General features: G+C 41.3%; 54 protein-coding genes (2 of these 54 running past the window's edge). 38 read left to right on the plus strand and 16 right to left on the minus strand.

Annotation, left to right across the window (positions count from 1 at the left end; all coding sequences use genetic code 11):
- From A923_RS0108645 to A923_RS0108705, 13 genes are all read left to right on the plus strand, one after another.
- Positions 1 to 984 carry the 3' portion of an AMP-binding protein gene (locus tag A923_RS0108645; protein WP_017221269.1) on the plus strand. 471 nt of this gene lie to the left of the window's left edge, so the window shows 984 of its 1,455 coding nt (coding positions 472–1,455); its start codon lies beyond the left edge, outside the window; it ends in the stop codon at positions 982 to 984.
- Entirely contained in the window at positions 977 to 1,408 is a 432-nt protein-coding gene (locus A923_RS0108650; protein WP_017221270.1) for an ApeI family dehydratase, read from the plus strand. Before A923_RS0108645 ends, A923_RS0108650 begins: the two co-directional genes overlap by 8 nt.
- Positions 1,405 to 2,142, plus strand: coding sequence for a glycosyltransferase family 2 protein (locus A923_RS0108655; RefSeq protein WP_017221271.1), 738 nt, complete (start codon positions 1,405 to 1,407; stop codon positions 2,140 to 2,142). The genes A923_RS0108650 and A923_RS0108655 overlap by 4 nt, the downstream gene beginning before the upstream one ends.
- A gap of 54 nt (positions 2,143 to 2,196) precedes the next feature.
- Positions 2,197 to 3,153: an LpxL/LpxP family acyltransferase gene (locus A923_RS0108660; RefSeq protein ID WP_017221272.1), complete on the plus strand. Its 957-nt coding sequence runs from the start codon at positions 2,197 to 2,199 to the stop codon at positions 3,151 to 3,153.
- A 9-nt stretch (positions 3,154 to 3,162) separates the two neighbouring features.
- Positions 3,163 to 4,701, plus strand: a complete 1,539-nt coding sequence (locus A923_RS0108665; RefSeq protein ID WP_192810676.1) for an HAL/PAL/TAL family ammonia-lyase — start codon at positions 3,163 to 3,165, stop codon at positions 4,699 to 4,701.
- A 74-nt stretch (positions 4,702 to 4,775) separates the two neighbouring features.
- Positions 4,776 to 5,204 (plus strand): acyl-CoA thioesterase, encoded by a 429-nt coding sequence (locus A923_RS0108670; protein ID WP_017221274.1) that lies wholly within the window; start codon positions 4,776 to 4,778, stop codon positions 5,202 to 5,204.
- Positions 5,197 to 5,898: an outer membrane lipoprotein carrier protein LolA gene (locus A923_RS0108675; protein WP_051039729.1), complete on the plus strand. Its 702-nt coding sequence runs from the start codon at positions 5,197 to 5,199 to the stop codon at positions 5,896 to 5,898. The genes A923_RS0108670 and A923_RS0108675 overlap by 8 nt, the downstream gene beginning before the upstream one ends.
- Positions 5,885 to 8,332 carry an MMPL family transporter gene (locus tag A923_RS0108680; RefSeq protein WP_017221276.1) on the plus strand — a complete coding sequence of 816 codons (2,448 nt, stop codon included), beginning with the start codon at positions 5,885 to 5,887 and terminating at the stop codon, positions 8,330 to 8,332. Before A923_RS0108675 ends, A923_RS0108680 begins: the two co-directional genes overlap by 14 nt.
- Complete coding sequence (locus A923_RS0108685) at positions 8,329 to 8,934, plus strand: DUF3261 domain-containing protein (RefSeq protein WP_017221277.1); 606 nt, start codon at positions 8,329 to 8,331, stop codon at positions 8,932 to 8,934. The genes A923_RS0108680 and A923_RS0108685 overlap by 4 nt, the downstream gene beginning before the upstream one ends.
- The gene (locus A923_RS0108690) at positions 8,931 to 10,136 is read left to right on the plus strand and encodes a beta-ketoacyl-ACP synthase (protein ID WP_017221278.1); all 1,206 of its coding nucleotides are present in this window, start codon (positions 8,931 to 8,933) and stop codon (positions 10,134 to 10,136) included. The genes A923_RS0108685 and A923_RS0108690 overlap by 4 nt, the downstream gene beginning before the upstream one ends.
- Before the next feature lie 25 nt (positions 10,137 to 10,161).
- On the plus strand, positions 10,162 to 10,638 hold the full coding sequence (locus A923_RS0108695; protein ID WP_017221279.1) for a hotdog family protein: 477 nt from the start codon (positions 10,162 to 10,164) through the stop codon (positions 10,636 to 10,638).
- Positions 10,631 to 11,356 (plus strand): 3-oxoacyl-ACP reductase FabG, encoded by a 726-nt coding sequence (fabG, locus tag A923_RS0108700; RefSeq protein WP_017221280.1) that lies wholly within the window; start codon positions 10,631 to 10,633, stop codon positions 11,354 to 11,356. The genes A923_RS0108695 and fabG overlap by 8 nt, the downstream gene beginning before the upstream one ends.
- The gene (locus A923_RS0108705; RefSeq protein WP_017221281.1) at positions 11,356 to 12,582 is read left to right on the plus strand and encodes a beta-ketoacyl-ACP synthase; all 1,227 of its coding nucleotides are present in this window, start codon (positions 11,356 to 11,358) and stop codon (positions 12,580 to 12,582) included. Before fabG ends, A923_RS0108705 begins: the two co-directional genes overlap by 1 nt.
- 105 nt (positions 12,583 to 12,687) lie before the next feature.
- Here A923_RS0108705 and A923_RS0108710 read toward each other — a convergent pair whose 3' ends face one another.
- Entirely contained in the window at positions 12,688 to 13,926 is a 1,239-nt protein-coding gene (locus tag A923_RS0108710; protein ID WP_017221282.1) for an alpha/beta hydrolase, read from the minus strand.
- 188 nt (positions 13,927 to 14,114) lie between these two features.
- On the opposite strand from A923_RS0108710, the gene A923_RS0108715 reads away from it, so the two are divergent.
- The 3 genes from A923_RS0108715 to A923_RS0108725 all read left to right on the plus strand — a co-directional run bounded on the left by A923_RS0108715 (position 14,115) and on the right by A923_RS0108725 (position 15,981).
- The gene (locus tag A923_RS0108715; protein WP_017221283.1) at positions 14,115 to 14,849 is read left to right on the plus strand and encodes a DNA-3-methyladenine glycosylase I; all 735 of its coding nucleotides are present in this window, start codon (positions 14,115 to 14,117) and stop codon (positions 14,847 to 14,849) included.
- Complete coding sequence (locus A923_RS0108720; protein WP_017221284.1) at positions 14,839 to 15,378, plus strand: DUF1439 domain-containing protein; 540 nt, start codon at positions 14,839 to 14,841, stop codon at positions 15,376 to 15,378. Before A923_RS0108715 ends, A923_RS0108720 begins: the two co-directional genes overlap by 11 nt.
- A 207-nt stretch (positions 15,379 to 15,585) precedes the next feature.
- A complete protein-coding gene (locus A923_RS0108725) occupies positions 15,586 to 15,981 on the plus strand; it encodes a hypothetical protein (protein ID WP_017221285.1) in 396 nt (131 codons plus the stop codon).
- Between the two features lie 98 nt (positions 15,982 to 16,079).
- Here A923_RS0108725 and A923_RS0108730 read toward each other — a convergent pair whose 3' ends face one another.
- Positions 16,080 to 17,996, minus strand: coding sequence for a methyl-accepting chemotaxis protein (locus tag A923_RS0108730; RefSeq protein WP_017221286.1), 1,917 nt, complete (start codon positions 17,994 to 17,996; stop codon positions 16,080 to 16,082).
- Between the two features lie 226 nt (positions 17,997 to 18,222).
- Between A923_RS0108730 and A923_RS0108735 the strand changes: the two genes are divergently transcribed.
- Positions 18,223 to 18,555, plus strand: coding sequence for a PBPRA1643 family SWIM/SEC-C metal-binding motif protein (locus A923_RS0108735; RefSeq protein WP_017221287.1), 333 nt, complete (start codon positions 18,223 to 18,225; stop codon positions 18,553 to 18,555).
- Between the two features lie 463 nt (positions 18,556 to 19,018).
- Here A923_RS0108735 and btsR read toward each other — a convergent pair whose 3' ends face one another.
- On the minus strand, positions 19,019 to 19,732 hold the full coding sequence (btsR, locus tag A923_RS0108740) for a two-component system response regulator BtsR (RefSeq protein WP_017221288.1): 714 nt from the start codon (positions 19,730 to 19,732) through the stop codon (positions 19,019 to 19,021).
- Between the two features lie 3 nt (positions 19,733 to 19,735).
- Complete coding sequence (locus A923_RS0108745; RefSeq protein ID WP_017221289.1) at positions 19,736 to 21,439, minus strand: sensor histidine kinase; 1,704 nt, start codon at positions 21,437 to 21,439, stop codon at positions 19,736 to 19,738.
- A gap of 326 nt (positions 21,440 to 21,765) precedes the next feature.
- Here A923_RS0108745 and A923_RS0108750 point away from each other — a divergent pair, with 326 nt between their 5' ends.
- On the plus strand, positions 21,766 to 22,572 hold the full coding sequence (locus tag A923_RS0108750) for a GGDEF domain-containing protein (protein WP_017221290.1): 807 nt from the start codon (positions 21,766 to 21,768) through the stop codon (positions 22,570 to 22,572).
- Positions 22,573 to 22,692: 120 nt separating this feature from the next.
- Here the strand turns inward: A923_RS0108750 and A923_RS0108755 are convergent, their stop codons facing one another.
- From A923_RS0108755 to A923_RS0108765, 3 genes are all read right to left on the minus strand, one after another.
- Entirely contained in the window at positions 22,693 to 23,151 is a 459-nt protein-coding gene (locus A923_RS0108755; RefSeq protein ID WP_017221291.1) for a GAF domain-containing protein, read from the minus strand.
- A gap of 267 nt (positions 23,152 to 23,418) precedes the next feature.
- Positions 23,419 to 24,471 (minus strand): aldo/keto reductase, encoded by a 1,053-nt coding sequence (locus A923_RS0108760; protein WP_017221292.1) that lies wholly within the window; start codon positions 24,469 to 24,471, stop codon positions 23,419 to 23,421.
- A gap of 8 nt (positions 24,472 to 24,479) precedes the next feature.
- Positions 24,480 to 25,934 carry an HD-GYP domain-containing protein gene (locus tag A923_RS0108765; RefSeq protein ID WP_017221293.1) on the minus strand — a complete coding sequence of 485 codons (1,455 nt, stop codon included), beginning with the start codon at positions 25,932 to 25,934 and terminating at the stop codon, positions 24,480 to 24,482.
- 399 nt (positions 25,935 to 26,333) lie between these two features.
- Here A923_RS0108765 and A923_RS0108770 point away from each other — a divergent pair, with 399 nt between their 5' ends.
- Positions 26,334 to 27,188 carry a sigma-70 family RNA polymerase sigma factor gene (locus A923_RS0108770; RefSeq protein WP_017221294.1) on the plus strand — a complete coding sequence of 285 codons (855 nt, stop codon included), beginning with the start codon at positions 26,334 to 26,336 and terminating at the stop codon, positions 27,186 to 27,188.
- Between the two features lie 113 nt (positions 27,189 to 27,301).
- Here A923_RS0108770 and A923_RS0108775 read toward each other — a convergent pair whose 3' ends face one another.
- On the minus strand, positions 27,302 to 27,799 hold the full coding sequence (locus tag A923_RS0108775; protein WP_017221295.1) for a methylated-DNA--[protein]-cysteine S-methyltransferase: 498 nt from the start codon (positions 27,797 to 27,799) through the stop codon (positions 27,302 to 27,304).
- Between the two features lie 265 nt (positions 27,800 to 28,064).
- On the opposite strand from A923_RS0108775, the gene A923_RS0108780 reads away from it, so the two are divergent.
- Positions 28,065 to 30,578: a bifunctional diguanylate cyclase/phosphodiesterase gene (locus A923_RS0108780; RefSeq protein WP_017221296.1), complete on the plus strand. Its 2,514-nt coding sequence runs from the start codon at positions 28,065 to 28,067 to the stop codon at positions 30,576 to 30,578.
- A 113-nt stretch (positions 30,579 to 30,691) separates the two neighbouring features.
- Here the strand turns inward: A923_RS0108780 and A923_RS0108785 are convergent, their stop codons facing one another.
- The 4 genes from A923_RS0108785 to A923_RS0108800 form a co-directional block, all read right to left on the minus strand.
- Positions 30,692 to 32,203: a methyl-accepting chemotaxis protein gene (locus A923_RS0108785; RefSeq protein ID WP_017221297.1), complete on the minus strand. Its 1,512-nt coding sequence runs from the start codon at positions 32,201 to 32,203 to the stop codon at positions 30,692 to 30,694.
- A 265-nt stretch (positions 32,204 to 32,468) separates the two neighbouring features.
- Complete coding sequence (locus A923_RS0108790; protein WP_017221298.1) at positions 32,469 to 34,445, minus strand: alkyl sulfatase dimerization domain-containing protein; 1,977 nt, start codon at positions 34,443 to 34,445, stop codon at positions 32,469 to 32,471.
- A gap of 191 nt (positions 34,446 to 34,636) precedes the next feature.
- Complete coding sequence (locus A923_RS0108795) at positions 34,637 to 35,542, minus strand: LysR family transcriptional regulator (protein WP_017221299.1); 906 nt, start codon at positions 35,540 to 35,542, stop codon at positions 34,637 to 34,639.
- A 191-nt stretch (positions 35,543 to 35,733) separates the two neighbouring features.
- A complete protein-coding gene (locus A923_RS0108800) occupies positions 35,734 to 37,158 on the minus strand; it encodes an alpha-amylase family protein (protein ID WP_017221300.1) in 1,425 nt (474 codons plus the stop codon).
- A 270-nt stretch (positions 37,159 to 37,428) separates the two neighbouring features.
- Here A923_RS0108800 and A923_RS0108805 point away from each other — a divergent pair, with 270 nt between their 5' ends.
- Positions 37,429 to 37,623 (plus strand): YwbE family protein, encoded by a 195-nt coding sequence (locus tag A923_RS0108805; RefSeq protein ID WP_017221301.1) that lies wholly within the window; start codon positions 37,429 to 37,431, stop codon positions 37,621 to 37,623.
- A gap of 55 nt (positions 37,624 to 37,678) precedes the next feature.
- Positions 37,679 to 38,251 carry a hypothetical protein gene (locus A923_RS0108810; RefSeq protein ID WP_017221302.1) on the plus strand — a complete coding sequence of 191 codons (573 nt, stop codon included), beginning with the start codon at positions 37,679 to 37,681 and terminating at the stop codon, positions 38,249 to 38,251.
- A 50-nt stretch (positions 38,252 to 38,301) separates the two neighbouring features.
- Here the strand turns inward: A923_RS0108810 and dcm are convergent, their stop codons facing one another.
- Entirely contained in the window at positions 38,302 to 39,669 is a 1,368-nt protein-coding gene (dcm, locus tag A923_RS0108815; protein WP_017221303.1) for a DNA (cytosine-5-)-methyltransferase, read from the minus strand.
- Between the two features lie 183 nt (positions 39,670 to 39,852).
- On the opposite strand from dcm, the gene A923_RS0108820 reads away from it, so the two are divergent.
- From A923_RS0108820 to A923_RS0108855, 8 genes are all read left to right on the plus strand, one after another.
- Positions 39,853 to 41,268 (plus strand): MvaI/BcnI family restriction endonuclease, encoded by a 1,416-nt coding sequence (locus A923_RS0108820; RefSeq protein WP_017221304.1) that lies wholly within the window; start codon positions 39,853 to 39,855, stop codon positions 41,266 to 41,268.
- A 129-nt stretch (positions 41,269 to 41,397) separates the two neighbouring features.
- Positions 41,398 to 43,110, plus strand: a complete 1,713-nt coding sequence (locus tag A923_RS0108825; RefSeq protein WP_017221305.1) for a class I SAM-dependent methyltransferase — start codon at positions 41,398 to 41,400, stop codon at positions 43,108 to 43,110.
- 134 nt (positions 43,111 to 43,244) lie between these two features.
- Complete coding sequence (locus tag A923_RS0108830; RefSeq protein ID WP_017221306.1) at positions 43,245 to 43,940, plus strand: hypothetical protein; 696 nt, start codon at positions 43,245 to 43,247, stop codon at positions 43,938 to 43,940.
- A complete protein-coding gene (locus tag A923_RS0108835) occupies positions 43,937 to 44,440 on the plus strand; it encodes a hypothetical protein (protein ID WP_017221307.1) in 504 nt (167 codons plus the stop codon). The genes A923_RS0108830 and A923_RS0108835 overlap by 4 nt, the downstream gene beginning before the upstream one ends.
- The gene (locus tag A923_RS0108840) at positions 44,440 to 45,186 is read left to right on the plus strand and encodes a hypothetical protein (protein ID WP_017221308.1); all 747 of its coding nucleotides are present in this window, start codon (positions 44,440 to 44,442) and stop codon (positions 45,184 to 45,186) included. The genes A923_RS0108835 and A923_RS0108840 overlap by 1 nt, the downstream gene beginning before the upstream one ends.
- Before the next feature lie 200 nt (positions 45,187 to 45,386).
- Positions 45,387 to 45,869, plus strand: coding sequence for a glycine-rich domain-containing protein (locus A923_RS0108845; RefSeq protein ID WP_017221309.1), 483 nt, complete (start codon positions 45,387 to 45,389; stop codon positions 45,867 to 45,869).
- Between the two features lie 139 nt (positions 45,870 to 46,008).
- Positions 46,009 to 46,362, plus strand: a complete 354-nt coding sequence (locus A923_RS0108850; protein WP_017221310.1) for a hypothetical protein — start codon at positions 46,009 to 46,011, stop codon at positions 46,360 to 46,362.
- A gap of 29 nt (positions 46,363 to 46,391) precedes the next feature.
- Positions 46,392 to 47,306 carry an NYN domain-containing protein gene (locus A923_RS0108855; protein WP_017221311.1) on the plus strand — a complete coding sequence of 305 codons (915 nt, stop codon included), beginning with the start codon at positions 46,392 to 46,394 and terminating at the stop codon, positions 47,304 to 47,306.
- A gap of 251 nt (positions 47,307 to 47,557) precedes the next feature.
- Here the strand turns inward: A923_RS0108855 and A923_RS0108860 are convergent, their stop codons facing one another.
- Positions 47,558 to 48,448: a LysR family transcriptional regulator gene (locus A923_RS0108860; RefSeq protein ID WP_017221312.1), complete on the minus strand. Its 891-nt coding sequence runs from the start codon at positions 48,446 to 48,448 to the stop codon at positions 47,558 to 47,560.
- Positions 48,449 to 48,573: 125 nt separating this feature from the next.
- On the opposite strand from A923_RS0108860, the gene A923_RS0108865 reads away from it, so the two are divergent.
- From A923_RS0108865 to A923_RS0108875, 3 genes are all read left to right on the plus strand, one after another.
- Positions 48,574 to 49,143, plus strand: coding sequence for a cytochrome b (locus A923_RS0108865; RefSeq protein ID WP_017221313.1), 570 nt, complete (start codon positions 48,574 to 48,576; stop codon positions 49,141 to 49,143).
- Between the two features lie 52 nt (positions 49,144 to 49,195).
- A complete protein-coding gene (locus tag A923_RS0108870) occupies positions 49,196 to 49,960 on the plus strand; it encodes a glutathione S-transferase family protein (protein WP_026006160.1) in 765 nt (254 codons plus the stop codon).
- 197 nt (positions 49,961 to 50,157) lie between these two features.
- Positions 50,158 to 50,952: an SDR family oxidoreductase gene (locus A923_RS0108875; RefSeq protein WP_017221315.1), complete on the plus strand. Its 795-nt coding sequence runs from the start codon at positions 50,158 to 50,160 to the stop codon at positions 50,950 to 50,952.
- Between the two features lie 3 nt (positions 50,953 to 50,955).
- Here A923_RS0108875 and A923_RS0108880 read toward each other — a convergent pair whose 3' ends face one another.
- Entirely contained in the window at positions 50,956 to 51,852 is an 897-nt protein-coding gene (locus A923_RS0108880; RefSeq protein WP_026006161.1) for an AraC family transcriptional regulator, read from the minus strand.
- 52 nt (positions 51,853 to 51,904) lie between these two features.
- On the opposite strand from A923_RS0108880, the gene A923_RS22515 reads away from it, so the two are divergent.
- The 3 genes from A923_RS22515 (at position 51,905) to A923_RS0108890 (ending at position 54,254) form a co-directional block, all read left to right on the plus strand.
- On the plus strand, positions 51,905 to 52,786 hold the full coding sequence (locus A923_RS22515; protein WP_202800833.1) for an MATE family efflux transporter: 882 nt from the start codon (positions 51,905 to 51,907) through the stop codon (positions 52,784 to 52,786).
- Positions 52,777 to 53,247, plus strand: coding sequence for an MATE family efflux transporter (locus A923_RS23160; protein WP_202800834.1), 471 nt, complete (start codon positions 52,777 to 52,779; stop codon positions 53,245 to 53,247). Before A923_RS22515 ends, A923_RS23160 begins: the two co-directional genes overlap by 10 nt.
- 116 nt (positions 53,248 to 53,363) lie before the next feature.
- Complete coding sequence (locus tag A923_RS0108890) at positions 53,364 to 54,254, plus strand: patatin-like phospholipase family protein (RefSeq protein WP_017221317.1); 891 nt, start codon at positions 53,364 to 53,366, stop codon at positions 54,252 to 54,254.
- A gap of 36 nt (positions 54,255 to 54,290) precedes the next feature.
- Here the strand turns inward: A923_RS0108890 and A923_RS0108895 are convergent, their stop codons facing one another.
- Complete coding sequence (locus A923_RS0108895; RefSeq protein WP_017221318.1) at positions 54,291 to 54,902, minus strand: TetR/AcrR family transcriptional regulator; 612 nt, start codon at positions 54,900 to 54,902, stop codon at positions 54,291 to 54,293.
- A gap of 284 nt (positions 54,903 to 55,186) precedes the next feature.
- On the opposite strand from A923_RS0108895, the gene A923_RS0108900 reads away from it, so the two are divergent.
- Together A923_RS0108900 and A923_RS0108905 are read left to right on the plus strand one after the other, a co-directional pair.
- Positions 55,187 to 56,413 (plus strand): efflux RND transporter periplasmic adaptor subunit, encoded by a 1,227-nt coding sequence (locus A923_RS0108900; RefSeq protein WP_017221319.1) that lies wholly within the window; start codon positions 55,187 to 55,189, stop codon positions 56,411 to 56,413.
- Positions 56,414 to 56,479: 66 nt separating this feature from the next.
- Positions 56,480 to 57,671 carry the beginning of an efflux RND transporter permease subunit gene (locus tag A923_RS0108905; protein WP_017221320.1) on the plus strand. It continues 2,006 nt past the right edge of the window, so 1,192 of the gene's 3,198 nt are visible here — the first part of the coding sequence; it begins with the start codon at positions 56,480 to 56,482; the stop codon falls past the right edge of the window.

The raw sequence follows: 57,671 nt of genomic DNA on the forward strand, positions 1-57,671 counted from the left end.
GTGAAACAGTTTAGTCAGCTTAACTGCGAAGTCGATGTACTGATTAAAACCTTCAAGGCACGTTTAGCTGCAACGCAATTACTCGTGAGTACCGTTTCTCATCAGCATATCTACGGGCTGTTATTTAAACTGTTTCTACCGTTGAAATCTGGCTTAGCCATTGTTAATGATACCTTTGAATACCCAGAACATATTAGCCAGTGTTTGACACAAGGGTTAGATGAAGAACAAGATCAAGATATAGATAAAAACGCCACTGATAACAGTAAGCAAACGGCGTTATTAATTTCTAGTCCTGCGCACCTTAAACGCCTGAGTTTAGACAATGTATTGATGACGAACAAAGCGCAATTACAAGGTGTGTTTAGTTCGGGCGGACCCTTACCATTTACAGTAGCGCAGCTGTTATTTAGCCAGTTAGGACAAGCGCCCATCGAAGTCTTTGGTAGTACCGAAACTGGTGGGATTGCATGGCGACAGTGTCAGGAATCAAGCCCAAGTGCATGGCGTGTTTTCCCTGATATCAGTTATCGAGTGATGGCTGACACGGCACAACTGGTATTAACATCGCCGTATATTGCGGGTGATGATTACGTTACGGAAGATCGCGTAGAGCGTATTGATGACCAACATTTTACTATGTTAGGCCGCGCTGACCGCACCATTAAACATGAAGAAAAACGCATTAACCTCGATCACATGGAACGTTGTTTACAGCAGCATGCGTTGGTTAATGAAGTGCGAGTTATAGTCCTTGATGGCGAGAAAAAACAAGTATTAGCAGCCGTTATTGAATTGACCGAAGCAGGGCAAGCATTGCTGCAGCAACAAAGTAAAAAATTATTAAATGATCGCTTAAAACAGCATTTACTCGGTGAATTTGAACGTATCTGTTTACCTAAAAAATGGCGTTATCCAGACATTATGCCGTTTAACTCTCAAGGTAAATTAGTGATTAAAGAATTGGAGAAATTGTTTGACTGAATTAGTAAAAGTGGATGCAGACGTTGTTAACACCGAGATCTTGAGTACTGAAAATCTTGATGATACGGTGGTATTAACGCTACATATCCCGACAAACTTGGACTATTTTAAAGGCCACTTTGATCAAGCGCCAATTTTAGCGGGTGTGGTGCAACTGCACTGGGCTGCTGAGTACGCAAAACAGTATCTGAATATGGCTACGACTGATGTCATGGATATACAAGTACTGAAGTTTCAGGAAATGATCTTACCGGGTCATGAAGTCGTGCTGACACTGACTAAAAAATCCACCGAGAAAGTACTCTTTAGTTATAAATCGATAATGCCAAACGGTGATGTGAAATCGCATTCATCCGGGCGCCTTATTTTTGCTACCGCTGAGTGCATTAATATATCAGCAGGCAGTAAGGCCGGTGAGGCGTGAGTTATTGTATTGTCATTCCGAATTATAATCACACAGTGGTGATTGATAAGCTGTTAGGCGATTTAGGGGCATATAACTTAGCTGTGATCATGGTGAATGATGGCAGTGATGCTGACAGCGCTGCATTTATGCAAACCTTAGCGGATAAGTACGATTATCTCACGCTGGTCAATCATCGTCATAATCAGGGCAAGGGTGCGGCAGTTCAAACGGGTTTAAGATGTGCTAATGGGTTGGGCTTTAGCCATGCTATCCAAGTCGATGCCGACGGACAGCATGATATTACTGATATCAACAAGCTGGTGGCCTTATCACAGGCGCAGCCGCATAAACTGATCAGTGGCCAGCCTATTTATAATGAATCAGTTCCCAAACATCGTTATTACGCTCGATACCTAACCCATGTTTGGGTATGGATTGAAACGCTGTCATTCGATATTAAAGATACCATGTGTGGTTTTCGTGTTTACCCACTGGCTGAGACCTTAGGTTTGTTAGCTAAAAATAATAATATTGGTCAATACATGGCGTTTGATACCGAGATTATGGTGCGGTTATATTGGGACGGCGTAACAACCACTTTCTTACCAACTAAGGTAAACTACCCTGAAAATGGTGTGTCACACTTCCGCTTATGGGAAGACAACGTGGCGATTTCATGGATGCACACGCGTTTGGTATTCGGCATGTTGAAACGCTTACCGCAGTTATTATGTCGTAAATTAAGGACGTAAATTAAGCGCCTGATTTAGGACGTAATTTAGAGCATTATTAGGAACAAGCACAATATGACTACCACAGTTCATTGGTCAAAAATGCAAGAACGCGGCACCTACTTAGGGATGAAGATCCTGCTTTTGTGTTATGCAATTTTAGGTCGTAAAGGTTTATCTATTATTCTGTATCCGGTGATTGTGTACTTGTATTTCACTGGTGGTGAAAGCAAAAAAGCATCATTAAATTATTTAGGCAAAATTGCTGAGCGTAAAGGTTGGGCTAAGCGACCGGGTCATCGCGAAGGCATCAAGCATTTCTATACGTTTGCGCAAGGTGCATTTGATAAGATCGATGCTTGGACAGGCAAGATCACCATGGACCAAGTTAATTATAACTATGATGATAAATTTAGGAAGTTACTTGAAGAAGAGCAGGGCGCGGTATTTATTGGCTCGCACCTGGGTAATTTAGAAGTATGCCGAACCTTAAGTGTCGGTAAATATAAGACCCGTATTAATGTTTTGGTATTTACTCATCACGCAGTTGAATTTAATAAGATAATGCAAAAGATTAACCCCAATGTGAACGTCAATTTTATTCAAGTAAAAGACGTCGGTGTTGATCTGGCTATTTTATTAAAACAGCGTGTTGAAGCGGGTGAGAAAGTAGTTATTGTTGGTGATAGAACGAGCACCACAAGCCCAGGTCGCGTGGTTTATGCCGACTTTTTAGGTCAGAAAGCACCGTTCTCACAAGGACCATTTATTTTAGCATCGTTACTTGAATGTCCGGTGTATTACCTGTTTTGTTTAAAAGACGGTGAAAGATATAATCTGATTTTCGAACATGTAGCAGACCAATTAAAGTTTGCCCGTAAAACCAGACAAGCCGAGATAGGCGAATTAATTAATCAGTATGCACAAAGGTTAGAACACTTTTGTCTGCAGTACCCGTATCAATGGTTTAACTTTTTTGATTTTTGGCAAGAAGACCATAAAGTCGACCGTAAGCACAGTTTGGAGAAGTAAGTGGCTAACATGAAAGAAACAATTAAGTTTGGCGAATCACGTTTAACAATTGAAGATATCGTTGCAATCGCAAAGCAAGAAAAGCATGTCAGTATCAGTAACGCGCCGGAATTAACCAATAAGATTGATTCAGCGCTGGCCTTCTTAGATAGTCTATTAAAAGAAGACGGCGTTATTTATGGCGTGACCACAGGTTATGGCGATTCAGTTACCGTTAAAGTACCGCTTAATTTAGTCCATGAATTGCCATTACATCTTACCCGTTTTCACGGTTGTGGTTTAGGTCAGTTATTCAGTGTTGCTGAAGGCCGCGCCGTGTTAGCGACGCGTCTGACTTCGTTAGCACAAGGCTATTCTGGCGTAAGTTGGGAAATGTTGCATTTATTAGCAGCCTATCTAGAACACGATATTATTCCGGCGATCCCACAGGAAGGCTCAGTAGGTGCAAGTGGTGATTTGACACCACTTTCTTATGTCGCTGGCGCATTAATTGGCGAACGTGATGTGTATTACCAAGACAAGATCCGCAACAGTGGTGAGGTGATGCGCGAGGTGGGTTTAACGCCGTTGGTATTGCGACCTAAAGAAGGCTTAGCGATCATGAACGGCACTGCAGTCATGACGGCGATTGCTTGTTTGGCGTTTGATCGTGCTAATTATGCAACCAAACTGGCAGCGCGTATTACTGCGATGGCGAGTCTGTCTATCCAAGGTAATAGCCATCATTTCGATGAGATCTTATTCTCGGTGAAACCGCATCCAGGCCAGCAACAAGTGGCCACTTGGATCCGTAATGATTTAAATCACGCAGAACATCCGCGTAATGCCGACCGCTTACAAGATCGTTATTCGATTCGTTGTGCACCACATGTTATTGGCGTGCTACAAGATTCACTGCCGTTCTTCCGTCAAATGATTGAGAACGAGCTGAACTCTGCTAACGATAACCCGATTATTGATGGTCAAGGTGAGCACGTACTACACGGTGGGCATTTCTACGGTGGTCATATCGCGATGGCGATGGACAGTATGAAAACTGCGGTGGCTAATTTAGCCGACCTTGCTGATCGTCAGTTAGCCTCGTTGGTTGATACTAAATACAACAACGGCTTACCATCAAACTTATCCATGAGCAGTGAAGAACGTCGTTACATTAACCACGGTTTCAAAGCCATGCAGATTGGCGCGTCAGCTTATACAGCCGAAGCATTGAAACAAACGATGCCAGCGAGTGTGTTCTCACGTTCTACCGAATGTCATAACCAAGACAAAGTCAGCATGGGTACAATCGCCTCGCGTGATGCAATGCGGGTTTTACAGTTGACAGAGCAAGTGTTGGCAACGACATTGTTAGCGACAGTACAAGGTTTACGTATTCGTATTGAACGTCAAGAATTAGACTTAACCAGCTTACCAACAGCAGTTCAAGACATGTATAACGACATTTGCAGCTTCTTTGAACCGTTAGTAGAAGACCGACCAATGGAAAGCCTATTACGCTTTACCATTGATGCGATCCAAACCCAACGCTGGGCGCTGTACCAATAAGAGCTGTAAGAGTAATAGGCAATAAAATCACCAAGGCCGACAACACGATCGTATGCATAAGGAAGTAGAATAAAATGAGTAAAAACAGTTTATTATCAGAATCCGTTATTATTGATGTACCGTTTCATGATTGCGATCCGATGAATGTTGTCTGGCACGGTAATTATGCCCGTTACTTTGAAGTAGCGCGCAGTGCGCTATTACGTAAAATGAATTACGATTATGAAGATATGAGTAAATCAGGTTACATGTGGCCGATTGTCGATATGCGAGTTAAGTATATTGCGTCTGCGCGTTATGCTCAAAAGATTAAAGTTGATGCGCACTTGGTTGAAGTGGAATCAAGACTGAAAATGGAATACATAGTTACTTGTTTAGAGACGGGTAAGAAGTTAACCAAAGCATCCACGATCCAGTTAGCGGTAGACTTAGAAACCCAAGAACTACAATACGTCACACCAGCTGCTTTTACTGACAAACTGCACGGTGAATTGAATGCCTAATTGGATGCCTCGCAGGATGTCTAGTCCGGTGCCAAGTTCGGTATACAGTTGGTTACGACTACTGCTGTTAATGTCGTTGGCCGGTAATGTATTTGCTGGTGATGATGTTAGCACTGCAAACTCAGGTCAAATACCACAGCCTGCTGCGCCACAGGATTTATTAGCGCAGTTTAAACCATTGACGATCGCCAGTGGCACGTTTGTGCAAAACAAGTATTTCACTGTGCTGAACAATCCAGTGACTTCTACGGGTGAACTGTATTTAGATCAAGCCTTAGGGTTTGTTTGGCATACCAGTAAACCGATTGCATCGACCATGATCCTAAAAGATGATGGGCTTTTTGCCATAGATCATCGTCAACAGCAGACCAAAATCAATAATGCCACACCGATTGCGACGGTACTCATGGGTGCTTTGTCTGGCGATCTAACTGCATTAGAAAGTCAATTTAGCCTAGCTGCATCATTATCCAAAAACGTATCATCCACAAAAATGGCATCTACCAGCCAAACCTGTATTGAGCTGACACCAAAAGACGACACTATCGCTAAAGTGATGCGCGTTATTAAATTGTGCGGCGGTGATACGGTTGAGCATTTAGTGCTGTTTGAAACATCCGGTAATCGTACCGAGATTGAACTGAGTTTGACTGCGGTTGCTGAACTGCCAAAGGCCATCCGTGAGCAACTCTAGCATTAGCACGAGCAGTAACAGTAACTGTAATAATCTAAGCCATGATAGTAACCTAAGCCATGATAGTAACAACAGCCAAAAAAAACGTGGCTTGAAGTTGTACTTATTGCAACTGTTCGCGGTATTACTGCTAGCGGGTTATCAACTTGGTTGGGGTCAATGGCAAATAGAAACTAATATCTTGTCGTTATTGCCTCATGACAGCCAAGCGCAAGCCAGCCAAAAATACGACATCCAGCAAGCCAAATCAGCGTTATTCCAACAAGCTAATCAGCGGGTGCTAGTCGCTATTTCTGGCGAGCAAGCAATACTAGCCTATAAGCAACTGGCGGAAACCATCCGCACATTTGATGGCATTGAAAATGAAGCGATGACAGTACCGGATATCAAGGACATTATCGCCTTCTATCAGCCTTATCGCGACTGCGTGATGACTGCGGACTATCAAGCTTTACTGACAGACCCTCTGGCGACATTAAACACAGCCCAAGCCATTAATAACTTTGTGTTAGGTAAGTTGACCCAAGTTAGCGACCCCTTTGTTAGCGGCAGTTTAGCGATTGCACCACGCTTAAACCTGGCCGACTTCTTAGCGACAGGCCTCGCGCAATTACAATCGTTCGAAACCGAACAGGGCATCATTGTCGTTAACCAAGACGGCTTAAAGCATTACATCATGCCCATTAAAGTCGCTGTAGATGGTTTCTCGGTTAAACAAACTCAAGCTTTTTCGCAGCAGTTGCAAACTGAATTCAAGACATTAGCAACTCAGTTTGATGTGGACGTGCTTTATAGCGGGGTATTGTTTCATACTGCCGAATCAAGTCAGCAAGCTGAATTTGAAATGTCGACGTTTGGTGTTATCTCACTGCTCGCGGTGTTATTGATGATTTTAGCGGTGTTCCGCAGCGCTAAACCGGTTAATTTAGCCTTGGTGGTATTAGCCATCTCGGTGGTTTATGGCTTAACGGCGGTCGTTACTTTATTCAATCAACTACATTTACTTACGTTAGTTTTCGCTGTGACCTTAATCGGTATCGTCATTGATTACTGTTTTCATGCTTTTGTCAGTCTCAGCACTAACAATAACAAAGGCGGCATTAAATCGATTCGTACTGCGTTGTGCTTAGGATTTATCACGACGGCACTAGGTTATGCAGCACTGATTATGTCGCCATTATCCTTGCTGAGCCAAGTTGCAGTATTCATGATTTTCGGTTTATTTGGCGCACTGTTAACTGTGTTGCTATTACTACCGTATTTAAACCTCAGTGGCAAAATTAGCGTCACCCCAAGTGTTTGGATATTAACGGACAAGCTGAATGTGTGGTTAAGCCGTTTACATCAGCAACGCCGCGTTATATTGGTGGTGTTGAGTGTTGGCCTAGTCAGCGCAGTTGCCATCGACGATATTAACTTCAATGACGATATTCGCTTACTTAATTCCAGCCCGGCATTTTTGATTGATAATGAAATCAACATGGCGAAGCTGATGGGGTATCAACACAGTCAGCGTATTGTTATTAGCGCTGATGACAGTGAAACCTTGCTGCAACGCCAAGAGACCTTATTAAATCAGTTAGCAACTCAGCCAGATCTAGCGGTGAAAAGCATGGCTAGTTTATTGCCATCAGTTGCTAAGCAGCAGCGTAATAATACCTTATTGAAACAAGCTGAGCAGCAACAGCACTTTACTTTAGGACTCGGCACGTTAGGCTTGGTTGATGCGGTAGATGACTTTACGCCGCTGACACTAGCTGAATTTAATGCTGGACCATTGCAGGCGCTATCATCAATATACATTTATCAATATCAAACGGGTGATGGCACTAGCAATGTAGACAATGGTAACTTTCATGATAAATATGCACTCTGGGTCGAAACCTCGGGTGTTGCGCTCAATAGCGAACTACAGCAATGGATCGCTGAACAAGCCGATATGAGTATTGATAACAAACCTGCGGAAGTAACGGCAGCATTGAGCCATTATCGCCAAGCGTTATTCTTGCTGTTTGCGGGAGCTATATTGGTTGTGACGATTGTATTGTGTTTACGCTTTGGCTTAACGCAAGGGTTATTGGGCTTGCTCAGTATTGTGCTGAGTGCTGGTGGCGCGTTGTTATTAACGCAGCTGAGCTTAGGCCATCTTAATATCTTTAACTTGTTAGCAGTGCTGCTGATCCTTGCCTTGGCGATTGATTATGTGATCTTCTATCAAGAGCATGGTTTACAGCGCAATACTGTTTTAGCGATTACGTTATCGGCTATTTCCTCGGCTTTGGTGTTTGGTGTGCTTGCGCTAAGTGTGACGCCTGCGGTAGAAAGTTTTGGTTTGACTGTTATGTTTGGTATTTTATTGGTATTTCTATTATCTCCCTTAAGCGCAAAAACACTAGCTCCTTTAAGTGCGGTAAAACTGGAGGTTGAAAAATGATATTAAGCCGATTCAGAGTAAGCGCCGTACGAACCTCGATGTTAGCACTGGTGATGTTAGTACTAGCAGGTTGTATTAGCATGCCGCAAAGTCATTTAGTTACTATGGCGCCTAATGTGACGTTACTGCTCACCGCGCCGCCAAAAGCATTACAGATGCAGGCGAAGACGCAGTTAATTGAAGCAGAGTTTAACGGTGACAGGCAGAGTTTATTAGCTCAGGTGGAGTTTACCGAAACCCAGATCAAGCTGGTGGCGATGACGCCTTCTGGCATTCCCTTATTTGATGTATTGTGGAGTGTTGCAGATGACGCAGTTATCAACCAATATGTGCCAGTACCGGGATTAGATATCAGCTATGTGATTGCTGATCTACAATGGGTTAATTGGCCGTTTGCACAATTACAGTTGGCGACAAATGGTTCATTTACTCAAGCGTTCAAGAATAACGCAGGCCAAACGCCAACGGATTGGACTCGTACGTTAAGCCAGGACGGAAAAGTCATTTTGACTGTCGAGCAGTTCGATAATCGCTATATCCTTACGCATTTATTGCGCGATTATCAAATAACAATAACAGAATTAACCAAGGTGTCATTGTGAGTATCTGTCTAAAAGATTTTGGTGTGGTATGCGCACTCGGTGATTCAAAAGCCTCGGTCGCCGCAGGACTATTAAAGGGAAGTCGTGACGGCCTGGTACTCGATAGTGATTTACCTAATGCTGAAGCGCAATATGTCGGCCGTGTAGCAGACTCGACTTTTGATAAAGCAGTAACAAATATTAGTATGGACAGCAAAGACCAACCGTTCTCGCGTAATGACAAGCTTGGTCAATTAGCTTATTTACAGATAGCCGATACTCTGGCGCCATTGATTAGTGAATTTGGTCAACAACGTATCGCCGTAGTCATCGGCACCAGTACCTCGGGTATTGAATATGGCGAGCAAGCATTAAAGCATAAGATCGCCACGGGTGAATACCCAGATGGTTACCATTACCGCATGCAGGAAATGGGCACAACCGCGCAGTTTATTGCTGATTTATGCCAAGCTAAAGGCCCTGTTTATAGTATTTCTACTGCCTGTTCATCGAGTGGGAAAGCTCTAGTGAGCGCGCAGGCATTGCTTGATGCTGACTTGGCAGATGTAGTCATTGCTGGTGGTGTTGATAGTTTAGCTAAATTGACTGTGAATGGTTTTAAGGCATTAGCATCAACAGCGACAGCGAAGAATAATCCATTTTCAGCAGACCGCGATGGTATTAATATTGGTGAAGCGGCAGCCTTGTTTATCGTCACCAAAGCGCAAGGCGGTATTCAATTGTTAGGCGCGGCGGAAACCTCTGATGCCCACCATTTATCGGCGCCACACCCTGAAGGTGAAGGCGCGTTACGGGCGATGCGCATGGCGTTGGCTGAAGCGAATTTGCAAGGTGAGCAAGTCGATTATGTAAACTTACATGGTACTGGCACCCCGAAGAATGATGACATGGAAGCAAAAGCCATGTTCAACGCTTGTGGCAGTAAGGTATTGTGCGGGTCGACTAAGGGCATGACTGGACATACATTAGGTGCTGCTGGCGCATTAGAAGCAGGTATCTGTTGGTTGTTATTACATGATGAATACAACCCATTAAATAACGTCCCCGCTAATGTTAGCGACGGTGAGTTTGATAGCAGCCTTGCGCAAATCAACTTAGCGGATGCAAGCAGCACTTCTGCTACTACATTACAAACGTGCATGAGTAATTCATTTGCTTTTGGCGGTAATAATATCAGTCTAGTGATAGGGAAACAGCCGTGAGCACTGTAGTCATAGGTAAGAAGCAATGAATCGTTCTCTAGTAGGTAAATACCTAATCGCGGACGTATTACCGCATAGCGCGCCAATGATCTTATTGGATGAATTGGTGGGTTATGATGACGAAAACGTCAGTTGTCGCGTGACGATCACACCTGATTTACCTTTCTTTGATAATGCCAAGCAAGGCGTACCCAGTTATGTCGGCTGTGAATACATGGCGCAAACGATTGCGGCATACGGCGGCGCGCATGCACTGGATGATGCAGGTGAAGTGAAAATCGGTTTTCTATTAGGCTCGCGTAAATACCACGCCGAAGTGGGGGTATTTAAAGTCGGGAAGACCTTGTTAATCGAAGCCCAAAAACTAATTCAAGACGAATCAGGACTGTGTGTTTTTGATTGCGTTATAAAAGATGAAGAAAATGCGGTATTAGCGCAAGCTAAAATCAATGTATTTCAACCGCAGGATCCAGCACAATTTTTAAAGGATAATCATGAGTAAACGTATTTTAGTAACAGGCTCAAGTCGTGGACTGGGTAAAGCGATCGCACTGCAATTAGCCAAAGACGGTTTTGATATTAGTGTGCATTGCCGTTCAGGCGTTGAAGCTGCGCAGGATACGTGTGCACAAATTGCAGAACTCGGTCAAGCGACTAGTTTATTACAATTTGATGTGTGCGATAGAGCGGCAGCCAAAGCCAGTATTGAAGCCGATATTGCCGAGCATGGTGCTTATTATGGCGTCGTCTGTAATGCTGGTATTACCCGTGACATGGCATTCCCATCAATGGAAGGTGAAGATTGGGATGACGTGATCCGCACTGGTTTAGACGGTTTCTACAATGTTATTCACCCAACGGTTATGCCGATGGTACGTGCTAAGCAAGGTGGCCGTATTGTCACTATGGCGTCGGTGTCTGGCATCATGGGCAACCGTGGTCAAGTCAACTACAGCGCAGCTAAAGGCGGTATTATTGCCGCTTCAAAAGCGTTATCGCTGGAGCTAGCAAAACGTAAGATCACGGTAAACTCGGTCGCACCGGGCCTAATCGAATCTGACATGACTGCTGATCTACCAATCGATGAAATCAAAAAAATGATCCCATTAAAACGCATGGGTAAACCGGAAGAAGTTGCAGGTACCGTATCATTCTTAATGTCTGATTGCGCAGCGTATATCACTCGCCAAGTTATCTCTGTTAACGGTGGATTAGTTTAATGCGAAGAGTTGTTGTAACAGGCATGTCTGCGATCACCGCGCTTGGTGATGATTGGGCAACGTTTAAAGCAGGATTAGAGAAAGGTGAAAATGTCGTTAAAGTAATGCCTGAATGGGATTATCTTGACGGCCTGAATACCCGTTTAGCGGCGCCAGTATTGCATTTTGAAAAACCAAAACACTATAAGCGCAAGCAAGTACGTTCGATGGGCCGGGTATCCTTGATGTCGACACGGGCCACTGAATTGGCGCTAGAACAAGCCCAATTATTAGATCACCCGGCATTAACCGATGGCAGTACCGGTATATCTTACGGTTCATCTGTGGGTTCTACCGAGCCGCTGATTAACTTTAGCCGCATGATGGACACGGGCAACATGTCTGGCGTCACAGCGACCAGTTATATCCAAACCATGTCACACACTGCGCCAGTCAATGTTGGTGTATTCTTTGGGCTGACGGGCCGTGTTATTACCACCAGTTCTGCCTGTACCTCGGGTTCACAAGGTATTGGTTATGCGTATGAAGCGATTAAGTTTGGCCGTCAAGATTTGATGGTTGCTGGTGGCGCAGAAGAGCTGTGTATTACCGAAGCTGCGGTATTTGATACCTTGTATGCAACCAGTGTTAAAAACGACACTCCAGCACTGACGCCACGTCCATTTGATAAAGACCGTGATGGTCTGGTTATTGGCGAAGGGGCTTGTACGCTTATTTTAGAAGAGCTAGAGCATGCACTTGCACGTGACGCGACGATTTATGCTGAAGTGATCGGCTTTGGTTGTAACTCGGACGGTAAACACGTAACCCAACCAACCGCCGAAACCATGCAAATTGCTATCGAACAAGCGGTTGCAGATGCTAATATCGATATTGCTGAAATTGGTTATGTGTGCGCGCATGGCACGGCGACCGATCGTGGTGATATTGCTGAAACCAATGCCACTGCTAATGCGCTGGGTAGAAAACCAATTAGCTCGCTAAAAAGCTACCTTGGGCATACATTAGGTGCCTGTGGTGCAATCGAAGCGTGGGCGTCAATCAACATGATGCAGGATAACTGGTTCGCACCAACGATTAATCTAGATAGCATTGCCGAAGAGTGTGGTGATTTGGATTATATTCGTGGCGAAGGTCGTGAGATCCACACTGATGTGGTGATGAGCAATAACTTTGCCTTTGGTGGTATCAATACCTCGCTAATCTTTAAGCGTTGGAATACATAACCTTGAAATAAATGATTTACAGTCGGATTTAGCATAAGATCTGAATCAAAACGCGCCTTACTTGTCATCAAGTGGCGCGTTTTTTATGCTTGAATCTTGACAGTGCTAAATGTTTTTAGTTAAGAAGTTAATCACATAATCACTGGCTGCTTCACTATCAGGGCAGTGGCCAACCTTGCCAAAAAATGCGGTTTCACCTTGTGATGATAATGCTGCAGTCTTCTTCACGTCTTCAGGCATAGCTACAGGGTCTTTGTTGGTATTGATGGCTAATAATGGCGTATCAATTCTCGCCTTACCATCAAAGTAACCACGTGTTGCCAGCGAGTATTTAGCTGCGTTATTTATGTAATAGTTCATATCACTCGGGTCGCCACCTAAACGTGCAATTAGCGCATCTGCAGACATGGCTGGAATGAAGTCGAGTAATTTGTGGTTTGTTAACGGTCCATCTACCAACGAACAACGCGCTACCACCGCTTTGAGTTTTGGTTCGTTAAGAGCAAATTCAAGTAATGCTGGACCACTGCCAGAAGAACCAAGTACCCCAATACGATCAGCATTGATATTGGCATTTTGTTGTAAATATTTAAAGGCCGCATTATGGGAACTATCCAGATTGCCAACCGTTAACGCATGTTTATAATCCAAACCGCCGCCCGGCATATCAAAGGTTAATACCGCGTAACCCTGGGCATTTAGTTTTATTACTGATGCGTGGTGTTCGATGAGGGTTTTATCAACGCCACCAGACCAGATAACTGCAGGCAAGTTAGTGCCATGTGCTGGTAAATGTAAGATACCAGGCACGCTTGTGCCATCGGCTAACGGTAAGCGAACAAGTTCGACATTATCACCGGCTAGTTGCAGTGATTTAATGTAACTATTTACGGCATTATCAAGCGCGAAAATCTCATTCGGGCGTTTCAAATTCGGGTAGCTAGCAATAAGGTACATGGTCGATGCTTTCATGTAGGCTTTTGTGGCCGCTTCAGGATCTTTTAATTGCTGTGCTTGCTGTAGTAAAAAATCAGCCGCTTGCGAGAATTCATAAGTCCAATATGTCGGTAAATTCAGGTTTTCAGCATCTCTTAACTTACCATCGCTGTTAATAGCTTGTAATACTTTCTTAATTTCTATTTCAGCTAAACCGGTTTTGGTCCAATCTTCAAAGCGTAAACCGCGATAAAAGTCTTGTTGTATCTCGTCTAAGTTATGCTTAAAGCTAGAGTGACTGGCGATATTAGTATCTGTAGTTTGTGCTTGGGCGCTTAACGACAGCACTGGCGACATTATTAGAGTAAACATTGATGACAAGAGTAATGGTAAGAGTAGTTTTTTCATTATAATTATATGCCTATCCCTGGTTGTTATGCTTATTATAGTCACATTAATGTAGATTTTTTGTCGTGATGGCGGTTATATCTATGAAGTAGGCGTAAAAAATTTGTAAGCGCGAGTAAAAATGTTTTTGGACAAATCTAATTTACTGTACACTTATCCAATACATTTTAACGGTTTAGAGATACGTAATGGAATCATTCGATAAAATATACCACCGAGCTGCTGAGCGTAAAGGCGGGGAGCTGGCGCTAGCGCATTTAATATCGCAGCCGCTAACAAATGCACAACTTGTTACAGTACAGGATTGCGATGTATTGGCGGAATTTACCCGAGCGATCTTTAAATCAGGTTTCGTATGGCGAATTATCGAAATTAAATGGGCCGGATTTGAAGAGGTGTTCTGGGGTTTTGATATTGATAAACTGGTCTTAATGCCTGATGACATGTTAGAACGTAAAGCCGCTGATACTAAGATTATTCGTAACTACACCAAAGTCAAAACCGTGCGTGACAATGCACAGTGGTTAAAAGAGATATGTGATGAACATGGCTCTGTCGCCAAGTGGTTAGCGCAATGGCCGGCAGATGATGTTGTTGGCTTGTGGCAATACATGAAAAAACACGGCAGTCGTTTAGGCGGTAATACCGGGCCGTACGCACTGCGCCGATTAGGTAAAGATACCTTTATTTTAAGCTCTGATGTTGAAGCTTATTTCCGTGGACATAAACTTATCGACGGTGGTTTGATGACGAAACGTAGCTTGACCACTATTCAAAACGCGTTTAATCAGTGGCAGAAACAGTCAGGTTATAGCTTACAAGAGCTGAGTCAAATTATCGCATATTCAGTGGGTGATAACCGTGTTGGTTTTAGTGCTGAGACTTTAGGTGACGAGAAAGAGAATGTAGATAATGAAAAGTAGAGTGAAAGTGCTGAATAAGTTAATATTTACCTTGTTATTACTGTGCGCATCTATATTACCAGCACAGGCACTAACGATTAAATTTAGTGAAGCGGAATTACAAGACAAAGTTAATAAAGTGATGCCGTTAGTAAAGAAAACGTCTTTTATGACGGTTGAGTTAACCAACCCGATATTAACGTTAGCCAAAGACAAAAACGAAATTGAATTACAGTTAAACGTTAAGTTGTTGATGGGTGGGTTAGAAAACCGAGGTTATACGCGATTAACAGGTTCACTGAGTTATAAATCTGAAGATGCGGCGTTTTATGTCACCAATATGCAAGTGCATGAAGTGACCGTTGAAGGCATGCCGGAGTTCTTTACGCCTCAAGTAATTAAAATGGCGGAACAAATTGTGAACCCGGTACTTGATCAAATGCCAATTTATAAACTAAAAGATGACGTAACCCAAACGATGGTTAAAGCGGTATTAGAGTCAATTGAAGTGCGAAACAAAACCTTAATAGCGACACTCGACGTGATTTAATCAAGATGTAAATTGTGATGACGATAAAAATACCGCGTAGCATGATGCTAATCGGTATTTTTTTTGTCTGTAATAACGTTCATCGCAATAATAATATTGTGATCTATGTCATGTTTTGTTATTATCCCTATAGAGGTACTTTAGGTTGCTGGTTTAGCAAACTTACTGTTCTCGAGAATCTGTTTTCTAAAGTAAGGATATTTTATTTTGACAATTCAACAGTCTACACCGCTCCGTGATCGCGATTGTGCTAAACAAATCGAGGGTAATGCTCAGCAAGTTAATTGTAAGGGTGACAAGATAGAAAATATTGCACAGTTGTTGATGCATTTAGGCATGGACGACATTAAGGATAAGTGTGATGACTGTGATATTGAGGTTCGTAATGCTTGTTTAGCCAAGCAGTCGCAGGCCGAACTGGTCAAGCGGGCTAAAATAGCTACTGAGAAAAAAATAGCTGAAAAAGCAGACACTGACAGCCAGTGTGTTGAGGCGAATTTGTTAAACAATCGGTTGTTGAATGGCAGAGAATCTACGATAGAGAGTAAGCTTATTTTAAGCAGTCTTTTCGCCAGTATATTTGTTGTCGCAATGCGATTTTAATCGCTAGATTCTAATAACTAGATTTCAATAATGAATAAGCCCTGCATGAGCAGGGCTTATTCCGTTTAGCGACAATACTTTCTTCACTAAGTTAAAAACTATAGCTTAAACACACCAACCATATCGCCAAGACGTATCGACAGGTCTCGCAGTTCATGACTTGATTTAGCTAAGCCTTCCGCAGTATCTGCAGTACTCTGAGTGATGTCATTAATCTCAACAATATTCTGGTTAATCTCATTCACCACTGTCGATTGTTCTTCTGTTGCCGTTGCAACTTGGGTATTCATGTCCGAGATCAAGCTGATACGCTCACCAATAGACACTAATGCTGCCGAAGTATCTGTTGTCGCGATAGTCCCTTGTGTGGTTAACTCACGGCTTTTCAGCATCGCTGCAACAGCACTTGTTGCCTCGTTTTGTAAGTTATCAATCATGGTTTGAATTTCGTTGGTTGATTGCGCTGTGCGGCTGGCTAAGTTACGCACTTCATCAGCTACAACGGCAAAACCACGACCTTGTTCACCTGCTCGTGCAGCTTCAATTGCGGCATTTAAAGCAAGCAAGTTAGTTTGTGCTGAGATACTGCTAATCACTTCTAAAATACTACCGATCGCTTGGGTATTATTGGCTAATGAGTCGATAACTTGGCTCACTTCATCAACATCGCCAGCTAACTGGTGAATAACATTGCTGGCTTGAGAAACAACAAGCTGGCCATTACGCGTATCTGTTTCAGCGCTTTGGGCTTCACCTGCTGCACTTGATGCATTACCAGCGATCTCATTAACCGTTGCGCCCATTTCATTAATAGCAGTAACAACAAGAAAAGTACGGTCGCGCTGCTCATGGCTATTGTCTAAAGTAATTTGCGCTTTATTAGCCACTTCAGTTGCCGCGCTTTGCAATGCTTCACCGGTACGTGATACTTCTTGCATCGAATCGTGGATCTTGGTGATAAAGCTATTAAAGCCTAATGACAGCTGCGCTATTTCATCATGGCCTTGAATATCGATACGCTGGCGTAAGTCGCCATCACCATTACCGAGTTCTGCAAACACATCGGCGATACGTTGAATTGGGCGGGTAATATTGTTACCTAACCAGATAGCAATGAAGGTAAAGGCGAGGGCAATGCCTAACGTCCATAACATGATCTTATTATTGGCTTGCGACAAGGTTGCAAACGCTTCTTCGGTTGGCAATTCTGCGATCACATACCAATCCATTGACGGAATATAACTACTGGCAAGCAGTGTTTCGCGTCCAGCAATGGTTGATTCACTTATGTTAAAGGCGCTTTTTTGCAACAGCGTAGATGCCACATCACGGCTATATAAACTGCTTATGTCCGCTTTGCCGATTTGGTTGTTATCTTTGTGCAAGCGCACTGTACCATTGGCATCAACCAGGTATACAAAACCAGTTTGTTCTAGTTTGAACTGGTTAATAAAATCAACCATGTCATCAAGTGACTTAGAGAACCCCGCCATTCCCAAACCATTGAGCTGTTGGTAATTAATGAATAGCTTGGTTTCGCCGTTTGATTCTTTAAAAATACTCACCGATTGGGCTTTATTGCTGCTAGTGAAATCATAGAACCAGCTATCTTGTTGGTGATTTAATTGACGTAAAAACCCATCTTGATTCCAGTAGTTGCCATTTTTACGGTTAGCAATAGAAGCATCAATGAGCTGATATTGATTTTTAACATCATTCAATGTTTGTACTAATTGTTGCTCTTGTTGTGGCGTTGTCGTTTCTGCAAGACGTTCTAGCATAAAGCGGTTGCTGGCTATCTGCTCAGCGGCTTGTTGTATAGTTGAGATTTCTTTATCGACTTCATTACGGATCTGCATTAATTTCGCGGGTAACTCAGATGTGGTTAAGCGCGTTTCGATGACGTCTTTGGCTAGGTTTTTACTCACGAATCCGACGAGTAAGGTAGCTGTGATCACGGCACTAATCATGGTTATGATCAGTTTTTGTTTGATGCTAAATTGACTGAAATTCATTAGGTTATTGTCCTAGCCTATAGATAAGAAATTTTATTTATAATTATTTAATTTTAATATAATACGTTAATTAACTGGTTAACGGCTGAAATGCTGAAACCTTTAGTTATATATGCTCGCATTGAATATATTTTTAACTAATTAAACGACCTAGTGTTTAAAAAAAAGCGTTTTTATAGTATAAGAGCGGGTTGAATTAAGAATATCCCCAAATTAGGAACTGAAAATGTCTAAAATGTTTTTCAAAGGTCGTATTGACGCAAGATTAAATCATGTTAAAGGTGGCTATAACACTAAGCGTGATATTAAATTGGGGTCGGAAGAATCGCCTTTAAACTTGAACGTTCAAACAGTAGAGCGTCAAACTGAAATTGAAGCAATTTTAGCGGAAACAAAATTAGTTGCGAACATTGAAGTAAATGCAGATAAAGAAGAAAACATCCGTGATTTAGACGGTATGTTGAATAAACCAAAAACAACTGTATTCGAAAAAACCCCGAATCGTAATGAACCTTGCTTGTGCGGCAGTGGCAAAAAATACAAAAAATGTTGTGCATAATTTGATTTTTGCATAAATTATTTTAGTATTTAAACTATATATTATTAAGCCCTTAATTATTTGATTAAGGGCTTTTTTTATCGCTACCACTTAATCTTCCTGACGACCATATAGTGTGAGTATTGGCTTGTTTTACCGGTAACATAAACCACTTAATTTGCCATGTTGCCACTGACTGAATCAATACTATTAATATGTACCTATGTTACTAAAATTACGCTCATATAAATAAGGAGATCTATATGAGTTTGTTGTATTTTTTTTGGTGGCTAGCGTCTATCAACTAAGCTCGTACAGCACTGTTGCTGACAGGGATGCATAAAAGATTGAATGTAAATCAGCCTGGCAGGGGTGAAAAAGTGATTATACATTTAAGTAATGTTTCTTTATATTCAGTCTTTTGCATAAAAATAGCCTTACTCACGACTACCGTGGTAAGGCTATTTTTTTAGTTACATTATGCTTAAAGAATGCCTAAGTTTTGTTTTAACCGTTTCAAATAGCGACGGCTAACGGGGAGCGTTTGGCCACTGTTCGTCATGATTTCAGCCAAACCATTATCTAATAGTTGGATCTCTTTAATAGCCTTTAGATTGACTAGATATTGTCGGTGACAGCGGATCATTGGGGTTTTCTCTTCCAATATCTTTAATGTTAACTGACTTGTCGCTTCTTGCTGACCGGTATTAATGTATACGCCTGATAGACCACTGTGTGCAAACTCAATATCTTTTGTCGCGATAATCAAAATACGATTGTGACCAATACAAGGTACATGCTCTAAGTGTGTCAGCGTGATAACATCATAATTTGGTTGTTGGGTTGATTTAACTAAGCGTTCGACGGTTTTTTGGAGGCGAGCTGGGTCAACCGGTTTTAGCAAATAATCAAAGGCGTTTTCTTCAAAGGCTTTTACCGCATATTGGTCGTATGCTGTTGAAAAAACCACTTTCGGCATGGTGTCAGTATTTAACATCGACAGCATCTCGATACCGGTTATTTGTGGCATCTGAATGTCTAAAAATATAATATCAGGTTTGTATTTATTAATTAATTGTAACCCTTCAATTGCATTTTCTGCTTGTTGAATTACCTGAACTTGTTTGGTTTCATGTAATAATTCGATTAACTCTTCACGAGCATACTGTTCGTCGTCAATGACAATAGCGTTAAGCATGAGTTAGTTTTCCTTATTTGTTGTTAGCGTATTAGTTGTGGCCGTAGTTGGCAGCAAAAATGATACTTGGGTCAGCTTATTCTTGGTCGTTGTTATTTGTAGACTCGAGCGCTCATTAAAATGATTAACGAGTCGCTTATCTACTATTTTAAGTCCTAACCCCGTTGATTCTTCTTTGTTCTTGACAAATGTACCGGCATTGTCAGTCACAACAATGCGTGTCCCTTCAGTCGTTTTATGGCTGTATATCTCTAACTTACCCGCGCTCAACATCGTTGAAATACCGTGTTTAATGGCATTTTCAATCAGGGGTTGCAGCGTAAAAGTCGGTAGTTTTATATCCATTAATGCGGGATCGATGTCAACGCTTACACGTAGTCGATTGGTCAGCCTTGCTTGTTCTATGGTGAGGTAGGCATTTACATGCGATAACTCCTCGCGCAAGCTGACAGACTCGATATTTTGCTTTAGATTTTTACGAAAAAATTGTGACAGGTGCTGTATTAAGATTCTGGCTTTTTCAGGTTCACGACGTGTTACAGCACTGATCGTCGTCAATGCATTGAACAAGAAGTGCGGATTAACTTGGGCGTGTAACAGTTTCAGTTCTGCTTGTGTTAACAAGGTTTGTTGTTGCTGGTAATGGCCCAGTAATATCTGACTAGACAGTAATTGCGCGATACCTTCTGCCATTGATACGTTGATGTTAGACAGTAGTTTTCGACGTGCTTCATAGAGTTTAATGGTACCGACCACTTTGTTATCACCATTGCGTAACGGCAGGATAATCGCAGTGCCTAGACGACAACGTCGGTTAACCTTGCATTGGTAGGTATCAGCGGTGGTGTTTAGATCTATAATACGGTTTTCATCGATGGCTTGCTGGATGCTACTAGATATAGGCACGTTAGCATGATGGTGTTGTTCGCCGATGCCGATAAACGCTAAGATATTTTTGGTATCCGTGATGGCGATAGCGCCAACATTGGTCTCTTCATGAATGATACGAACAATTGTTTGCGCACTTTCAGTATTGAGCCCTTGATTGAGAATACCGACACTGCGATCTGCAATTCTAAGCGCGCGTTGTGAAAAAGTAGTCGAGTATTTTTCATAAATAGACTTTCTATCTTCAATAATACTCATGAATAACACCGCGCCGATGGTATTGGCGAGGATCATGGGTATGGCGACAGTCGTGACTAAGTCATATGCTTGTTGATAAGGTTCTGCGACAACCAGTATTATTGCCATTTGGGTCAGTTCTGCAAACAAGGTAATAAGAAAGATAACTTGTGGTTTGAATAAGTAGTTTATCTTATTCTTGCGCAATAGATAAACATGCAGTAAACCACCAATGAGCCCTTCGACAGAGGTTGAAATAGCACACGCTACATCGGTAAATCCGCCCATGAAGTAGCGATGTATGCCACCTGTCATACCAACGGCTAATCCGACTATTGGTCCACCAAACAGTCCACCCATTACAGCGCCGATTGCACGCGTATTGGCGATGGCATCTTCATATTGCAGGCCAAAATAACTGCCCATGATACAAAATATCGAAAATATTAAGTAACAGCTAAACTTATGTTCCCAGCGTGAAGATATGTTTAACAACGGCATAAAGATCGGGGTTTTGCTAAGCAAATAAGCAAAAACGAGGTAAACACACATTTGTTGTAATAGAGAGGGGATTAATTCCATAATTACATCTCAGTTTATATATGTATAACAAACAGTAACGTTATTTTTATAGATGATTCGTATAAAGTAATTGGCTAAATGTGCTGTTTATTGATGAATTAATTAGGATACACAAACTTTTTTAAAAAACCTATTAAATATAATAGTTTAGATGTATTTAAGCGTTGTTTGAATGAATAATAACAGTTAGCTTAAATCGACTGCAATTTTGGTTTTAATTTAATACTAATAAAGGAGTAATATTAAGGGTTTAAGGTATATATCCATAGTCTATGCTAGGGGTATTAAGTTATAATCATTTTTTCGCCAGTCTACATGGAATTAGTATGTCATTAATAAATCAAGTTATTCAAAGTTTCCCTGGATTAGTGGCGGTAAAAAAATTAACTGGTGAACATGTCGTTGTAAATGAAGGCTACCAGGGCTTTTTTCCATTTGATATACATGGATTAACGCTTGACGACATTATAGAGAAAATTGAAGACAAAGATGTGATTGACCTATTACTACAGTGCAAAGTAAATGATGCGGCGGCGTTAGCTGAACCGGATAAGATGAAAACCAGTATTGAAACCTTCAATGACACCAGTTTTGAATCTGTGCGATATATTATGCAAGAAGGCGATGAGGAGTTCATGGCGTTATTGTCTTGGGATATCACCGAGAAAGTGAAAACGCAGCATAAACTAAATCAACGTTTACAGCATGATGACTTGACCGGCATTGCCAACAAAACGGCATTAATGCAACGTACTTTTTACAACAATAATACTGTCGTGTATTTGGACCTCGATAACTTCAAACGTATTAACGATACTTTTGGGCATTTAAAAGGTGACGAGATGCTGAGGAAGTTTGCTTTGTACATAAACAGTCAGCTACGCGACAAGGATACTATTTACCGTGTCGGTGGGGACGAATTTGTGGTTGTGTTTGAAGATGTTGGCAAGGTTAAAATTGACCAACGTTTAACTCAAATACGTAATGATATGGAGTTAGATAAAGACTTTTTAGGGATTTCATTTAGCTTTGGGTTGCACGTGATGAGTCACGATATCACCTTGTCTGGTGCGCTTGAATCGGCAGATAAGTTGTTATATGTGAGTAAACAATTACGTAAAAGCCAGCGTTGACAGGGTTATTTATAGAAAACAGAATTAAGGCTATCAGTAAAATGAAGGTGATTAGCAGAATGAAGGTGATTAGTAGAAAAGGCCGTTAGCAGCATATCAATATACTGCTAACGCTTTACATTACGAGAATGCTAATTCGATATCGTTTTTCAATTGCACTAATTCACTACACATCGATGGTTCACCTTCGTTAAAATCAAATGTTTTATCATTTAGCGCACAGATAGTGCCAACGACAACACCTTGATTAACAAGTGGGAAGCCTAGGTATACACCGAGGTTGAATTTCACGTAATCTTCGTTGTCTTTCCATTCTTCATCAATACTGGCGTCTGGAATGAATACCGGTTGGGCAGTATCCACAACGCGTTCGCAATACAGTTCGTGACAACCCGGTTGTCTACTTTTCGGACCACAATCACCAACATTATAAATAGGCTGTTCATTGGCTACGACAACTTCCATTGTGTCGTGCTTTGACTCCATAATCAGGATCGAGTGTAAACCTGAATGATCTGCAAGCGTATTAAGGCGCTTTTGCCATTCAGCGAATGACTGTGTGATGTTATCAAATGGCATATTTAATTCCTTATATCCGTATTTGGAGTTTTTTTGATTATACCTATTAAGTGTGTTTTTTTAGTTGATTAGATCGCACTTTTACACACTTAACCGTAAATTATTGTCAGTCATAATGAATATATTACGATCTTAATCCGACTTATTTTAAGTTCATTTAGTCCTTTACTGTAGCAGCTGTTGTGGGTTGCAGCAAGAGCATGGCTATTTCCTCATGCTCGTCACAATCCTTAATTCATTTATTAGCGCTAAGACTTAGCAACAAGATTAAAACGGTGCTGGATAACGCTTAAACACAGCGCTTATATCCGCTAATGTTTGTGGTGTTAACGGCGTTGCAAAGGCGTTAATGTTTTCTATTAGTTGCGCCTGTGTTGTTGCGCCGATAATGGTCGAGGTGACACCATCAACTTGGTCACACCAGGCTAAGGCTAATTGTGCAGGGGTGATGCCACATTGATGGGCAATCTCGGCATACTCAGATGTCGCCAGTTGGGCAGCTTCGGTGTCCCTAAACAGCTTGTTACGTTGCGAGAATGTCCAGCGGCTGCCTTCCGGTCGTGCATTGTTTAAGTACTTGCCAGATAACATGCCGGTTGCTAGTGGTGACCAAGGTAAGTAAGCAATATCTTCATGTACGCAGTTTTCGACTAAATATGGCCAGTCTTTGGCGTGCAGTAGGCTGAATTCATTTTGAATCGATACCATGCGTGGTAGGTCATATTGCTGGCTGAGTTTCAGGTAGGTATTAATACCCCAAGTTGTATCATCAGACAGACCACAAAAGCGGATCTTACCGGCATCAACACAACGTTTTAGCCCTTGTAATATATCCAGCATTTGCGCGGTATGATCGCCAGCGTTGATGTCACTAAAACGAACATCACTGGGTGTGTGACGGCCAAAATGTGGGTTAGGGCGGTTTGGCCAGTGCAGTTGGAATAAGTCGATATAGTCAGTTTGCAGACGCTTTAATGAAGCATCAACAGCTTGAACGACACTGTCACCTGTAATTGGCGCACCATTACGTACCCAAGGTAAACCCGGACCGGCAATTTTGGTTGCCAAGATAATGTCTTTACGGCGTTGTGGATTAGCCGCTAACCAATTACCGATAATGGTTTCGGTTTTACCGTAGGTATCTGCTGACGGTGGCACGGCATACATTTCTGCCGTATCGATAAAGTTTACGCCTTGCGACAGCGCGTAGTCAATTTGTTGGTTGGCGTCTTGCTGGTTGTTCTGAAAACCCCATGTCATGCTGCCTAAGCAGACTCGTGACACAGACAAACCGCTACTACCGAGTATTGAAAATTGCATTGTCATCCTTATGCTGCTTGTTCTTTTTCATCGTTATACGTTAGGGCAATACTAACAAACATTTGTTCACAATTAATGAATGCTTCAACCACTGCTGGATCAAAGTGGCTGCCATTACCCGCTAAGATAATTTCTTTGGCCTTATCGTGGCTGAATGCAGGTTTGTAAACCCGTTTAGAGATCAGCGCATCATACACATCGGCCAGTGCCATCAAGCGTCCTGATAGCGGAATGTCATCGCCACTTAATTGATAAGGGTAACCGCTGCCGTCCCATTTTTCATGGTGGCTGAGGGCAATTTCACGGGCGATAGCCAGAAAGCTGTTTGAACCCATTTGTTTTTCTGCCACGGCAATGGATTCTGCACCTATCATGGCATGGGTTTTCATGATGGTAAATTCGTCATCAGTCAGTTTACCGGGTTTCAGCAAAATGGCATCGGGGATGCCGACTTTACCAATGTCATGTAGCGGTGCGGATTTGTAGAGTAAATCCACCGTCTCATTGGTTAAATAATCACGGTATTTAACGTGGTTCTGCAGTTGAATAGCTAATGCGCGCACGTATTCTTGGGTACGTAATATGTGCCCGCCGGTTTCATTATCGCGCGCTTCTGCTAATGCTGACAAACCGACAATCGCCACATCTCGGGTTTGTATTATTTCGTCTTTGCTTTGCGCCAGCTTGTTGAGCATATCATTGGTGTAATAAGCAATAATCCCCAGTTCACCTTGATGTGAAACCGGTACGCGCGCACTGAGGTCACCGTTGGCAGCGGCGATCAATACCCGTTGCTGATTATCTAATAATAGTCGTAATAACTGTAACCAATGATACATGATCGTGCAGGTATACATAATCAATACCACGGCGACAAAGGCAAATTCTTTGATGATGCTGACTAGCGCGGCTTGTTCTTCGATTTGACCGATATTGTCGGTTAACCAGCGCACATCTTTGACCATGATCATGGCTAAAATAGTGGTTAACATCATCACGATAAACACCACTAACACGGCAAGTTGACTGGCAATGGAATGACGCATATGAGTCATCTGCTCGGGCAACTGTTGGTATTCGGTGTGTGGGTAATGTTTCACTTGCGCTTGCAGTGCTAAATCGAGACTAATGAGTGTCCCTAAACTGCCAATCCCAAACAGCACCTTCAAGCCACTTTCAACTGGAAAGTCATAATAACTGTGATACCAAGCAGAAAGCGCTATTGCCCCAACAATGAAAATGCTCCACTCGAGTAAAGCATTTTTAAAGCCGACGCGATCTTGGATCAACTTGGTTCTCACAACGAACATGGCGGTGAACGCGATAAAGGTATAAGCACTCGTCTGCCAGATTGAAATGGATTCGATAAAGGGACAGACACGACCACCATAAATACTGAAGATCACGGCAGCACAGAAATAATGTAGCGCCGCGCGTTGTTTTGTGAGTGTTAACATCGTCATAGGTGCATTCCTAGGCTTAAAAGTGCAGTCAGTATACTGACTTTTTATCGAGATACTATGCTCCTTGTGGACTATTATTCTATACGTTATCAATTAAGTTAACGTTAACATTATAAAATAACTAATATCTTATTAAATCAGTGGCTTATGTTGTTTGTCATATGTATGGAATGGCTTTTTATGCAAGCTGGATAGCTCCGACCAGACATTTTTCATTACTATTTTTCGATCCAGCTCACATATATGTGAAGCATTGTCACGTTTTTTGATTGTTAGGTTAGGACTACCTAGTTATTAGTATTTTTGAGTGCTTTAATGCTTATCTAGTACTTATGATTGCAGTATTCAAGCTGAGTGTTTCAGTAAGGTTAAGCGGTTACAACTTTATAGGAGAGAGAAATGGATATATCTCACGAATCAACTGCACTGGATGCTTACATGCAACAGGTCAATAAAAATAGTAAGTTATTGACGAAAGAAGAAGAGTACGACATTGCCGTGGCGGTTGCTAATGGTGACTTACGCGCCAAGGACCGGATGATTGAAGCTAACTTACGCTTGGTGATCAGTGTCGCTAAGCGTTATCAATATAGTGCTATTCCATTAGTGGATATTATTCAGGAAGGTAATACTGGATTGATCCGCGCTGTTGAGAAGTTTGATGCCTGTAAAGGCTATCGTTTTTCCACGTATGCGGTGTGGTGGATCAAGAATAACATCGAGCGCAGTATTATGAATAATGCGCGAACCATCCGTATCCCGATCCATATTGGCAAGATGCATAAAAGTATTGGTAAGGTCGCGAGAGAGCTTGGGCTTGATGTTGGCAGTGATAATGACCTTGTTGTCATCGCGAAGGTATTAGAAACAGATGTCGATGAAGTCATGGACGTATTGTCTTATTACTTTAATGAATTAAGTTTAGATAAAGGCATGGCAACTGAGAGTGATGCGGTGACTACGCTTGGCGATATTATTGAAGATGAAGCGCATCGTACACCGAGTGCTGAAATTGAAGGCGGTAATACCCGAGACTATCTGCTAGCGTTATTAGAAACCTTGCCGCAAACAGAGCGTCGTGTGATTGAGCTGCGATTTGGATTAACAGGTGAGGATCCGTTGAGCTTATTACGTATTGGCGAACGGTTATCTATTTCTCGGGAAAAAGCGCGAACTATCATTCGCACGAGTCTGAGAAGACTGAAACCTAAATTGTTAGTAGACAGTGTGCAGCAACATGATTACATTTCGTAAAGCCTAACGCTTGCGAAATTCGTACTTGAACCGCTTGTGTATAACTTATATCTGGTGATCACAAGCGGTGTCTCATCAACTATTACCTACCATACCTACCATACCTACCATACCTACCATTTACGTTGTTCCAGTGAAATGAGTTGTTGTTTTAGCTCTAATCCGTAGGCATAGCCAACCAGCTTATTATTAGCGCCGATAACGCGATGGCAAGGAATGATAATCGGGATCGGATTTTTGTTATTGGCCATGCCAACCGCGCGTGATGCATTGGGATTGCCCAGACCAGCTGCAATGTCTTTATAACGATTCGTTTGTCCATACGGTATCTTGAGCAGTTGTTGCCAAGCATGGCGCTGGAAAACGGTGCCAGCGGGGTTCAGTTTAAGGTCAAAACCCTTTCTTTGGTGATTGAAATATTCACGTAATTGCTGTTTAGCGTCATTAAAATAGGTACTGGAATGTTGCCAGTCGGTAGAGATGTGAATGGCTTTTGTATTATTGTCGATCATGAGTTGCGTAATGCCAGCTTCATTACCGACTAAGATTATTGGACATTCTTGCTCACCAGTGGCAGAAGTGTAGGAGATGGTGAATTTATCGTAATACATAACGGCTTTACAACTTAAACGGTAGGATCATAGATAACTAAAGTCTAATTGAAACTTACAACATTTTTTGTTATCTAGGTCTGATTAATTGCACTTGATTGCAGGTCTCTGTGAGCTATTTAGAAATCGAGCTTGTCAGCCTAAGCCCCCTGAGATCATAGTTACCATCGATAGGTTATTGAAATTATCCACACCATATGTTATCTATATCGAAAATATAGGATTCGACCGGCCTATATAACTATCGTAATAAGTAGAATGTTTTATGGATAACAATTTAAATAAAAATTTGTTGAGAGTTATTCAACTAATACCGATAGTTTTAAGCACAGTATTTACTTTGATTATTATTGCGTTGTTGCTTATTAATAATAGAATCGAACTCAACGAAAATATCAGTAGTTTACGCGCAGATTTCAATGAGCGTCAAAAACAGCAGATTAAAAACAGAGTAGATACTATTTACCAGCAGGTCAGTTACGAACGCGATCGCATGGAGAATTTATTAAAAGCGGATATTAAAGAAAAAGTGTATCAGGCACACGATATCGCGAACGCTATTTACACTGAGAATCAAGATAAATCCGCAGACTATGTACAAGCATTGATCGTGACCGCGCTAAAAAGCATCCGTTTTAACAACGGCCGAGGTTATTACTTTATCTATGATATGGACGGCAATAATATCATGTTGCCTTATCACCCAGGCAAAGAGCAAACCGACCTAATCAATATGCAAGATAGTAGCGGGTCTTATCTTATTCAGGAATTCATCACGCTAATTAAAGATAAGGGTGAGGGATTTACTCAGTGGTTGTTTTATAAACCTGATACCAATACCAATACCGATACTGATAATCGCAAGATGAGCAATGAACGGGATAAAATTGGCTTTTTGAAGCATTTTGAACCTTACGACTGGATCATTGGCAGCGGAGAATATGTTGAGAACTTTGAAACCACAGTAAAGAATGACCTATTACACTGGATATCAACTATTCGATTTGGCAGTAATGGTTATATATTTGTACTGGATGATAATGGCGTGATTTTGGCGCACCAGAATAATGAATTAATTACCCAAGTTTATGGTGATTATCAGACCGAAGAACAAGTTAAGATCCTGTTTGATACAGCAAAAGATAATGGCGGGTATGTAAAATACGCCAGCTTATTCCTGCCTGATAATATGACCGGGCCGGACAAAATTAGCTATGTGAAATGGTGTCCCGATTGGAAATGGGTGATAGGTTCTGGAGTATATGTCACCGCGATGGAAGAATACCTGCAACAAAAAGAACGAATGATTGTGCAGCAGAACCGCATGAAGCTATTTGCATTAATTGGCTTTAGTCTGCTACTTATCCTTGTTGTCGGTTTTTTCACTCATCATCTAAGAGCACGGCTGACGCAGCGATTTTCTCAGTTTGAAACTAAGATAGAAACCAATTTTGTTAAACTGAAAAATGCGAATAGTGCGATGCTACATATGACACTACATGATCCGCTTACTGGGCTCCCTAACCGCACTGCGCTAGATAAGTTTGTGCAGCAACGACTGACAGATGGACATGGCCAGTACCTCGCAATCGCTTTTGTTGATATCGATAATTTTAAGTATGTAAATGACCTCTACGGTCATACTGTCGGTGATGAATTACTTTGTGCGATCAGTCGGCAGTTTGAAACTATCTTGGATACTGACGATATGGTCTGTCGTTTTGGTGGCGATGAATTCCTGTTCTGTTTTTCTGGGTTAAATATGAAAGTGGAGATAGCGGCTAAGGTGGCCAACGTTAAAGCTATATTTGACACTAAAATGCGATGTAGTGAACGAGAAATTAAATCAAACTGTAGTGTTGGGGTATCGGTCTTTCCCGATGATGCTCAAACCCTTGAAGTCTTGATTGGCAAAGCAGATATTGCGCTTTATAAAGCAAAGGATCAGGGTAAAGGTAAGGCCTGTTTATTTGAAGCTGAATTTGATATCCAGTTAAAACGTCAACACCTTATGAAAGAGGAACTTTATAAGTCGCTGGAACGAGGTGAATTTACGGTTAACTATCAACCTCAGGTAAATGCGCACAACAAACAGGTGGTCAGTGTTGAAGCACTTTGTCGCTGGAACAGTCCTGTTTTTGGCGTGGTGAGTCCTGTTGAATTTATTACAATGGCCGAAAAATGTGGTGCTATCCATGAGCTGGGTTTAGCGGTTATTAAGATCGCCTGTGAGGACATCTTATCCATATCGCCGAATGGTCACGAAGCATTAGCGTTATCTATTAATATCTCTCCGATACAGGTTATTGATCCTGAATTCTTTAGTAATATAAAACGGGTTGTTAACGCGACGGGTATCGATACATCAAGAGTGACGTTTGAGCTGACAGAAAGCGCGGCCATTGACAGTGTATTGGGCTTGTCACCCTTATTCCATGAACTAAGACAGTTTGGTTTTGGTTTGTCTCTTGATGATTTTGGTACTGGTTTTTCATCACTGAGTTACTTGGGGGATCTGCCTTTTAGTGAGATTAAAATTGATCGGTCATTTATTAATAAGTTTTTAGATAATGAGCAAAGTGATGCCTTGGTAAAAACGATTATCGCTATCGGTAATTCATTTAATATGACAGTGGTTGCTGAAGGCGTCGAAACTCAAACACAGTATGAGAAGCTAAGGCATTATAATTGTGATTTATTGCAGGGTTATTTCTTTGCTAAACCGCTATGTCTGAATGAGCTGGTGAAGCATATTAACAGTGTGTCAGCGGGGTCATAGGCGCACCGCATGTCTTCAGTTCCAACCATTACGGTGAACTGCAGACATGAGTGTATCGGTTTAGCTTACTAGCATAAGGTATCGGCTTAGCTTACTCGCATAAAGATATCGGCTTAGTTTGCTGGAATAAAAGTATTCGCGAGGTTACTGATGGCGTTAATGTCGTGTTTCAACTCATCCATTTGGCTCACTACCGTGTCGGTATGTTGCCAGTTAAGCTCTGAACCTTGTTTAATATCGATAACGTGATTGTTGATCTCGTTTGATACTACGCTTTGCTCTTCAGCGGCGGTTGCTATCTGCATTGATAGTTGCGACAGTTGCTGCATTTTTTCGTGGATAATCGCAATTGCCTGATCTGACTGTTCTGCTTGACCGACACATAGGTCAGCATTATCTTTGTTTTTCTTCATCATGATTAACCAATCATTAATGGTTTCTAACATAGTCGATAAACTGGTATGAATGTCTTTGGCCGTATCTTGGGTACGCGATGATAACGTACGCACTTCATCTGCGACTACTGCAAAACCACGGCCTTGTTCACCAGCACGCGCCGCTTCAATTGCCGCGTTTAATGCCAGTAGGTTGGTTTGATCGGCAATCGCTTGGATGTTGGTCATCAAGCTGCCGACGTTTTGGGCTTCGGTGTTTAGCTTGTCAGCGGCAGTCGAGGCTTGTTCAACTTCTCTGGCTAGCTGCTTGATCTCGACTGTCGTGGTATTGATACCACTTTGCGCGGTTTCACATAGCATAAAGGTCGCATTGATTTCATCAGAGGTTTCGACACTATTACGTACAATTTCACCCGTCGAGGTGAGCATTTGCGACATTGCAGCACTGACTTCCGTGAGTTCTTGTTGTTGATGAAGCAAGTTAGTACGGATCTGGTCGGTACCCGCTGACACTCTTTCAATAACCAGTTGTACTGGTTTAGTCGAGTCTAATGTACGTTCTAAAATAGCTTTAATTTTAATCTTAAGCATGCCCATATTAAAGTCGAACACGCTGGCGGTGCCTTTGCCGAAATAGACTTGGCGGCTGACACTGTCAAACATTGACTGCATGCGTTGGGCTTTTTTCGCCATAGGGACGATGTCTTGCCAGAATATGATGATAGGTGTAACAGCTGAAAATAAAGCAATCAGTGATGCGGCTAAACCCAACTGCGTATAGATAAAGAATTGCGCCACTATACTAATGAGGCTTAACAGGATAAAGCGTTGAGTACGGGTAAACTCAAACAACAGTCCTTTGCCTTGCAGGCTTTTGTAAACGGTACTCGCCCGGTTGACCATTTGCGGCGTCGCGGCTGTACTGACTTCTTGATAACCGACTATTTTGCCGTTTTCAAACTGTGGTGTAATAAAGGTATCGAGCCAAACATCACCGCCACTTTGCGTTTTTTTACAGATAACACCTTGCCATGAAAAGCCTTGTGCTAAGGTTCTTTTCACTTCGTCAATGACTGTCGCTGGCATGGTTGATGAATCTAGCGCGCGGCTATTCTTTCCTAATAATGCATCTTGTGCATACCCTAATGCGTCACCGTAGTGCTTGTTAACATAAGTGTATTCACCGTTGCTGTTTACTAATGAAATTAATTGCGCGGAGTTGTTAGCCATCAAGTTACCTATTAATGTGTAAATCATCGATTAATATAACAAAATAACATTGAACTTAATTAGAGTCATCTGATAGTTACTTGTTATGTGGTAGTTATAGCTATTATTTTTCCACTTTCATGTCTTGGTTATTTTTGAGTCATTTTTTGGTGGGTATTTTTACTGCACATATACATGAAGGGACATAAATGGACATAAAGGGACATGAAAGAACACAAAGGAACCATGATAGTTCCTTTGTGTTTACATTAATGCGAGAAGTGAATTAACGTACGATAAGCATGATCTCTTCTGGTGACATCGGTTTATCGAAGTAACTCATGAATTGACCAAAGTCTTGGATACTACCTTGAGCAAATGCAAAATCACCTGATTGCATATTCTGACCAATCACTTGTTGACCATTTGGACCAGCCATTAAGATTTGGTTCAATACCGCACGTGTTGTGTTGATTTGAACGTCAGCACCTTCTAGTGCTTTTTCGTGTAATTGAGCAATACCGTTACGAATTTCAATGGTGAATGATTCGTTAGTATCCGCAAAGTTATACGTTAGCGCCGTTTGCACGTCTAATGTTTTCTCAGCGATTAGCGTAGCAGTCATCATTTCAAAGATTTGCTTGCTTGGTAGCGCTGTTAATACGTCAACAGATGCGAAGCTGATTAGGTTAGAGAAGTCACGAGTATCTTCTAGCTCAGCTGCTGCATTTAGACCCCAGTTACGCCAGTTGATGTTCACCTGATCTGCTGCCCATGCTTTGTAAGCTTGTGCTTTAAGTTGACGTGCTTCAGTATCGTCTTTGTTTACTGTAATTGGGTAAGACAATATTTCAGCTGCAAAGGTGAAGTTTTCTGCTGCGATAGCTGCTTCTGCCGTTTTGATTATGTGGTCACGACCGCCCATGATTTCAACGAATGCTTTAGCACGTTGATTGTAAGCCATTGGCTCTAACTGCCATGGATCTGCTTCATAGAAACCGATGTAACCAACATAGATTTGACGCACCGCGTGTGCAACAGTACCGTAGTGCTCACCTAACCAAGGGTGATTAGCAAGATGTTTAGGCAGTTTAACCACTTCAACTAACTCATCAGCTGTCATCCCTTTGTTCATGTAACGGATAGTTTGGTCATGCGTATATTGAATCGCATCACGGTAAGCTGTTAATACGTTAGCGACTGCTGCTTTACCTTCAACTGGACGACCATGAGAGTTAATCATGACGTCAACATCAAATTCACGCATTACGTCAATACCTTTGAACCACATTGCAGGGTCACGGAATTTAGTACCACGGATTGTGTGTAGGTTAGGAAAGTTTTCACCTTGTAAAACCTCTGCAGCGTGCAGGATTTTTTGTTCAGGAAGGTAAACAACGATTTCATCTTTTGTTTCAGATGGCACGTTAACAATCTGTAGTTTAACACCAGAGATAGTGATATCTAGCGTCTCTAGTGATGGGATAAGTACGTTTGGTTCGATGAACGAGATGTCACCTTGCATGAAACGAGGACCTAGACCGTCGTTTACAGTACCATTTTCGCCTTCTTCAACGTGCTTAGCACCGGTGAAAGACGTACGTTGACCAAGTAATGTGCCTAGGTTTGATGACCAGTTAGCAACCGCTGCAGTTAGACCTTCTTGTGCGATGATTTGAATTTCACCAGATGCTACTTGCTCATCAGTTGCCCAAGCACGCACACCAGAGATGTGATCGATGTGGTTATGTGAGTAGATGATTGCTTTTACTGGTTTGTCAGTGATTGCACGGAACTGGGCTCTAACAGACTCGGCCATTTGTACTGATTCGCCTGGATCAATAATGATAATACCATCGTCACCTTCAATCATAACGGGTGTATCAAGACCAAAACCGTAACCGAGGTAAACGTTATCATCAACTTGGATGATTGCTTGATCCATTTTACGACTGTGTTTAGTCAGAGTAGGGTGTACCTTATCTGATTCAGCAGTGTAAGCGATATTCTTACCTGTTTTAGACAATACTTTAATACGTTTGCCTTCACCCCAAAATAGGTTTGATTCATTTTCAAATAGCACATCGCTTGTGTAGCGAGCATTAAGATCGATGTTTTGGTATTGCGCTGCAGAACTGGTTTGCAGTTCTTGACCTACTCTTGACGTCGCTTCTGTAACAGGCGTCGCGTTAGCAAAACCGGATGCAAATAATGCTGCAGTAATCGCAAGAGGGAGAGCCATTTTCTTAAATGTATTAGCCATGATAGTGACCTTATAGTGTGTTTCACAATTGAATAGTTTATGAAGCTAATAATAGCGACCTGACTTATGTGAAAACACAGGCTAATACGAATTCGATCTATCGGTTTTACGATAGGTCATTTTAAGATAAATGGTTTTACGATTCATTTTTTAAGATACATTGTTTTAAGATACATTGTTTTACGATAGTTTTACGACAAACTGTTTGCTGCTTTGATTAACTCGTCCCTTAACCATTTGTGACTGGGTTCGTGATTAAACTTTTTCAACCAAATAAGGTAATTGGATATATTTTTATATTCGAATGGTGGTTTGAACATTTGCATTTTCAACTGGTCTTTAAATTGTAATGCCATCGAGAGCGGCACTGCTGTGAGGTAATCTGACTGGCTACACAACAACATATTACTGAACATGGATACGCCGTGATAGGCGACTTTACGCTTGCTGACGTCGAGGGTGGTGTAGTGGCTCAGGCTAAGCATTTTGTTTCGCGTTCGGTCTAATATTGCATGGGTTTCTGCCATGTATTGCGTTTCGGTTAGTGCATGTTTAATTCTGGGGTGGCCTTGGCGACACAGCACCACAAATTCGCCATCAAACAGTTTCATCGATGCAATATTCGGGTGATGGGGTGGGAAGATATCAATCATGACATCGAACTTTTGTGTTAACAGCCCCTCGTATACGTCTTCATCGTCGTAGGGTTGTTCGAATACTTCTAAGGTCAGGTTGTTGTTTGGTTGTTCGGCTAATTGGTTGAGCATGGCTAATTGTAAATGCTCTGGTGCCGCCATCATAAACTGACGCGTGGATTCCGCGGGATCAAACTCGCCTAGCGCTTGAAATACAGCATTCAGTTGCTGAATGGGATCTTTGATTTGCGCGTATAAACTTGTTGCGTATGCACTCGGCACCACGCCACGACCACTGCGGATAAACAGGTCTTGGCCTATGTCCTTCTTCAATCTGGCTAATGCGGTACTGATAGTCGATTGGTTGGTGTTTAAGTGCTCGGCCGCTTTACTCAGGCTGCCTTGTTCTATGACTGCGGCGAACACGGCCAATAAATTAAAATTGGGGATGTCGTTACTCATGGCAGCTATCTCTTCAGTTTTTAGCGGGCTAAGTATCTAACCTATCGTAAAACCGATAGAAAGGTCAATGTGTCCTTCGCCATCAACAAAATAAATCTCTCGTTTTAGTTAGAGGTTTATTTTGTTCCACGGTTGTAACCCAACGCACTAGGTTAGCTTTTATAAGCGCGTTGGTTATAAACTTGACGATGTTAAAGCACAAACATTCTCGCGGTCTTGCCTGGGATAGACAGTTTATGATAACGCGATGTAATGGTTTCGCTATGATCACTCAGCTTATCTTTATAGGCCACATTCCAATTAAACTCAGTCTTGTATGTGTCTATGGTATAAGAACGCTCTTCAGCACATTTATTGATGCCAACGAGGCCATTTTTTTCACGTTGAAAAATCAGCATACACTTATCACTATATAAGGTTGTCATCTGTTTACCTTTCATTTCATTGTGAAAGCTAATCATCTTAACCATATAATCGCGATTCCAAACATTTTCCCATCGACCATTATCCTTATCTTCATTATCTGGCAGTGCATCGCTATAAATTAACGGTGTGCCTCCGTCTCGACCTAAAATATAGGCATAGGCTAAATTTTCATTAATTGGATCCATTATCTGATAACGAAACCCATCATTAGTCGGAATATCATGGGTAATAGTAAACGTGATAGCGCGGTTATTCGGTAATGCTTGACCATAGGCCTCTGGATCGTGAAGCAAAGACATGCTGCCATTATATGAGAAAGCCGATCTTATCGACGCAAATAGCGGAAAGTCATAAGCGCCATGATTGGTGTTATTCAAATAAGGTTCAAGAAATTTATGGTAGTTTGACTCGCCTTTACCACCAGTGGTAATTACCTCACCAAACACATGCATACCAGCAATGATCTCTGGGGTGAATACTTGGCTCACTTGATAATCACTCATGTGTTTTACGGCATCAATCCGAAAGCCTTTTACGCCCATATTTTTTAAAGCTTGCAGGTATGTGCGTTGTTGCTGAACCACATAGTCGCTAGGATCAAGGTCAGGTAAGCCTTTGTCGTTATCACCACCACACAGTCTCCAGTATTGTACGTCACCAGGGTCTTCATAATTAGTGATACAGCCCGGTGGATGAAAGTCGGCGCTAGAGAATAACCCCTTACTTAGGTCGCTAAACAGGGTTTGTTTTTTTATATATTCACTATTGGCACTGTATTGGGCTAACACTTCACTGCCTGGATAATTTAGGTCGTCTCTTTTCCAGCTTTCATTCGCCATGTGGTTTAATACGATGTCGGCGTATACATCCACACCTTCTTTTTTAAGCGCGAGAATCAACGCCTGTAAATCTTCTTTGTTGCCTATAGGCGAATCAATTAAACGAATATCTTGCGGTTGATAACGCGCCCACCATTCTTTACCAGACGATTTTAACGGTGGTGATACTAATACTTTTTTATAACCAGCTTGCGCTATATTCTTCGCTTGTAAAGTGACGTCACTATACTTCCAGTTAAAAGCATGAAGAATGGTATCTGCACTAGCATTGGTTATGGTGCCGGATATAAACATCGCGCCTAATAATAATTTCATTATTGGATTTGATGTAAATTTTAAATTTAATTTCATCGTTATGTACTCATTTAAAATATGATTTTTTTACTATAAATCTAAATTTAATTATCCATAATTATTTATTCCAAATGTTGAATCCATACCTCTTTCGGTAGTGCCTTATTTTTTAGTTATAGTTTATATATGTGTTAGATATAACTAATTGTACGAGTGCATTTATAGCTTAAAGATATTCTGGCGATGGCATTGACCGGATACTCACCATAGGGCAAACTCACAACCAATATAATGTAACACCACACTGATTTTAATAAGGAAAAAAACATGAGCGGAACCAACAGAGCAGACATTCAAAAAGGTGCATCAGTATCAATAGTACTGAAACAAGACCAACGCAGTGGTAACTTGACGGACGGGATTGTGAAAGACATTTTAACGAAGTCAGCGAATCATCCGCACGGTATTAAAGTGCGTTTAGAAAGTGGTGATGTAGGCAGAGTTAAGGTTATTAAAGACTGATTTAGAGTAATATTCATATTAAAATAGTTCCATTACATTGTTAAGGTAATTAAGTATGGAAACGGTAAAGTTACTGATGTTGGTTCTTGGAGGTGTTATTTCTCTTTCATTTACACTTCACAAACTTAAGTTAGGGGGCTTCTCTTTCAAAGTGCAAAAATATGATTATTTTGAAAGATTACAATTATTATGCGGAAGTGATGCCTCTATTAATCTAGTTAATTTACGCGTTGCGTTTAGGTGTGTAACAACTAGAGAGTTAACCCCAACAGAAATGGAGTGGTTTTTATATACTCCCGGAGCATATAAATTTATTGGGCGCTATGGTAGAAGCCAAAGGTTTACTTCAATAGATATTGTAAGTAATAGATTTATGTGGAATGAAAAATTATTAACAAAAAAGCTGCGACGGATCGAATTAATTAAAATACTTGCCATATATACAAGCTCAGGAACGTTTGGATCGCTTTGCATACTAAAAGGAGGTGATATTTCATCTTTTCTAGGGTTTGATTTTACCTATGCTTCTTATGCTATAGGTGGAATATTATCTATTATGGCATTAGTTTTTTTGTATTTGTCCTTAATCTATCAAGACTCTGAATATTTAATAAAAGATAAATTATAATTAAAGACTCAGAACTTGATTATGCTAAAAAGGTTCTGAGCCTTTAACGGTTACTTCCTGTTTTTAGATTTTTTTATAGCTTCAATAATCGAAGGTTTCATTAAGTTAGCAACAGCTTCAAATACAGGAGCTACAACAGAGTTTCCAAATTGACGATAAGCTTGAGTATCAGAAACAGGTATTCTGAATTTTGATTCGTTTGGCTTGTCAAATCCCATTAATCTAGAGCATTCTCTTGGTGTTAATCTTCTAGGTCTGTTAATTTGGTTAGCTTCATTTTGGAAGTCAGTTTCAGCTAAACTCATGTCCCAACCTTTATGATCAATTAGAATTTCTGATCCATCTTTATGATAACGAGCTGAAAGAGTGCGCGCTACAGCATTTTCATTTTTAGGATCGACTAAACCGAAACCAAAACCATTACCTTTAGCTTTATGCTTTTTAGCGTAATTATATAGGTACTCCCATAATTTGGGAGTAAGCGTATACTTAGCATCTACAGATTTATCAAGTAAGTCGTTAAAAGTAGGTTTACTCTCAGGAAATACAATATCTTTTAAAGTAAACCCTTTGGCCACATCTAAATCTTTTCTGAACCCAACAAGTACAATTCGCTCTCTGTGTTGAGGAGTAAAATGTTTACCATCAATGATTTTAGGATCTCTTGGACCACTTGCATCTACATCAGCAACATCATAGCCAAGTTCAATTAGTGTCTCTTGAATGATTTTAAAGGTCTTGCCTTTATCATGACTTTTCAGATTTTTTACGTTTTCAAGGATGAAAGATTTTGGACGTTTCGCTGCGATTATTCTGGCAACATCAAAGAATAGAGTTCCCTGTGTTTCGCACTCAAATCCATGTGAACGACCGAGAGAATTCTTCTTAGACACACCCGCAAGTGAAAATGGCTGGCATGGAAATCCGGCTAGTAAAACATCATGATCAGGTATCTGTTGATCGATATGCTTATAAGCCTCTTTCTCTGAAATACTCTCATCTTCCGATAACGTTACTGAACGGATATCTTGATTGAATACATGTTTACCAGGTTCTGAGTACCAATTTGCTTTATAGGTTTTTACAGAAAATTTATTCCATTCACTTGTAAATACGCAACGACCGCCAATTGATTCGAACGCATTTCTTATTCCACCAATACCAGCGAATAAATCGATGAAATCAAATTCTGGTTGTTCGTAATGAGCAGGACGTTTTGGTAATAGCGTTTTTAAATGTTCAAATTCATCATGAGTAAGCTTTTCCTGAGCTTTTCCATTTCTCCAACGGTTAATCGCTTCACGATTCCATTTTTCAGGGGAGATGGTATTTAGGTGTAATGCAATTTGTTTTTGGTCATAAATTTCTAGTACTTGTTCTAGTAATATCAGACCTTGGCTATCAGGAAGTTCGTTCATAATTCAACTCTGGGTATAATGTGTGACGGTTCATCACTAATCTGACCCAGAGAGTACCTGTATACCTAAACAGTATCAAGTAATCCGTTAAAAAAATATTGTTTAGTATAGTCAAGAAGTTCATATTTAGGTTAATCTATTGAAAAGTAATCCTTTATAGATAAATAAATAAGAGAGACTCAATTGAAGCCTGCAGTGTATGATTCAATTCAAGCAGAAAACCTAACTATTGATGAACTTAAAGAAAATTTTCGTAGCCATGGTATTAGAAGACTCTTATTTAAACGATTATCACCAAATGATAATAGTAAAAATCAACCTTACATGGCAGGTCATTTAACAGATTTAAGCTTCCTACCAACACCGGAAATAATACCTTCAGTATCTAGTTCAAACAAAAAAAACAACAAACGTTCAGCGAAGTTTTGTGCACCTTTATCTTGGACTTGGTTATCGCCAGATAATCTCCTATTTGAAGCTCCAAATGCACAAGTTATTTATTATCCTCAATATCCAGAAGTTAGGTTGTCTGGTTTTTTGTTGGGAGCAAAGATTGATATTAGCCGATTGATGTCACCATTAAAAGATGGGCGGAGTAAGGGAAGAGTATTATTTCTTGGTGTTAGAGAACATGATGTTATTGCATATCTAGCTAGCCCTGAAAGTATAATATCAGACAAAATTAATAGCACGGTTCCTGATTTTACAGAGGGCGTATTTGAGGAATTAGATTTTTCAAATAAAGGTGAAGAAGACCAAATAAACGAAATTAGTATTACATATTTACTGCAAAGTAATAAAAATAAATTACTTAGCGAATTAACGAGAATACACCTTAAAGGCTGGATTCCAAGTAAGAGATATACAGCTGATGGGACTATCATTCCATATACCGCCCCAAATGGTGGAGGGTACACGCTAGAAACTGAATTGGGTATTATCCCTAATGGTTCAAGTGATCCAGATTATAAAGGTTGGGAAGTTAAGCAATATGGCGTCACTAATTTTCAATCTAAAGCTGCGAAAGCACTAACATTGATGACTCCTGAGCCTGATGGTGGCTATTATGTCGCATCTGGTGTTAATGAATTTATGCAAAAATTCGGATATTTAGATTCTAAAAAAGAACATAGAATTAACTTTAATGGTCGACATGATGCTTTAACTCTGAATAAGAAAACACAACTTAGATTAGTTGTGGAAGGGTTTAATATTGAAAAACGCATGATGACGGACCCATTTGGTTATATAGGTCTAATTGATGGTAATGAAAACATAGCAGCTAGCTGGAGTTTTAGTAAATTACTAGAACATTGGAAGAATAAGCATAGTCGAGCCGTTTATGTGCAATCAATCAACCAAGTAGTTGAAGATACGAAGCAGTATTATTATGGGAAAACGGTTAGCCTTTACGAAGGCTGTAATATAAACACCTTATTAAACTCTATCGCACTAGGTGTAATTTATTACGACCCGGGTATTAAACTCGAAAATATAAATACAGATAAGCCAAAATCTAAAAGAAGAAGTCAATTCAGGGTTAAATCTACAGAGCTTCATAAGTTATACGATAAACAAGAAATTATAGATTTAGCCTGATTCTGTAAAAAGTTTTTTGGGGGCAGTCGTGGTTAGCCACTCGTATCTACTACCTATATATATTTAGAATACCTATTATGCTAATCTACCTCTGTCTCCACGCATCCAAATCTGAGGTTAAGATTAGCTATGCACGCCAACTTTTATGACGTTAATGCTCAACAACTTGCAGATCAATACTTATCCAAATCCTTCGAAGAAGTGCATGCCGCATGGGCTGAGTTATTACCTCCTATTTTAAATAAACCTAACGCCCGAATTCTTGATTTAGGTGCTGGGGCAGGGCGTGACAGTAAATACCTCGCAGAACAAGGCCAAGCCAACGACATTAGTATTGTTGCAGTTGAACCTGCCAAGCTATTAGCCGAAATCGGCCAGCAACACACCCAAGGCTTGAATGTAAAATGGGTGGAAGATTCATTACCTGCGCTAGATGTTGTTAGTCGCCAAGAAGTAACCTTCGATCTCATTTTACTCAGTGCAGTGTGGATGCATATTCCTAAAAGCGACCGTCCTCGCGCAATCCGTAAGTTAGCCAACCTCCTTAAACCCGGTGCCAAATTAGTTATATCCCTGCGTCATGGCCCAAGTGGTGATGAACGTAAAATGCATGACGTCAGTACTGAAGAATTAGAGTTATTAGCTAAGACTGTCGGTTTATCTGTCGTAGATATAACCAAACGTGATAGCGATAAACTTGGACGTGATACAGTTCATTGGCAAACAGTGGTATTACAACTGCCTGATGATGGTTCAGGTGCATTCCCGCTTATCCGTCACATAGCCTTGAATGATGGTAAATCAGCAACGCACAAATTGGCATTAATGCGTGTACTGTTGCGTATTGCAGATGGTCACACTGGCGCGGTTATTCGCCGTGAGCATTCTCGAGTCATATTAGCTGTAGGGTTAGTGGCGTTATATTGGTGCCATCAATACAAGATCCTTATCGACGATCATGGTTTATACCAAACCCCAAGTAAAAGCCCGAATATGGGTTTCATGAAAGAGAATGGTTGGCATGAGCTAACGCATCGCTCTGCAACTGATTATCGTATTGGGCACCTCTTTGTTGGGAAGGATGCTATAGCATTACACCGGACGTTAACGGCTGCAGTGAGCAATATCAAAAATATGCCCTGCAAATATATAACCTTGCCTAACAGTGATGTCAGTGTATTTGAAGTTGAAAGCAAAAAAGTACGTGCCAAAGACAGCTTGTTTTTAGATATGGAATCCTTGTCACAATGGGGGGAATTCTCGCTGCCAGAAACAGTATGGAATGCCTTTGCACGTTATGCGTGCTGGGTTGAACCTGTCCTTGTCAGTGAATGGATGAAAACCATGCAAGGTTACCAGGGTAATAAGAGTCCTAAGCAGCAACTTGCAATAGCCAGCTCATTAGATTGGTTAGAGGCTAAACGCTCGACAGAAGAGAGTCGAAAGCGTTTTGACGTATTACGACAAACACAAAGCCAGCAATGTGTTTGGTCTGGTAAAGTTTTAAAACAAGAATTTGCCATTGATCACTGCATGCCGTTTGCACGCTGGCCGAATAACGATCTGTGGAATCTGCTACCAAGTGACAGCAAAGTTAACGGTCAGAAAAGTGATAGTTTACCAACAGCAAGAAAGCTCAAGGATGCTAGATCTCGGATCACAGACTGGTGGCAAAAAGCTTGGAACGATGACCAAACGGACTCAATACGTTTCTTTGCTGAAGCTAATATAGCCTTACCAGGGCTAACGACGAATAACACCTCAATCGACGACCTGTTCGAAGCGTTGGAGTTACAACGCGGGCGACTGAAAGAAATGCAGCAGTTAAGAGAGTGGGGTTAACTGCAATAATCTAGGCTAAAGTGTGCTATAAGTCTTAGTAGGTATAAAAATACTTATGAAAATAAACTCTAAGTATAAATATTGGTTTTTAATATGATATTATTCAATTACTTAATATTTATACTGGAACGGAAATGGAAGCTTCACAACTTGTCAGTGATGATGAATATAGTTCAGAAACACAAACGACAACCTCTGCAAGTAAAGACCAAGTAGAACCCGAAGTCATATCACAGCTACAAAGTCCGATCACACCTGAATTTATCCCTAGAGAGATTGATTTTCTTAACCGACATCGTCAAAAGATTCGGTTATTCGATCCTAAAGGAGTGTATGAGTTTAGGCATATACAACAAACATGGCTTCACTCCTTACTGCAGGTAGTGACTATGTTAATTTCTTTGGCTTGTATGGTGGGTATATATTATTGGGGTTATCAGAGTAGTAAAGAAATTATAGTTGGAGTAGGTGAAGTATCTGATCTCACTTGGGTTAATGTATTCGAAGTTGTCATGAGCGTAGGTATTATTTTTGTAGCGATAAGAAAACTGGGTAAACAAGCTAAGCAACATCCGCAAAAGCGCTATCGTATAGCAATGATAGCTAATGCTTTTAATCGGATGTTATTTAACAACCTACGTCTAATGTTAATCGTTTTTGTACCACTAATCATAGTCGCGATGATCGTGGATCCTACACTGCAATCGATTAATTTTGAAAGGTTCGAAGAAGGTGCGACAGCAGATTTATTGGGTGCTGTATATACATTATTTATTGTTTTTATTTGTTTCAGGGCGTTTCGATTTTGTGGTAAGGAGCTGGCAGCATGAAGAAATTAATATTTTTATTAACCCTCGTTATTTCATGTAATAGTCTCGCCGATATTAGGGTCCCAGACCGTTGTGACGAGAGCGTTACCCTAATTAATAAAACGAACCTTATATTTTTTAATTCAACAGAAGTGATTAAAGCAGGCGAGTGTGTCGGCGTCGAATTGGTCAAAAGAGGCGTTGATCAAGAGCTATCTAAAGCTTGTGGTGAAGTGGTCGAAAATAAAACTAACGTATTAGGCGCATTAAGCTTAAGTAAAAAAGAAGCGCTACAAATAGGCCAGTGTATGGGCGTGATTAATTATGTATATGTCCGCTACAATAATGAGAAGTATCGTCCCTCACGTTATGACAGTTATTATTCAAAGTATAAGAATTATGTTTACCAGTGTGCAACAGATATGACCGCGGTGAAAAGATTAATATCTACGGGAGACTCTTTAAGCTCGCGTAGCAAGATCCGTGATGTTTTGTGTGAAGCTCAGGTGGATACGTATTGATGGCCCCACAAACTGAAACTGGATCAATAAATGACTATGCGAGAATTTTTCTAAAACTAAAACTAAAAGATAAGACGTTACCGATAAAATTACACAACGCATTAAATTCAATTTTTACAAAAAATCGGGATAATAGTAATGCTGAGATAAAGGCATTTAGGCAACGAGTTGTTATTGAAATAAAAACCGATCATAACAATCATTATTCGATTTTAGTCGGAAAAAGTAATGCGATTTATAATGCCTTATGTCTGATTGCTGTAGTTGGTGTTGGGCCAACTAAAAAAATATTTCAGTACCAAGATAAAATAGCTAAAAAAGTCAATATTTCTAGTTTGCTACAGCAAACCCAAGAGCAAGCATTGATCTTCTTTTGTCTTGGCATAGATATAAACAATATGACTGAAATTGCTAATAGCTTAGAGTCGAACAGTTTCGATTTGTTCACCGAACGACTGCCATCGCCTTTTGGCAGTTGCAAGAATGATAAATATAACCTCGCGCCTATGCTTGCCTATTTTGAAGAGCCTATTCCTTGGCAGGATTATGCTCGGCGTTATCAGCTCGCTGAATCAAGCTATGCTGAGAAAGACGTACAGGGTGCGATATTACAACTTGAAGCATTAGAACAAGAAGCATTACTACCTTTGCCGAGAGTAACTTCGTTGAAAGAAACCATCATTGCAAAACAAGCTGATGCCGAGGAAGCCGCGAGTTATTTACAGTCATTATTAAATTATAAATAAAATAATTAAATAACCCTTTTTTGTGCCCGGAACAAATTCATTATAACTCCTGTTAACCAAATAGGAGTTATTTAATGAAGACATATACAGCCTCATTAACATCGTTTAATGAACTAGTGCTCAATAATCGTCTTATTAAATATTCGAAATATATTAGTTAATCAAACTATAAAACTCATTTATTTATTAAGGAAAAATCAATGGAAGCATCAATAAATACAAGTGCAAACGGTATTCATTCATATGTTAATACACTCAATTTTGACAAGTTGAAATGGAAGCTTTGTGAGTCGAGTGAAGCTGAAATGACTAAAGAAGAATGTGCACTTGCCGAGCAAGAATATCGCCGCTATTTAACGTTAAAATTACTCCACCCAAAAGATATTTTAGTACCGAACAAGCTTGTCGATAAATTTTGGCATGCGCATATTCTTGATACTCGTTCATATCGTGATGATTGCGATAGCGTGTTTGGTTTCTATCTCGATCACTTTCCGTATTTTGGCATATACGGTAAAGATGATAATGAGAATTTAGAGTCTGCATTTACCAATACTAAAGCCAATTATGAACGTCATTTTGGTCAATATCCTAGTCAGCTAGCTAACGCTACACGTTGTAGTGGTCATGCCTGTCATGCGCCATCTACATGTGCATGCCGTACACCTGGTGCATGTAAATAGTCTTTGAGACTAAGTAACTTATCTCATTGCTAAAGATTAACAGCTCTGATGTAAAGAAACGGGAATGGTCATAATTTATAACATTAGGTTGTTATAGGACTGTTCCTCGTTCTAGTTAATAATATTGACAGGAATTGAAATGAAAAGTGAAACATGTTTTGGAAAAGTATCTGGTCAGCCTTTAACTCAATATTTTGATGAGGAAGAAGCGCTAAGCGGTGCTGAGTATGCTAAAGAGTATTATGACAATGACTTAAGCCCTTACCATTGCAATAAATGTGGGCTCTGGCATTTATCACCAAAATCACGACAAACGCCTAGCCATAAGTGTAATCATTGCACTGGTGGTGATGGAGTGCACAAGGATTCTTACCGCTCTAAGCGAGAAGCTAATTTAAGAGCTGATATTATTTATGGTGAGCAGGGGATTCGATTGAAAGTGTACCAATGTAAATTCAGTTCTGGATGGCATCTTACAAAGAGTGCTTATTAATTTAAGGGACTATACAAAGGAAAGAAAGGATGAAAACAGAATTAACGTTTGCAGTACTTGTCGATGCAGAAAATGCTTCGCACAATGAATACATAGCGATGTTGAAGGAAGTTGAAAATCACGGTGTTGTCGCCATCAAGTGGGTATATGCCGACTGGACTGACTCGCATCAAAAAGCATGGATAGATATCTTACACGAAACAGCATCAAGCCCTAAACAGCAGTTTCACTATGGTAAAGATGCTGCAGACCATGCTTTAGTCATGGATGCGATTGAAGTCATTAATAATAACCAACGTATTAATGCGGTTTGTATTGTGTCGAGTGATGGTGGTTTTTATAGTGTCGCACAGCGAATTAGAGAATACGGCATACACGTAATGGCCATTGGTAAGAAGAATACCCCAGAACGCTTTAGAAAGGCATGTCACAATTTTGTATTCACTGATAACTTATTCGAAGTTACTCAAAACAATAATAATGACTTAGATACTCTATTATTGAATGCTTATGATCGTTGTGTGGAACGAAATGATCCTGTTTACCTTGGCGACATGGGCAGCATGATTAAGCAAATTGACTCTTCTTTTGATCCACGAAGTGAAGGGTTCCAGAGCTTAAAGAAATTGATTAAAAGTAGGAGTGCACTTTTTGATATTGTTCAAGAAACCAATGACCGCTGTTTTATTACCTTGAAATCTAAAAATACCACAGATAAGACAAGTGCATTGAGTGGGAAAGTGCGTAAATGGGAACCGAAGAAAAGGTTTGGTTTTATTAAATCGAAGGATGGGGATTTTTATTTTAATGCTCGAGAATTACAAGGTAGTGACCGAGATATAAAGGAAGGTATTACCGTCACTTTCAATGCTACAAATGTCTCTGATGCAAGGGTAAAAAAAGACACTGAAAGTCCATCAGCGTTTAATGTAGCTATTGCTTAATACTACTTAGTGTCCTAAATGTGGTCTGATTATCTGTATGCCACCGAACTTAATGGTGAACTGCTTAGGTTGTGGTTACGATCTTAGCAACGATTGATTCATAACCCCTTAATATCCATATTGTTAAGGGGTTGGTATTAGTATTAGCAGGCCTCATTTCAAATAGCGTTATTTTATTCAGCGCGATTTGCAACGCTTGGACTTTTTATAATGTGCTTTCTGTTATGTCTTCGTTCTCTACTGTTAAGCATCTACTCTTCAGATAACCGTTCAGCTAAATAGTCGATCAAAATTCTAATCCTTCGGGATAAATTTCTATTGAGCGGGTAAAGTGCCGAAATTGTAGTTGCTGGTTGATAATAATCGTTAAGCAACAATTGCAATCGTCCCGCTTCAACGTGGTCTCTATATAGAAAACAGGGGCCAAAGCCAATGCCTAATCCACTGAGGATTCCTTCAACAACCAAGCCACCATCATTACTTGTCAAACTTCCTTTTGCTTTTACGGTAATTAATTCTCCGCTGGGAGAGCGAAATGGCCAGCCTCGATTTATTTTAGAATCGCCATAAATTAAACAATTATGCTGCATCAGATCTGCTGGTTGCTGCGGTGTACCCCACTTTTTTATATATTGGGGCGAAGCAACTACCTGAAACGTGCACTCTGCTAAACGACGAGCGATAAGACTTGAGTCCTCTAGTTGACCTACTCTTAGCGCAATATCGATACCGTCTTCCACCAAGTTTTCAATTCGTCCGCTGGCAATGACTTCAAGCTCTATTTCAGGGTATTGAAGTTGAAACTCTATCAGTAATCGACCAAAGCCCGAGATGATAAGACTTTGCGGCACTGTGATACGAATTTTCCCCCGAGGTGCTCTTTGGCTGTCCATGACTTCAGCTCGCGCATTTTCAGCTTCGGCCATGATTATCTTACAGTGGCTGTAGAATTGACTTCCTTCATCAGACAAACTCAATTTACGAGTGGTACGGTAAAGTAGGCGAGTTCCTAGGTCTAGTTCCAAAATTGAAACTTGTTTACTGACAAATGATTTAGAAAGCCCCAGCTTTTCAGCTGCTGCAGTAAAACTGCCTGTTTCGACAACAGCAGCGAAAGTTTCCATAAGGGTTAAAATATTCACATTAGAGCCTGTGAGTGGACAGTGAGTTGACCGTTAGCTTATATATCAACGTATAAAATTACAATAAACTAGGTACAAGTAATTATAGAAGGCATTATTTGCCAACAATGAGATTGGAAAATTCAATGATGAAAACTAAAAATATAACAGAACAAGGCTATGGGATGTTTGCTAAATTTTTGCACTGGGGGATGGCTTTAATGCTAATCGCACTCATTGCAGTGGGAACTTACATGGTCGGATTAGATAAAGCAGATCCAAGCAAAATGCAGATCGTTGGCATGCACAAATCTTTTGGTGTTATCTTCATGCAATTGGCTATTCTTCGGATAATTTGGAGTCGTATTAATCATTCACCAAAATTACCCAACGTGTTGGCAACGTGGGAGAAAATCCTGTCAAAAATAATTACCGGTTCATTATATTTGTTGATGTTGGCAATCCCATTTAGCGGTTATGCTATGACCAATTTATTTGGTTACCCTGTGAGTCTATTTGGAACAGTCGATTTACCTTTGTTGTTTGGTAAGAATCCTGAGATGGGGCTACTCGCTAAACAAGCGCATGTGCTGATGGTATACACATTACTGGCGGCATTATTTGCCCATATTGCTGGTGCACTAAAACACCGTTATATGGATGGAGCAGAAGCAGACGTTCTTCCTCGAATGATGTCGATAAAACCGCGCGCTTAAATATGGCTATTCCTTATTCCTTATTCTCAATTCAAATATAAAGGTTAATACGATGACTTCAATAACGCTTTATCACCACCCCTTGTCAGTATGCTCAATGAAGGTCAGATTGGCACTTGAAGAAAAGGGCATAGCCTGGTCTGGGCGCATCATCGACATCGTACGAAAACAAGAACAACTGGAACCTTGGTATGTAAAATTGAATCCGAAAGGTGTTATACCGACGCTGGAATATCGTCACGACACCACTGAGATAGTGACTGATTCAGCCAGTATTATTCGCTCTGTTGCTTCATTACCTGAAGGTAACTCGTTGCTGCCTAACAGCAAGCGTGATAACCAGTTAATGGAAAAATTAATTGATCTTGCGGATGATGTTGATCTTCAAATCCTCAGCTATGCACGACATCCTTCCATGGATAAATCTGAAAAAATATTGGATGATCGTATCAAAAAATCTTTATTGATGGCTGAACAGCATCCGGAACTTCGAAGCAACTATATTGTTTGCGCTGAGCGTTCTGAGAAAAGTAAAACGTTTAGAGTCGATGAAAAATTTATCAAGGACGTTGAAAGCAAAGCGTTGGCATCCATAACATTTGCTGAAAAGGCATTGCAAGGAAATACATATTTGTTGGGTAACAGCTATACCTTGGCTGATGTGATTTGGACTGTCGTACTCTCAAGACTTGATTTATTGGGCTACAGTAACTGGTTAGATGAAAATGAGTTTCCACAACTGTTTAACTATTATCAACGAATGCAAAATCGCAGCAGCTTCACCGATGCTCAAATCCAGAATAAGTGGTGGGACTAATAATACTTACGCTCGCAGAACCACTTGATCCTGTTTACCTTCGGGGATATGGGAGAATGGTTAAGTAAATGGACTCTATTTTGACATGCGAAATAAATTTTTTTGAGTTTGAAAAAACTGATTAAAAACTACCATGCTTTCATCCGATACCGTAAAGTAAAATATCAGACCACAACACAACTAAATAGCGAGAACCCATGGACGGTATTCACGGTAAAATAATCATCATCACAGGTGCATCTGAAGGGATCGGCCGGGCACTGGCAATTAAACTATCTCAAGCGGGCGCTAAATTAATGCTAGCCGCGCGTAATCAAGAGCGCTTGCAAGCGTTAGCTGATGAATTAACCGGGGAGGTTAGTATCTTCCCGTGTGATATCAGCGATCAACAACAGTGTAAAGCCTTGGTTGCGGCAACGTTGGAACAGTATAACGGTATCGATATTGTGGTGAACAATGCTGGTATAACCATGTGGGGACGGTTCGATGAAATGCAGGACCTAGCCATTTACCAACGTATGATGCAAGTGAACTACCTTGGCGCGGTTTATCTTACCCATGCGGCATTACCGGCGCTTAAAGCAAGTAAAGGCAGTATCGCGACAGTGGCTTCAATAGCAGGATTAACGGGTGTACCTTACCGCACTGGTTATGCCGCATCGAAACATGCCATCATTGGTTTTTTCGATTCATTAAGGATTGAATTAAATGATGACGGTATTGATATTACCGTTATTTGCCCAGACTTTGTGATCACCGAAACACATAAACGCGCAATTGGGTCGGATGGCAAAGCCTTGGGCGAAACCCCGATGAACGAAAGCAAACTGATGACGGCAGAGCAGTGTGCAGAATTATGCCTGCATGCCATTAGCAACCGACAACGATTACTTATTACTTCGCTGCGGGGTCGGTTAGGGCGCTGGTTTAAATTACTGGTACCGGGTTTGATTGACCGTATAGCCGATCGCGCGATACGCAACCGACATTAAATATTATTGTACATTTTCCGTTAATGCTTTGCGATAACGACTCGGTGAGCAGCCAAAGTACTTCCTGAAACGGTGGGTAAAGTTGTACGGATCTTTATAACCCAAGCGCTGAGCTATCATCGAAATTGTCCACTCCCGATATTGCAGTAAATCAGCTGCTTTCTCCATTCGTAAATGGATCAGTCGGGTTCTGGGTGACATGGCGTATAGATTTTTGCTGATCCTATTCAGCTGTTCCTCACTAATAAAGCAGCGTGCTGCCATCTCTTTCACTGTCCATGGCAAATGCAGCTGACTTTCAACTTCATTAAATACGCTATGCACACGTGACGCAGAGCGGGTCAATTTAGATTCTACACCCGTCAATATCAGGTTTAATTCGCTGACCAACAAACGCCGAAAAGTGGTGCGGCCATTAATCTCGCAATGGATCAAATTCAGCAACGACCATATTTGTTCACACTGATGATAGGGTAAGATGGTTTGCCCCAACGCGGCGAAGTGCTGCCACTTAGCGGTAGGTTGAGGTAATAACCATACCATCTTCCAATAGTTATCGACGCTGTTCAGCTCAAACCGAAAGGGGGTATGCGCAGGGATCACCAGCAAGGTATAAGGTTCGATCAATTCAACCCGATCTGCCGTGGTTAAAATACCGCTGCCTGCTAGGGTGAAAATCAAGGTGTGAACCGCAACGCCATAGCGCTCGACATGATAACCATCGCTCAGCTCAGCCATTCCCGCCATAAAAATGTCTTCCTGACTTAACTCGGGAATGTCAGAAGTAGTCAGAAAACGCTCCTTACAAGCATCGGCTAAATAGACTTCGTCATGCCACTGCGATTTAGGTTGCATGGCGCTAATGACGGATTCGCACAGGTTTTGTCTATTTTCGCACATTCTCTTTTTAGTCCTCTTTACCTATAGTGGCCTTTCAAAATAAGGAAGACCAATGTCTGTTAAAAACTACACCAATTTAAGCCGTAATACCATAGCTGACGGTATGCTATCTAAGATGTTCAAGCTAGGATTTCCGGTTGCGATCCAAAGTGCGTTGGCGGCAATACTCGCGTTAGCCGATGTATTAATGGTCAGTGATTTTGGTATCGAATCTACCGCTGCAGTGGGAACCGCCTCAAAATGGCATTTTGTCGCTATTATGATCATGGCTGGTATGGCATCCGCTAATGGGGTATTAGTGGCGCAATATTGGGGTAAACAAGATCGCCGTGCGGCAAAAACAATCACGCTGTTGGCCATGCAGTGCGGTGTTAAAATATTAGTACCTGTCACCTTCGTTATTACCCTGTTTTCCGGCTACATCATGCTGTTGCAAACCACGGATGCGAAGGTGATTGAGTTAGGATCAACTTACCTCTGGTACAGCTTTCCAGTACTGCTACTCACGCATTTAGTCATGATATGTGAATCGGCGCTGCGCTCTTCAGGTGATACTGTTACGCCGTTATATCTGAGTGGACTCACTATCATAGTCAATATTGGCTTGAACTTCTGGTTGATCAACGGCGGTTTGGGCATACCTGCCATGGGCGTCGCTGGGGCGGCTTTAGCGACCACTATTTCCCGCTTGCTGCAGGTGGCGCTTATGTTCTGGTTTTTACATTGGCGTCAACATTGGTTACTCAGCGCACCTACCCAGACCGACCCAAGTCGATTATGGGCTGCATACAAATACATTGCGATCCCGTCGACGGCCAGCGCGGTGTTATGGGCCATTGGTATGCTGAGCTATCAGATGATCTTCGGCCATATGGGGACCACCGAATTAGCGGTATTTAGCCTGCTCGGTCCCTTTGAATCTTTGTGCTGTTAGGACAATCATTAGGCCGCGATGAATTTACCGAAGCCTTTACGATGTCGAAATTCTTCATTAAAACGGTGTTAGCATTCGGCTTGGTTATCGGGTTATTACTGTTACTGGGTAAAGATATTATCTTGTCCTGGCTAAATCTCAGCAGCGATGCATTATATCCGCTTGCTTCTCCCGCGTTGGTTGTACTTTGCTGCGCGATATGGCTGCGCATGCTTAACATGATTATTATCAACGGTATTTTACGTGCTGGTGGCGATAATCACTTTTGTTTACGCATGGATCTCATTGCTATGTGGGTAATTGGCGTACCGTCGACTGCATTTGCTGCCTTGGTATTAGATTGGGATTTTAACCACGTATACATGCTGCTGTTGGTTGAAGAAATAGTAAAACTGTCGTTGTGTTTCCATCGCTACTTAAGCGGGCGTTGGTTAAATAACCTCACCATTGCAGCGCATTAGCGAGATATGATTGATATCAATGCCTTATTAGCTGAAACCATTAGACTTTGTTGTCAGGGAGGGATAATGTGTTGCCTAGGTATGTTCGCAACAGGTTGTCATCAATGGAGTCGGTAATGAGTGACGTGAGTTTAGATAAAGTCGGTTTAATCGTTGAAGGTGGCGGGTTAAGAGCCATGTTTGGCGCGGGTGTATTAGATCATTTCCTCACGTGTGCTATTCATTTTCCCTATGTGTCAGGCGTATCTGCAGGCGCGCTTTATTCGGCTTCGTATGTGTCTAAGCAGCATAAACGTAACTTGAATATTCAGCTTGAATACCATGATGATCCCCGTTATATGGGCATGAAACATCTGCTTAAAACCGGCAGTTATGTCAATACCCCTTTTACTTTTCATGCCATGGCCAAACAGTTGGTGCCGTATGACTTTGATATGTTGTTTAATATGAAAGAAGTATTCGAAATAGGGGCGTTTAATTGTAAAACCGGCAAGACTGATTATTTTTCTTCGCAACAGTTAACCACCCAAGATCAGGTTTTAGACAGCCTTATTGCGACCTCGAGTTTACCGTTTATTTCTAAACCCATGATGATTAATAATATGCCTTATCTTGATGGCGGCATATTGGATGCTATTCCAGCTGAGCATGCTTTTGAATCGGGTTGTGATCGTTTGGTCATTATTTTAAGTCAGCATGATAGTTACCGAAAATCAGCCATGAAAATGGACTTGGCTTGTCGTATTGCTTGTTACAAATACCCGAAGTTATATCAAGCGCTGCATGCACGTCATGACAATTATAATAACGCCTTAGATAAGATTGCAGAGTGGGAACGCCAAGGTAAAGTCTTTGTGATTCGCCCCCAAGCACCGTCAGACATTTCGCGCTTAGAGAAAGACAAACATAAGGTCAAATTGCGATATGAAGAAGGGGTTGCTGAAGCGCAAGCAAGCTGGGGAGCACTGCAACAATGGCTAGCGACTCCCGTGCTTGAGCTTACTTAATTCTTACTTAATTCTTACTCAAGTTTAAAGCTAACGCTAGTTTCGTTCCAGTCCTGGGAAATGACTGAGCGCGAGATCGGCTACACATTGTAATTCTGCGGCAGTAATGCCGTTTGTTGCCTGAATTGTCATACCTTGAATAATCGTCGCGAGGTATTGGGCAAGTACGTCGGCACTGTAGTCGGTGGTTAAATCACCTTGTTGTAAAGCGGCTTCAAAGCGTTTTTTCAGATCGTTTTGATGTTCTAATCGGCGATTAATTAAGGCCTGCTTTACCGATTCGCTGGCATCGCTCCCCGTTAATGCACTCTGAATTATCATGCAACCTTGTGGATTACTGTGATCGGTAAAACTTTGTGCTGCGCCATTCAACATCGCAGCAACCATGGTTTTTGCCGTTGTTTCTGCCAATGCGGCACGGAAAAACCCACAGGGTCTTTGCTCATATAAATCAACGACCTTTATGAACAACTCTTCTTTATTTCCAAATGTAGAATACAGACTTGGCTTGTTGATCCCCATCGCTTGGGTTAGATCAGTCAGTGATGTACCTTCATAACCTTTAGCCCAAAATACCGCTAATGCCTTTTCTAAAACGTCATCAACATCAAAGCTTTTAGGACGACCAACGCAACTGCTTTTAGACATATTTTTTAGCCCTTTTATTACCTTCATTTATGCGCATAGGATAGACAGTGTGTCGTCTTCTGTCCAGTGACTTTACAGATAATAACCATTGACTCTATTATAAAAATATATATCATACCGGTCAGTACAAAATAAATAGTACCGGTCGGTACAAAATAAATTGTACCGAATGGTATGTAATTGTGTGTTGACCAGCACGTAATAATCATACCCGTCGGTATCAACTGATACACAATATCTTGATTTGCTGATTACAAAACAATGTAACGAAGGGACGTCACCACATGAAAAAAAGTAATATATTCCGTACATTTATGCTCACCAGTTTAACCGCGCTGGTATTAACCGCATGCGGTACTGAGACATCAGCACCGGAAGCGCAGGCGAGACCAGCACCTAAAGTGAGTGTCGCCATAGTGATAAATGAATCGGTTACTGAATGGGATGAGTTTACTGGCCGTTTAGAAGCGCCAGAGCAGGTTACTTTGATCCCGCGTGTTTCAGGTTACATTAATGCAGTGAGTTTTGATGAAGGTGCCGTCGTTAAGAAAGGCGCTACATTATTTCAAATCGATCCGAGTGTCTTTACCGCTGAAGTACAGCGCTTAAAAGCAAAGTTAAGCAGCGCCAAAATCGCGGAGAAATTGGCGAAGAATGATTACGATCGTGCGTTTAAATTATATAAAAAGAAAGCAGTATCAGAAGAATTAATCGATACCCGTCAAGCGAATATGCATCAAACCACCGCGGAAGTGGCGTCGGTTAAAGCCGCGTTAGTCAGTGCTGAACTCAACCTTGCTTATACTCAGGTTAAAGCACCGATTGCTGGGCGTGTGTCTTATGCCAATGTGACGATGGGTAATTATGTAACAGCAGGTAAAACAGAGTTAACCAGCCTAGTATCGACTGCCCATATGTACGCTTATTTTGATGTTGATGAACAAACTTACCTTAAATATGTGCAGTTAACGACGCAGCGTAAACGTAATGACCAACGTTCTGATGGCAACCCTGTGTTTATGGCACTGGCAAATGAAAACGATTTTACCCACACCGGGGTGATTGATTTTGTTGATAATGCGATTAACCACACCACAGGTACGATCCGAGTCAGAGCGCGCTTTGCTAATCAAGACAATGATTTATTACCGGGCTTATTCACCCGTTTACGGATTGCCGGTAGTGCCACTTACGATGGTATTTTGGTCGACGATAAAGCCATTGGCACCGACTTAAATAACAAATTTGTGTTGGTTGTCGATGCGGATAATAAACTGCAATACCGTGGCGTTGATTTGGGTGAAAAAGTCCAAGGCCTGCGGATCATCAAGCAAGGTCTTGTTGCAGACGACAAGATCGTGGTGAATGGTTTGCAAAAGGTACGTCCAAATATGGTTATCGAACCGAATATGGTTGAGATGGCGACGGCAGATAATTTATCGGCATTACGTCACGGACAAGCGGTATTGGAACAAGCGCGCGAATTAATATTAACCCGCGTGGCTAAATAGATATCGGGTTATTTGTAGACCTGTAATAAATAAATGTTAGACCTGCAATAGACAAGGTTGTTGAATATGTTTTCTCAGTTTTTTATTAAAAGACCCATTTTTGCAGCGGTGATCTCACTGTTGTTTTTTATCTCAGGGGCGATAGCCGTCGGTTTAATGCCGATTACTGAATACCCAGAAGTCGTACCGCCAACAGTGGTGGTATCGGCAAGTTATCCGGGTGCTAACCCGAAAGTGATTGCCGAAACAGTGGCGTCACCTTTAGAGCAAGCGATTAACGGTGTTGAAAACATGTTGTACATGTCTTCACAAGCCACTTCGGATGGTCGACTTACACTCACCGTTACTTTTGCGATTGGTTCTGACGTTGATAAAGCCCAAAGCCAAGTACAAAGTCGTGTTGATCGTGCAATACCGCGCTTACCTGAAGAGGTACAGCGTTTTGGTGTGGTCACAGAGAAATCATCACCCGATTTAACCATGGTAGTGCATTTAACCGCGCCTGATAACCGTTATGACATGCTGTATCTATCTAACTATGCGGCGTTAAATGTACAAGACGAATTAGCGCGTATCGACGGTGTTGGTGCGGTGAATTTATTTGGTGCCGGGGAATACAGCTTACGCATTTGGTTAGATCCAAATAAAGTGGCCTCTTTGGGACTTGCGCCTGCCGATATTATTGGCGCAGTACGTGAACAGAATAAACAAGCGGCCGCGGGTAGTTTAGGCGCGCAGCCAAGTGGCGCAGATTTTCAGTTACTGATTAATGTCAAAGGGCGTTTATCTACCCAGGAAGAATTTGAAGATATTATCATTCGGGTTGGCGAACAAGGCGAGATCATCCGCTTAAAAGACGTTGCGCGTGTTGAACTTGGCGCGCAAACCTATGCGCTACGCTCACTACTTGATAATAAAGAAGCCGTGGCGATGGGGGTATTTCAAGCATCGGGTTCTAATGCGATCCAGATCTCTGATGACGTGCGTAGCACCATGGCACGGTTATCCCTGAACTTCCCGGATGGTTTAGAATATTCGATTGTCTACGATCCAACCGTATTTGTACGTGGTTCGATCGAAGCGGTAGTGAAAACCTTGTTTGAAGCTGTGTTGCTGGTGGTGTTAGTGGTGGTGCTGTTTTTACAAACATGGCGCGCGTCTATTATTCCATTGGTTGCGGTACCTGTGTCCTTAGTCGGTACATTTGCCTTCATGTATATAATGGGCTTTTCATTAAACGCTTTATCGTTATTTGGTT

The organism is Moritella dasanensis ArB 0140, from assembly GCF_000276805.1.
Classification (GTDB): Bacteria; Pseudomonadota; Gammaproteobacteria; order Enterobacterales; family Moritellaceae; genus Moritella; species Moritella dasanensis.

Bases quoted from the DNA above. Each gene is read 5' to 3' on its own strand.
- A923_RS0108660 (WP_017221272.1), top strand. From the start codon at position 2,197: ATGACTACCACAGTTCATTGGTCAAAAATGCAAGAACGCGGCACCTAC.
- A923_RS0108665 (WP_192810676.1), top strand. From the start codon at position 3,163: ATGAAAGAAACAATTAAGTTTGGCGAATCACGTTTAACAATTGAAGAT.
- A923_RS0108670 (WP_017221274.1), top strand. From the start codon at position 4,776: ATGAGTAAAAACAGTTTATTATCAGAATCCGTTATTATTGATGTACCG.
- A923_RS0108675 (WP_051039729.1), top strand. From the start codon at position 5,197: ATGCCTAATTGGATGCCTCGCAGGATGTCTAGTCCGGTGCCAAGTTCG.
- A923_RS0108685 (WP_017221277.1), top strand. From the start codon at position 8,329: ATGATATTAAGCCGATTCAGAGTAAGCGCCGTACGAACCTCGATGTTA.
- A923_RS0108695 (WP_017221279.1), top strand. From the start codon at position 10,162: ATGAATCGTTCTCTAGTAGGTAAATACCTAATCGCGGACGTATTACCG.
- fabG (WP_017221280.1), top strand. From the start codon at position 10,631: ATGAGTAAACGTATTTTAGTAACAGGCTCAAGTCGTGGACTGGGTAAA.
- A923_RS0108705 (WP_017221281.1), top strand. From the start codon at position 11,356: ATGCGAAGAGTTGTTGTAACAGGCATGTCTGCGATCACCGCGCTTGGT.
- A923_RS0108710 (WP_017221282.1), bottom strand. From the start codon at position 13,926: ATGAAAAAACTACTCTTACCATTACTCTTGTCATCAATGTTTACTCTA.
- A923_RS0108715 (WP_017221283.1), top strand. From the start codon at position 14,115: ATGGAATCATTCGATAAAATATACCACCGAGCTGCTGAGCGTAAAGGC.
- A923_RS0108720 (WP_017221284.1), top strand. From the start codon at position 14,839: ATGAAAAGTAGAGTGAAAGTGCTGAATAAGTTAATATTTACCTTGTTA.
- A923_RS0108730 (WP_017221286.1), bottom strand. From the start codon at position 17,996: ATGAATTTCAGTCAATTTAGCATCAAACAAAAACTGATCATAACCATG.
- A923_RS0108735 (WP_017221287.1), top strand. From the start codon at position 18,223: ATGTCTAAAATGTTTTTCAAAGGTCGTATTGACGCAAGATTAAATCAT.
- btsR (WP_017221288.1), bottom strand. From the start codon at position 19,732: ATGCTTAACGCTATTGTCATTGACGACGAACAGTATGCTCGTGAAGAG.
- A923_RS0108745 (WP_017221289.1), bottom strand. From the start codon at position 21,439: ATGGAATTAATCCCCTCTCTATTACAACAAATGTGTGTTTACCTCGTT.
- A923_RS0108750 (WP_017221290.1), top strand. From the start codon at position 21,766: ATGTCATTAATAAATCAAGTTATTCAAAGTTTCCCTGGATTAGTGGCG.
- A923_RS0108755 (WP_017221291.1), bottom strand. From the start codon at position 23,151: ATGCCATTTGATAACATCACACAGTCATTCGCTGAATGGCAAAAGCGC.
- A923_RS0108760 (WP_017221292.1), bottom strand. From the start codon at position 24,471: ATGCAATTTTCAATACTCGGTAGTAGCGGTTTGTCTGTGTCACGAGTC.
- A923_RS0108765 (WP_017221293.1), bottom strand. From the start codon at position 25,934: ATGACGATGTTAACACTCACAAAACAACGCGCGGCGCTACATTATTTC.
- A923_RS0108770 (WP_017221294.1), top strand. From the start codon at position 26,334: ATGGATATATCTCACGAATCAACTGCACTGGATGCTTACATGCAACAG.
- A923_RS0108775 (WP_017221295.1), bottom strand. From the start codon at position 27,799: ATGTATTACGATAAATTCACCATCTCCTACACTTCTGCCACTGGTGAG.
- A923_RS0108780 (WP_017221296.1), top strand. From the start codon at position 28,065: ATGGATAACAATTTAAATAAAAATTTGTTGAGAGTTATTCAACTAATA.
- A923_RS0108785 (WP_017221297.1), bottom strand. From the start codon at position 32,203: ATGGCTAACAACTCCGCGCAATTAATTTCATTAGTAAACAGCAACGGT.
- A923_RS0108790 (WP_017221298.1), bottom strand. From the start codon at position 34,445: ATGGCTAATACATTTAAGAAAATGGCTCTCCCTCTTGCGATTACTGCA.
- A923_RS0108795 (WP_017221299.1), bottom strand. From the start codon at position 35,542: ATGAGTAACGACATCCCCAATTTTAATTTATTGGCCGTGTTCGCCGCA.
- A923_RS0108800 (WP_017221300.1), bottom strand. From the start codon at position 37,158: ATGAAATTAAATTTAAAATTTACATCAAATCCAATAATGAAATTATTA.
- A923_RS0108805 (WP_017221301.1), top strand. From the start codon at position 37,429: ATGAGCGGAACCAACAGAGCAGACATTCAAAAAGGTGCATCAGTATCA.
- A923_RS0108810 (WP_017221302.1), top strand. From the start codon at position 37,679: ATGGAAACGGTAAAGTTACTGATGTTGGTTCTTGGAGGTGTTATTTCT.
- dcm (WP_017221303.1), bottom strand. From the start codon at position 39,669: ATGAACGAACTTCCTGATAGCCAAGGTCTGATATTACTAGAACAAGTA.
- A923_RS0108825 (WP_017221305.1), top strand. From the start codon at position 41,398: ATGCACGCCAACTTTTATGACGTTAATGCTCAACAACTTGCAGATCAA.
- A923_RS0108830 (WP_017221306.1), top strand. From the start codon at position 43,245: ATGGAAGCTTCACAACTTGTCAGTGATGATGAATATAGTTCAGAAACA.
- A923_RS0108835 (WP_017221307.1), top strand. From the start codon at position 43,937: ATGAAGAAATTAATATTTTTATTAACCCTCGTTATTTCATGTAATAGT.
- A923_RS0108840 (WP_017221308.1), top strand. From the start codon at position 44,440: ATGGCCCCACAAACTGAAACTGGATCAATAAATGACTATGCGAGAATT.
- A923_RS0108845 (WP_017221309.1), top strand. From the start codon at position 45,387: ATGGAAGCATCAATAAATACAAGTGCAAACGGTATTCATTCATATGTT.
- A923_RS0108850 (WP_017221310.1), top strand. From the start codon at position 46,009: ATGAAAAGTGAAACATGTTTTGGAAAAGTATCTGGTCAGCCTTTAACT.
- A923_RS0108855 (WP_017221311.1), top strand. From the start codon at position 46,392: ATGAAAACAGAATTAACGTTTGCAGTACTTGTCGATGCAGAAAATGCT.
- A923_RS0108865 (WP_017221313.1), top strand. From the start codon at position 48,574: ATGATGAAAACTAAAAATATAACAGAACAAGGCTATGGGATGTTTGCT.
- A923_RS0108870 (WP_026006160.1), top strand. From the start codon at position 49,196: ATGACTTCAATAACGCTTTATCACCACCCCTTGTCAGTATGCTCAATG.
- A923_RS0108875 (WP_017221315.1), top strand. From the start codon at position 50,158: ATGGACGGTATTCACGGTAAAATAATCATCATCACAGGTGCATCTGAA.
- A923_RS0108880 (WP_026006161.1), bottom strand. From the start codon at position 51,852: ATGTGCGAAAATAGACAAAACCTGTGCGAATCCGTCATTAGCGCCATG.
- A923_RS22515 (WP_202800833.1), top strand. From the start codon at position 51,905: ATGTCTGTTAAAAACTACACCAATTTAAGCCGTAATACCATAGCTGAC.
- A923_RS0108890 (WP_017221317.1), top strand. From the start codon at position 53,364: ATGAGTGACGTGAGTTTAGATAAAGTCGGTTTAATCGTTGAAGGTGGC.
- A923_RS0108895 (WP_017221318.1), bottom strand. From the start codon at position 54,902: ATGTCTAAAAGCAGTTGCGTTGGTCGTCCTAAAAGCTTTGATGTTGAT.
- A923_RS0108900 (WP_017221319.1), top strand. From the start codon at position 55,187: ATGAAAAAAAGTAATATATTCCGTACATTTATGCTCACCAGTTTAACC.